The 55,600-nt window shown below is 72.6% G+C and carries 53 protein-coding genes and 3 pseudogenes (1 of these 56 cut by a window edge); 29 read left to right on the forward strand and 27 right to left on the reverse strand.

What is annotated here, in order from left to right:
- The 7 genes from IF73_RS0124560 to IF73_RS0124590 all read left to right on the forward strand — a co-directional run.
- A partial coding sequence (locus tag IF73_RS0124560; protein ID WP_031011714.1) for an SDR family oxidoreductase occupies window positions 1-454 on the forward strand: 454 nt, incomplete at its 5' end.
- A 13-nt stretch (window positions 455-467) separates the two neighbouring features.
- A complete protein-coding gene (locus tag IF73_RS0124565; RefSeq protein WP_051717266.1) occupies window positions 468-1,772 on the forward strand; it encodes an FAD-dependent oxidoreductase in 1,305 nt (434 codons plus the stop codon).
- Between the two features lie 5 nt (window positions 1,773-1,777).
- Window positions 1,778-2,551, forward strand: a complete 774-nt coding sequence (locus IF73_RS0124570; protein WP_031011719.1) for a cyclase family protein — start codon at window positions 1,778-1,780, stop codon at window positions 2,549-2,551.
- Between the two features lie 8 nt (window positions 2,552-2,559).
- Window positions 2,560-3,141, forward strand: a complete 582-nt coding sequence (locus IF73_RS0124575) for an NADPH-dependent FMN reductase (RefSeq protein ID WP_031011721.1) — start codon at window positions 2,560-2,562, stop codon at window positions 3,139-3,141.
- Window positions 3,142-3,369: 228 nt separating this feature from the next.
- Window positions 3,370-4,674: an MFS transporter gene (locus tag IF73_RS0124580; RefSeq protein WP_051717268.1), complete on the forward strand. Its 1,305-nt coding sequence runs from the start codon at window positions 3,370-3,372 to the stop codon at window positions 4,672-4,674.
- Window positions 4,671-4,832 carry a hypothetical protein gene (locus tag IF73_RS41175; RefSeq protein WP_158822128.1) on the forward strand — a complete coding sequence of 54 codons (162 nt, stop codon included), beginning with the start codon at window positions 4,671-4,673 and terminating at the stop codon, window positions 4,830-4,832. The genes IF73_RS0124580 and IF73_RS41175 overlap by 4 nt, the downstream gene beginning before the upstream one ends.
- Window positions 4,832-6,214, forward strand: a complete 1,383-nt coding sequence (locus IF73_RS0124590; RefSeq protein ID WP_051717270.1) for a YcaO-like family protein — start codon at window positions 4,832-4,834, stop codon at window positions 6,212-6,214. Before IF73_RS41175 ends, IF73_RS0124590 begins: the two co-directional genes overlap by 1 nt.
- 42 nt (window positions 6,215-6,256) lie before the next feature.
- On the opposite strand, the gene IF73_RS0124595 is transcribed toward IF73_RS0124590, so the two are convergent.
- The gene (locus IF73_RS0124595; protein ID WP_031011728.1) at window positions 6,257-7,030 is read right to left on the reverse strand and encodes a class I SAM-dependent methyltransferase; all 774 of its coding nucleotides are present in this window, start codon (window positions 7,028-7,030) and stop codon (window positions 6,257-6,259) included.
- 350 nt (window positions 7,031-7,380) lie between these two features.
- Between IF73_RS0124595 and IF73_RS0124600 the strand changes: the two genes are divergently transcribed.
- The gene (locus tag IF73_RS0124600) at window positions 7,381-8,367 is read left to right on the forward strand and encodes an NAD-dependent epimerase/dehydratase family protein (protein WP_031011729.1); all 987 of its coding nucleotides are present in this window, start codon (window positions 7,381-7,383) and stop codon (window positions 8,365-8,367) included.
- A gap of 137 nt (window positions 8,368-8,504) precedes the next feature.
- The gene (locus IF73_RS0124605) at window positions 8,505-9,191 is read left to right on the forward strand and encodes a hypothetical protein (protein ID WP_031011730.1); all 687 of its coding nucleotides are present in this window, start codon (window positions 8,505-8,507) and stop codon (window positions 9,189-9,191) included.
- 72 nt (window positions 9,192-9,263) lie between these two features.
- Here IF73_RS0124605 and IF73_RS0124610 read toward each other — a convergent pair whose 3' ends face one another.
- Complete coding sequence (locus IF73_RS0124610; protein ID WP_031011732.1) at window positions 9,264-10,001, reverse strand: SDR family oxidoreductase; 738 nt, start codon at window positions 9,999-10,001, stop codon at window positions 9,264-9,266.
- Between the two features lie 92 nt (window positions 10,002-10,093).
- Between IF73_RS0124610 and IF73_RS0124615 the strand changes: the two genes are divergently transcribed.
- Window positions 10,094-10,987: a LysR family transcriptional regulator gene (locus tag IF73_RS0124615; protein WP_037880357.1), complete on the forward strand. Its 894-nt coding sequence runs from the start codon at window positions 10,094-10,096 to the stop codon at window positions 10,985-10,987.
- Here the strand turns inward: IF73_RS0124615 and IF73_RS0124620 are convergent.
- On the reverse strand, window positions 10,968-12,371 hold the full coding sequence (locus IF73_RS0124620; RefSeq protein ID WP_031011736.1) for a M64 family metallopeptidase: 1,404 nt from the start codon (window positions 12,369-12,371) through the stop codon (window positions 10,968-10,970). The two genes, IF73_RS0124615 and IF73_RS0124620, sit on opposite strands and share 20 nt — an antisense overlap.
- A 176-nt stretch (window positions 12,372-12,547) precedes the next feature.
- Between IF73_RS0124620 and IF73_RS0124625 the strand changes: the two genes are divergently transcribed.
- Genes IF73_RS0124625 through IF73_RS0124635 form a run of 3 tightly spaced genes read left to right on the forward strand, consistent with a single transcriptional unit; the run spans window position 12,548 to window position 14,321 of the window.
- Window positions 12,548-13,903 (forward strand): helix-turn-helix domain-containing protein, encoded by a 1,356-nt coding sequence (locus IF73_RS0124625; RefSeq protein ID WP_031011737.1) that lies wholly within the window; start codon window positions 12,548-12,550, stop codon window positions 13,901-13,903.
- Entirely contained in the window at window positions 13,900-14,076 is a 177-nt protein-coding gene (locus IF73_RS41180; protein WP_158822130.1) for a hypothetical protein, read from the forward strand. The genes IF73_RS0124625 and IF73_RS41180 overlap by 4 nt, the downstream gene beginning before the upstream one ends.
- Entirely contained in the window at window positions 14,073-14,321 is a 249-nt protein-coding gene (locus tag IF73_RS0124635; RefSeq protein WP_158822132.1) for a hypothetical protein, read from the forward strand. The genes IF73_RS41180 and IF73_RS0124635 overlap by 4 nt, the downstream gene beginning before the upstream one ends.
- Window positions 14,322-14,415: 94 nt before the next feature.
- On the opposite strand, the gene IF73_RS0124640 is transcribed toward IF73_RS0124635, so the two are convergent.
- From IF73_RS0124640 to IF73_RS39765, 9 genes and pseudogenes are all read right to left on the reverse strand, one after another.
- Window positions 14,416-15,033 carry a GNAT family N-acetyltransferase gene (locus tag IF73_RS0124640; RefSeq protein WP_031011740.1) on the reverse strand — a complete coding sequence of 206 codons (618 nt, stop codon included), beginning with the start codon at window positions 15,031-15,033 and terminating at the stop codon, window positions 14,416-14,418.
- A gap of 130 nt (window positions 15,034-15,163) precedes the next feature.
- Window positions 15,164-15,952, reverse strand: coding sequence for an alpha/beta fold hydrolase (locus IF73_RS0124645; RefSeq protein WP_031011742.1), 789 nt, complete (start codon window positions 15,950-15,952; stop codon window positions 15,164-15,166).
- 78 nt (window positions 15,953-16,030) lie between these two features.
- Window positions 16,031-16,634, reverse strand: a pseudogene (locus tag IF73_RS38015) (transposase).
- Between the two features lie 210 nt (window positions 16,635-16,844).
- A complete protein-coding gene (locus IF73_RS0124655; protein ID WP_051717274.1) occupies window positions 16,845-17,612 on the reverse strand; it encodes a hypothetical protein in 768 nt (255 codons plus the stop codon).
- A gap of 60 nt (window positions 17,613-17,672) precedes the next feature.
- On the reverse strand, window positions 17,673-18,911 hold the full coding sequence (locus IF73_RS0124660; RefSeq protein ID WP_031011744.1) for an IS110 family transposase: 1,239 nt from the start codon (window positions 18,909-18,911) through the stop codon (window positions 17,673-17,675).
- A gap of 484 nt (window positions 18,912-19,395) precedes the next feature.
- Window positions 19,396-19,743, reverse strand: a complete 348-nt coding sequence (locus IF73_RS0124665; RefSeq protein ID WP_031011745.1) for a hypothetical protein — start codon at window positions 19,741-19,743, stop codon at window positions 19,396-19,398.
- 318 nt (window positions 19,744-20,061) lie between these two features.
- Window positions 20,062-20,298 carry a hypothetical protein gene (locus IF73_RS0124670; RefSeq protein ID WP_031011746.1) on the reverse strand — a complete coding sequence of 79 codons (237 nt, stop codon included), beginning with the start codon at window positions 20,296-20,298 and terminating at the stop codon, window positions 20,062-20,064.
- 26 nt (window positions 20,299-20,324) lie between these two features.
- A complete protein-coding gene (locus tag IF73_RS0124675; protein ID WP_031011747.1) occupies window positions 20,325-20,735 on the reverse strand; it encodes a hypothetical protein in 411 nt (136 codons plus the stop codon).
- 34 nt (window positions 20,736-20,769) lie between these two features.
- Window positions 20,770-21,219: pseudogene (locus IF73_RS39765) on the reverse strand (GGDEF domain-containing protein); the annotation flags it as partial.
- 324 nt (window positions 21,220-21,543) lie between these two features.
- On the opposite strand from IF73_RS39765, the gene IF73_RS0124685 reads away from it, so the two are divergent.
- Window positions 21,544-22,077, forward strand: a complete 534-nt coding sequence (locus IF73_RS0124685) for a hypothetical protein (RefSeq protein ID WP_031011749.1) — start codon at window positions 21,544-21,546, stop codon at window positions 22,075-22,077.
- Between the two features lie 150 nt (window positions 22,078-22,227).
- Here IF73_RS0124685 and IF73_RS0124690 read toward each other — a convergent pair whose 3' ends face one another.
- The 3 genes from IF73_RS0124690 to IF73_RS0124700 all read right to left on the reverse strand — a co-directional run bounded on the left by IF73_RS0124690 (window position 22,228) and on the right by IF73_RS0124700 (window position 24,284).
- Window positions 22,228-22,881 carry a hypothetical protein gene (locus tag IF73_RS0124690; RefSeq protein WP_031011750.1) on the reverse strand — a complete coding sequence of 218 codons (654 nt, stop codon included), beginning with the start codon at window positions 22,879-22,881 and terminating at the stop codon, window positions 22,228-22,230.
- Window positions 22,878-23,498 carry a hypothetical protein gene (locus tag IF73_RS0124695; protein ID WP_031011751.1) on the reverse strand — a complete coding sequence of 207 codons (621 nt, stop codon included), beginning with the start codon at window positions 23,496-23,498 and terminating at the stop codon, window positions 22,878-22,880. Before IF73_RS0124695 ends, IF73_RS0124690 begins: the two co-directional genes overlap by 4 nt.
- Before the next feature lie 345 nt (window positions 23,499-23,843).
- Window positions 23,844-24,284, reverse strand: a complete 441-nt coding sequence (locus IF73_RS0124700; protein WP_031011752.1) for a pyridoxamine 5'-phosphate oxidase family protein — start codon at window positions 24,282-24,284, stop codon at window positions 23,844-23,846.
- Window positions 24,285-24,577: 293 nt separating this feature from the next.
- On the opposite strand from IF73_RS0124700, the gene IF73_RS0124705 reads away from it, so the two are divergent.
- Window positions 24,578-25,261: a hypothetical protein gene (locus IF73_RS0124705; RefSeq protein ID WP_158822134.1), complete on the forward strand. Its 684-nt coding sequence runs from the start codon at window positions 24,578-24,580 to the stop codon at window positions 25,259-25,261.
- A 38-nt stretch (window positions 25,262-25,299) separates the two neighbouring features.
- Here IF73_RS0124705 and IF73_RS42615 read toward each other — a convergent pair whose 3' ends face one another.
- Window positions 25,300-25,422, reverse strand: coding sequence for a hypothetical protein (locus IF73_RS42615; RefSeq protein WP_267883593.1), 123 nt, complete (start codon window positions 25,420-25,422; stop codon window positions 25,300-25,302).
- 1,248 nt (window positions 25,423-26,670) lie between these two features.
- On the opposite strand from IF73_RS42615, the gene IF73_RS0124720 reads away from it, so the two are divergent.
- Window positions 26,671-28,071: a basic amino acid/polyamine antiporter gene (locus tag IF73_RS0124720; protein ID WP_051717276.1), complete on the forward strand. Its 1,401-nt coding sequence runs from the start codon at window positions 26,671-26,673 to the stop codon at window positions 28,069-28,071.
- Window positions 28,072-28,381: 310 nt separating this feature from the next.
- Window positions 28,382-29,629: a PP2C family protein-serine/threonine phosphatase gene (locus IF73_RS0124725; RefSeq protein WP_234338333.1), complete on the forward strand. Its 1,248-nt coding sequence runs from the start codon at window positions 28,382-28,384 to the stop codon at window positions 29,627-29,629.
- A gap of 121 nt (window positions 29,630-29,750) precedes the next feature.
- Here IF73_RS0124725 and IF73_RS0124730 read toward each other — a convergent pair whose 3' ends face one another.
- Together IF73_RS0124730 and IF73_RS0124735 are read right to left on the reverse strand one after the other, a co-directional pair.
- Entirely contained in the window at window positions 29,751-30,266 is a 516-nt protein-coding gene (locus IF73_RS0124730) for a hypothetical protein (protein ID WP_031011767.1), read from the reverse strand.
- Window positions 30,263-31,960, reverse strand: coding sequence for a PHP domain-containing protein (locus IF73_RS0124735; RefSeq protein WP_031011769.1), 1,698 nt, complete (start codon window positions 31,958-31,960; stop codon window positions 30,263-30,265). The genes IF73_RS0124730 and IF73_RS0124735 overlap by 4 nt, the downstream gene beginning before the upstream one ends.
- A gap of 234 nt (window positions 31,961-32,194) precedes the next feature.
- Here IF73_RS0124735 and IF73_RS0124740 point away from each other — a divergent pair, with 234 nt between their 5' ends.
- The gene (locus IF73_RS0124740; protein WP_031011771.1) at window positions 32,195-33,559 is read left to right on the forward strand and encodes a jacalin-like lectin; all 1,365 of its coding nucleotides are present in this window, start codon (window positions 32,195-32,197) and stop codon (window positions 33,557-33,559) included.
- Between the two features lie 120 nt (window positions 33,560-33,679).
- Here IF73_RS0124740 and IF73_RS0124745 read toward each other — a convergent pair whose 3' ends face one another.
- Window positions 33,680-34,615: an AraC family transcriptional regulator gene (locus IF73_RS0124745; RefSeq protein WP_031011773.1), complete on the reverse strand. Its 936-nt coding sequence runs from the start codon at window positions 34,613-34,615 to the stop codon at window positions 33,680-33,682.
- Between the two features lie 68 nt (window positions 34,616-34,683).
- The gene (locus IF73_RS0124750; RefSeq protein WP_031011775.1) at window positions 34,684-35,610 is read right to left on the reverse strand and encodes an NADP-dependent oxidoreductase; all 927 of its coding nucleotides are present in this window, start codon (window positions 35,608-35,610) and stop codon (window positions 34,684-34,686) included.
- A 336-nt stretch (window positions 35,611-35,946) separates the two neighbouring features.
- Here IF73_RS0124750 and IF73_RS0124755 point away from each other — a divergent pair, with 336 nt between their 5' ends.
- Both IF73_RS0124755 and IF73_RS0124760 read left to right on the forward strand, forming a co-directional pair.
- A complete protein-coding gene (locus IF73_RS0124755) occupies window positions 35,947-36,735 on the forward strand; it encodes an ABC transporter ATP-binding protein (protein WP_037880364.1) in 789 nt (262 codons plus the stop codon).
- Window positions 36,735-39,158 (forward strand): FtsX-like permease family protein, encoded by a 2,424-nt coding sequence (locus IF73_RS0124760; protein WP_031011779.1) that lies wholly within the window; start codon window positions 36,735-36,737, stop codon window positions 39,156-39,158. Before IF73_RS0124755 ends, IF73_RS0124760 begins: the two co-directional genes overlap by 1 nt.
- 26 nt (window positions 39,159-39,184) lie before the next feature.
- Here IF73_RS0124760 and IF73_RS0124765 read toward each other — a convergent pair whose 3' ends face one another.
- A complete protein-coding gene (locus IF73_RS0124765) occupies window positions 39,185-40,090 on the reverse strand; it encodes a LysR family transcriptional regulator (protein WP_031011781.1) in 906 nt (301 codons plus the stop codon).
- 141 nt (window positions 40,091-40,231) lie between these two features.
- On the opposite strand from IF73_RS0124765, the gene rarD reads away from it, so the two are divergent.
- Entirely contained in the window at window positions 40,232-41,167 is a 936-nt protein-coding gene (rarD, locus tag IF73_RS0124775; protein WP_051717278.1) for an EamA family transporter RarD, read from the forward strand.
- Window positions 41,168-41,257: 90 nt separating this feature from the next.
- Here the strand turns inward: rarD and IF73_RS0124780 are convergent, their stop codons facing one another.
- Complete coding sequence (locus IF73_RS0124780) at window positions 41,258-42,232, reverse strand: response regulator transcription factor (RefSeq protein ID WP_031011785.1); 975 nt, start codon at window positions 42,230-42,232, stop codon at window positions 41,258-41,260.
- A gap of 248 nt (window positions 42,233-42,480) precedes the next feature.
- Here IF73_RS0124780 and IF73_RS38840 point away from each other — a divergent pair, with 248 nt between their 5' ends.
- Window positions 42,481-43,836, forward strand: coding sequence for a thioester domain-containing protein (locus IF73_RS38840; RefSeq protein ID WP_158822136.1), 1,356 nt, complete (start codon window positions 42,481-42,483; stop codon window positions 43,834-43,836).
- Window positions 43,837-43,909: 73 nt separating this feature from the next.
- Here IF73_RS38840 and IF73_RS0124790 read toward each other — a convergent pair whose 3' ends face one another.
- The gene (locus IF73_RS0124790; protein ID WP_031011788.1) at window positions 43,910-46,189 is read right to left on the reverse strand and encodes an MMPL family transporter; all 2,280 of its coding nucleotides are present in this window, start codon (window positions 46,187-46,189) and stop codon (window positions 43,910-43,912) included.
- 175 nt (window positions 46,190-46,364) lie between these two features.
- Between IF73_RS0124790 and IF73_RS0124795 the strand changes: the two genes are divergently transcribed.
- Together IF73_RS0124795 and IF73_RS0124800 are read left to right on the forward strand one after the other, a co-directional pair.
- Complete coding sequence (locus IF73_RS0124795; RefSeq protein WP_031011790.1) at window positions 46,365-47,546, forward strand: sensor histidine kinase; 1,182 nt, start codon at window positions 46,365-46,367, stop codon at window positions 47,544-47,546.
- The gene (locus tag IF73_RS0124800) at window positions 47,521-48,183 is read left to right on the forward strand and encodes a response regulator (RefSeq protein WP_031011792.1); all 663 of its coding nucleotides are present in this window, start codon (window positions 47,521-47,523) and stop codon (window positions 48,181-48,183) included. Before IF73_RS0124795 ends, IF73_RS0124800 begins: the two co-directional genes overlap by 26 nt.
- Before the next feature lie 97 nt (window positions 48,184-48,280).
- Here the strand turns inward: IF73_RS0124800 and IF73_RS0124805 are convergent, their stop codons facing one another.
- A complete protein-coding gene (locus IF73_RS0124805) occupies window positions 48,281-49,171 on the reverse strand; it encodes a helix-turn-helix transcriptional regulator (RefSeq protein WP_031011794.1) in 891 nt (296 codons plus the stop codon).
- A 169-nt stretch (window positions 49,172-49,340) separates the two neighbouring features.
- On the opposite strand from IF73_RS0124805, the gene IF73_RS0124810 reads away from it, so the two are divergent.
- Window positions 49,341-50,117, forward strand: coding sequence for an SDR family oxidoreductase (locus IF73_RS0124810; protein ID WP_031011796.1), 777 nt, complete (start codon window positions 49,341-49,343; stop codon window positions 50,115-50,117).
- Window positions 50,118-50,140: 23 nt separating this feature from the next.
- Here IF73_RS0124810 and IF73_RS0124815 read toward each other — a convergent pair whose 3' ends face one another.
- Genes IF73_RS0124815 through IF73_RS0124825 form a run of 3 tightly spaced genes read right to left on the reverse strand, consistent with a single transcriptional unit; the run spans window position 50,141 to window position 53,042 of the window.
- On the reverse strand, window positions 50,141-51,034 hold the full coding sequence (locus IF73_RS0124815) for a dihydrodipicolinate synthase family protein (protein WP_031011797.1): 894 nt from the start codon (window positions 51,032-51,034) through the stop codon (window positions 50,141-50,143).
- Window positions 51,035-51,063: 29 nt separating this feature from the next.
- A complete protein-coding gene (locus IF73_RS0124820; RefSeq protein ID WP_031011798.1) occupies window positions 51,064-52,380 on the reverse strand; it encodes an aminotransferase class I/II-fold pyridoxal phosphate-dependent enzyme in 1,317 nt (438 codons plus the stop codon).
- A 35-nt stretch (window positions 52,381-52,415) separates the two neighbouring features.
- Window positions 52,416-53,042 carry a flavin reductase family protein gene (locus IF73_RS0124825; RefSeq protein WP_037880367.1) on the reverse strand — a complete coding sequence of 209 codons (627 nt, stop codon included), beginning with the start codon at window positions 53,040-53,042 and terminating at the stop codon, window positions 52,416-52,418.
- A 65-nt stretch (window positions 53,043-53,107) separates the two neighbouring features.
- Here IF73_RS0124825 and IF73_RS42865 point away from each other — a divergent pair.
- From IF73_RS42865 to IF73_RS0124840, 4 genes and pseudogenes are all read left to right on the forward strand, one after another.
- Window positions 53,108-53,233, forward strand: a pseudogene (locus IF73_RS42865) (transcriptional regulator); the annotation flags it as partial.
- A gap of 136 nt (window positions 53,234-53,369) precedes the next feature.
- Window positions 53,370-53,834, forward strand: a complete 465-nt coding sequence (locus IF73_RS42200) for a hypothetical protein (protein WP_234338334.1) — start codon at window positions 53,370-53,372, stop codon at window positions 53,832-53,834.
- Between the two features lie 320 nt (window positions 53,835-54,154).
- Window positions 54,155-55,156 (forward strand): MDR family NADP-dependent oxidoreductase, encoded by a 1,002-nt coding sequence (locus tag IF73_RS0124835; protein WP_031011800.1) that lies wholly within the window; start codon window positions 54,155-54,157, stop codon window positions 55,154-55,156.
- A gap of 12 nt (window positions 55,157-55,168) precedes the next feature.
- On the forward strand, window positions 55,169-55,600 hold the 5' portion of the coding sequence (locus IF73_RS0124840) for a MerR family transcriptional regulator (RefSeq protein WP_063833475.1). The gene runs 15 nt beyond the window's last position; only the first 432 of its 447 coding nucleotides appear in the window; its start codon is at window positions 55,169-55,171; its stop codon lies off the right edge, out of view.

Genomic DNA, 55,600 nt, shown 5'->3' on the forward strand with positions numbered 1-55,600 from the left:
CACCCTCACCACCCCCACCGCCACCGCCGACCGCTCCTTCGCCGTCGCCGTCCACCCGCTGCTCGCCTCCGCACCCCGCCTGGCCGGACTCATGGCCGGCCGCCCCGGCCGGATCATCGCCGTCACCAGCACGGGCGCACGCCGGGTCGTCCCGCGCTACGCGGGCGCCGGAATCGCCAAGGCGGCCCTGGAAGCCCTCGTCCGCTACCTCGCGGCCGAACTCGCCGGCCAGGGCATCACCGTGAACGCGGTCTCCGCCGCCAAGCTGGACAAGGGCGACGGCAGCATGCCCGCCGAACTGGCCAAGACCCTCGCCGCCCGCACACCCGGCGGCCGGCTCACCACCCCCGAGGACATCGCCGACGTCGTGTCCCTGCTCTGCGCCGACGAAGCCGGATGGCTCCAAGGGCAGATCCTCACCGTCGACGGCGGCCTCGGCCTGCTCGCGGGCTGAAAGGGGAACGCACATGACGACCGACGCCCGGACCACCGCCACGCCCCACCACGACGACGAACTCCACACCGACGTCCTCGTCGTGGGCGGCGGGCCCGCGGGGCTCGCCCTCGCCCTGATGCTGCTGCGCTCGGGGATCCGCGTCACCGTCCTGGAGAAGTCCACCCGCCTGGAGCGCGAGTACCGCGGAGAGATCCTCCAGCCCGGCGGACAGCGCATCCTGAGCACCCTCGGCGTCCTGGACGCGGCCCGCGCGGCAGGCGCCTGCGCACTCGACGGCTTCCAGCTCGTCGACCGCGACCGCACCCTCCTCGACATCGACTACCGGCGGCTGCCCGCCCCCTTCGACCACCTCCTGGCGATGCCGCAGCGCCACCTGCTCCAGGCGCTCCTCGACGTCTGCCACCGGCTGCCCGGCTTCCACTACCTCGACGGACACCGGATCAGGTCCCTCCTCGGACACCCGGGCAGGATCACCGGGGCCGTCGCCGCCCGCCCGGGCGGGCAGCGCACCGTCCACGCCCCCGTGGTCGTCGGAGCCGACGGCAGGTTCTCCAAGACCCGCACGCTCGCCGGCATCGCGGCGGGCCGCACCGACACCTTCCAGCACGACGTGCTCTGGTTCAAGGTGGACGCCCCCGGCCGGCAGACCCGGCACGTGCGCATCCACCGGACCGGCGCCAGCCCCGTCCTCGTACACGACTCCCACCCCGACCGACTCCAGATCGGCTGGACACTGCCGCACCAGAGCTGGCCGCGGATCGCCGAGCGGGGAATCGGCGCGGTCAAGCGCGAGCTGATCGCCGCGCTCCCGCAGTTCGCCGACCTCATCGACCAGTCCGTCACCGCCCTGTCCGATCTGTCCCTCCTCGACGTCTTCGCCGGCAAGGCCCCCCACTGGGTCCGCGACGGACTCGTCCTCATCGGCGACAGCGCCCACACCCACAGCCCGCTCGGCGCCCAGGGCATCAACCTCGCCCTCCAGGACGCCGCGGCCCTCCACCCGGTGCTCGTCGACGCCCTCCGCGACGGCGACACCACCAGCCGGCGCCTCGCAGCCTTCGCCGACGCCCGCATGCCCGCCGTGGACGCCGTCACGAAGATGCAGGAGATCCAGGCCAAGGGAATGTTCGGGGCCGGCGGGCCGGTCGCCGACCTGCTGCGCTCCACCGCCGCCCGGGTGATCCGCCGCACCCCGCTCGGCGTGAAGATCACCCACCGGGTCGCCCACGGACACCCTGCCGTCGACGTCCGCACCGACCTGTTCACCACCGCCCCCGCCCACGACGCCGCCGACATGGCCCACCCGAAGGGATGACCCCCATGCGCATCATCGACCTCTCCTCACCCGTGGACGCCGCCGCGTGGGAACCCGATCCCGTGATCCACGAGATCCTCACCCCCGCCGAAGGCGCCCGGCACATGAGCGCGGAGATGAAGGAACACTTCGGCCTCGACCTCGACCCGTCGGTCCTGCCCGGGGGCGAACTGCTCTCCCTGGACACCTTCACCCTCACCAGCCACACCGGCACCCACGTCGACGCCCCCTCGCACTACGGCTCGACGGCCGACTACGGCACCCCCCGCCACATCCACGAGATGCCGCTCGACTGGTTCCACCGCCCCGCCATCCGCCTCGACCTGCGCGACCAGCCCGTCGGAGCCGTCGGCGTCGACGTCCTCGAGAAGGCCATCGCACGCGCCGGCCGCACCCCCGACCCCTACGACATCGTGCTCCTCAACACCGGAGCCGACGCCCACCTGGGCACGCCGAAGTACTTCACCGACTTCACCGGCCTCGACGGCCAGGCCACCGACTTCCTCCTCGACCTCGGCGTCAAGGTCATCGGCACCGACGCCTTCAGCCTCGACGCGCCGTTCGGCGACATGATCCGCCGCTACCAGCAGACCGGCGACCCCGCCGTCCTGTGGCCCGCGCACTTCGCCGGCCGGCGCCGCGAGTACTGCCAGATCGAGCGGCTGCACAACCTGGACGCCCTGCCCGGAGACTTCGGCTACACCGTGTCCTGCCTGCCCGTGAAACTGGTCGGCTCCGGCGCGGGCTGGGCCCGCGCGGTGGCCCTGGTCGAGGAGTGACAGCGGCCATGACGACCCCACCCCTGCGCCTCGCCCTGATCGTCGGCTCCACCCGCACCGGCCGCTTCGGGCCGACCGTCGCCGGCTGGTTCGCCGACCGGGTACGCGACCACACCGCCTTCGACGTCGACGTGATCGACCTCGCCGAACTCCAGCTGCCCCCCGCCCTGCCCGCCTTCGGTGCCGACCCGGGACCCCAGGTCGAAGCGCTCGCGGGCCGCCTCGCCCGGGCCGACGCCTTCGCCGTGGTGACCCCCGAGTACAACCACAGCTTCCCGGCTCCCCTCAAGGACATGATCGACCGCTTCCGCACGCCGTGGCACGCCAAGCCGGTCGGCTTCGTCTCCTACGGCGGCATGTCGGGCGGCCTGCGCGCCGTCGAGCAACTCCGGCCGGTCTTCGCGGAGCTGCACGCGGTCACCGTGCGCGACCAGGTCAGCTTCCACAACGTCTGGGAGGTGTTCGACACCGACGGACGCCCCCTCAACCCGCCCGCGGCCGAGACCGCCGCCAAACAGCTCCTGGACCAGCTCGCCTGGTGGGCGCGGGCCCTGCACACCGCCCGAACCGCCCACCCCTACGCGGCCTGACGTCCACCCGCCCGACACGGCCTGGCGCCCCTCCACCCCCGCACGGCCTGACGCCACCGTCCCACCCGTCGGCCCGCCCGGCCGGCCGGCGAGCGGCTCCGGGCGCACACCCCGCGCCCTCGAGCCGGTCTCGATCACCGTCCACCACAGTGAGCCGTGGGCCCGCCCCGCCGCCCGCGCCGGGCCCACGCACCCCGCACGCGCCCCCACCCGTCGAAGGACCCCCTCATGCGCCACACCCCACCGCGGACCGGCAGCCGCAAGCCCCCGCCGCCCGCCGCCTGGCGCGGGCTCCCCCCGGTCTTCTGGTGGATCTGGGCCGGACTCGTCGTCAACTGGATGGGCTCCTTCGCCGGCCCCATGCTCGCCTTCTCCCTCACCACGGACCGCGGCTACTCCGCCTCCTCCACCGGGCTGGTCGTCTCCCTGCTCGGCGCGGGCGCGTTCGCGGGCAACCTCCTGGGAGGCGCCCTCGCCGACCGGGCCGGCCGGCGCCGCGTCCTCATCGCGGGCCACTGCCTCGGCGCGGCCGGCATGGCGACGCTCGGGCTCACCGGGCAGGCCGCGACCGTCGCCCTGGCGGCCACCGCCGTCGGTCTGGGAGCCGGTGCGGCCCGCACCGCGGCCGGCGCCGTCCTGGCCGACGTCCTGCCGGCCGAGGACCGGCAGCGGGCCTTCGCCCTGAACTACTGGGCGGTGAACGCCGGAACGGCCGTCTCGGCGGTGCTGGCCGGCCTCCTGGTCGTCCACGGCTACCTCCTGCTGTTCCTCGCCGACGCCGCGGCCACCGCACTGTGCGCCCTGATCGTCTGGGCCAGGGTGCCGGAGACCCTGCCCGCCGCCCGCCGGCACACCGGGCACGGGCCGGCCTCCGCGCCGGTGCGCGGCGACCGGCCCTTCGTCCTGTTCGTCCTGCTGACCGCCGTGTTCGCGATCGTCCTCGAGCAGCGGTCCGGCGCACTGGCCGTGGTGATGGCCGGACAAGGACACACCCCGACCGACTTCAGCGTGGTCAACGCCGTCAACGCGCTGCTGGTCGTCGCCCTCCAGATCCCGCTGTCACGGCTCGTCGAGCGACGCTCCCGGGGCGGAGTGCTGGCCGCGGCAGGACTGCTCGTCGCGGCCGGTCTCGGACTCACCGGCCTCGCCGACGGCCTCGCCGCCTACGCCGCCCTGACCGTGCTGTGGACGCTGGGCGAGATGCTCCAGGCCCCGGCCGGCAGCGCGGTGACCGCCGGGCGCGCCCCGGAGGCCCTGCGCGGCCGCTACCTGGGCGCCTACGGCGGTGCCTGGTCCGCGGCCGCGTTCCTCGGCCCCGCCGCCGGCGGCTGGTGCCTCGACCAGTGGGGCGCCCCCACCCTGTGGGCGCTGTGCGCCGCCCTGGGCGCCGTGGCCGGCTGCGGCTGGCTGCTCGCCGTCGGCGGCGAAGACTTCCGTACGGCGACCGCCGTACGGTCCGGGGGCGCGTCCGCGCCCCCGGTGGCCCCGGCCGCGAACGGCCGGGAACCCGACCGGAAAGGACGACCCTCATGAACCCGATGACCGCCGCCACGCAGAACCAGCCGCTCGACGCGGAGGCGCTGACCGTCAGCAACTGCGTACCGGCCCGTCTCGACGACGAGACGGCCCCGCACCGCCTCGACGAGACGGCCCTGCTGGTCACCAACTGCGTACCGGCCCACGCGGCCTGATGCGCTCGCCCGACCCGAAGCCCGGCCGCGGCGGCACCGAGCCGCCCGCGCCGGGCTCCGGCCCCCTGTCCCGTTTCGTCACCCGCACCCGCGTCGCCCGGGGCCTCGGCGGCACCCCCGCCGCCCTGCACCTGGCCGTCGCCGACCTGCCCGAAGGACCCCCCTGGCAGAGCGACCGCCAGACCTTCGGCACCTCGTGGGAGTCGGCACAGGCCGCCACCCTTCGCGCCGTCGGCGAGGCGGTGGAGCGCACCTGCGGTGACGCCGCCCCCCAGCCGGGCCGCCTGCTGCACGGCAGCTACGAGACACTGCGCCGCCGCGGCGCCGCACCCCTGGACCCCGCGACACTGGCCCTGTACTCGCCCCGGCAGTACGCCACCGCGGGGTTCCCCTTCACGCCCTTCACCCGGGACGCGCCCGCCGCCTGGGTCGAAGCCCACTCGCTCACGCGCGACGCACCCGTCCACGTACCGGCCTTCCTGGTGTACGCGGCCTGGCGCCGCATGCCGGCGGCACGCGCGGAACCCCTGTACGCCTTCCCGCCGCTGGGTGGAACAGCCGCCGCGGCCACGCGCGAGCAGGCCCTGCTGGGAGCCCTGGGGGAGGTCGTCGAGCGGGACGCCGCCGCCGTCTGGTGGGCCAACGCCCACCCGCTGCCCGCCCTGCCCCTCACCCCCGAACTGCGGGCGCTGACCGGGGGAGGGCAGCGCGGGTTCGACATCCGGCTGGTCGGCATCGACAACGAGTTCGGGATCCCGGTGGTCGCCGCCGGCGTCCGCAGCCGCGACGAGGGCTGGCTGACCTACGGGTTCGCCGCCCGCGACAGCGCACCGGAGGCGGCGGCCAAGGCGCTCGCCGAGGCGTACACGCTCCAGCACACCTGCCGCACCCTGGACACTCCCGGCACCGCGCCCCGGACGGCGACGCGCGCCTCCGCCCTCAGGCCGCATCGACCGGACCGTCGCTATCTCGACTCCTACCGGGCCTCCACGGGCGAGGTGGCCGGCATGACCGAGCAGCTGTGCCACCTCCAGCTCCATCTGGATCCCCGGGCCGCGCCGCGGATCGCGCCCTGGGCATGGGATCTGCCGACCGGCCGGTGGCCGCAGGAGCGCCCGCACGACCGCGGCCTGCCGGCGGCCCTGCGCGCTGTGGAGGCCGCGGGCTTCGAGGCGGTCGCCGTCGATCTGACGACCGCCGAAGCCGCCGGGGCCGGTCTCCACGCCTGCCGGGTCATCGTCCCCGGCACCGTCCAGGCGGCGCCCGCCGCCTACCCCGCGCGCGGCGTGCGCCGCATGCAGGACACGGCCGTACGGCTGGGGTGGCGGACCCACGCGCTGGAGGAGGAACACCTCAACTCCTTCCCCGTCCCGCACGCGTGAGGCGGGGAGCCGGCTCTCGCCGCCTCCCCGCCCGGCCCGCGCCTACTCGCCCCACTTCATGTAGATGACCGGGGGCTCACGACCGGGCAGCTGGCGCAGGGGGGCGTGGTCCAGCCCCAGCACCTCGCGCAGGGCGGTGGTCTCCCCGGGCCACTTGGGGTGGGCCAGCTCGTCGAAGGCGAGGATGCTGCCCTTGGTCAGGTACGGCTTGATGCACTCCAGGAGTTCCTTGGTCGGCTGGTAGAGGTCCAGGTCGAAGAAGGCGAGCGCGATCACGGTCTCCGGGTTCTCCTCCAGGTACTTCGGAACCGTCTCCCGCACGTCGCCCTGCACCACGAAGGTGCGCTGGGTGTGCCCGAACGGCTCGCTCGCCTCGTGGGCGGCGAGCACCTCGCGCAGATGGTCCACCTCGCCGTCGGGCACCGCGAAACGCCCGGCCACCGCACTGGTGCTGACCCGGTCCACCTCCGCGATGTCCGGGAAGCCGGTGAAGGTGTCGAAGCCGACGATGCGGCGCAGGGAGTTGTACGGCTCGTAGATGCTGCGCAGCGCCGTGAGCGCGGCGAGGTGCCGGCCGTGCAGCACACCGAACTCCATGACGGTGCCGGGTATCTCGGGCAGCATCCGGTACAGGGCGTCCATGCTGAGCAGGTCGGCGAGCTGGTGGCGCCGCAGATAGACCGGCAGGTTGTCGATGAGGTACTCGGGCGGCATGGGCGTCTCGACGAGGAGCTTGGTCAGCCGTTCGCGGACGTCCCGCTCCTGCGCCGACTCGTGCGGGACGAACCGCGGGTCGGTGAACTTGTCAGCGGTCATGAGAGGTTCCCTTTCGGCATTCGGTGAGAGCGCGGGAGAATTCCTTGCGACGGGGCCGGCCCGGCCGGTTCCATTTCTTGCCGCGCACGGGAATAGAGGGGCCGGTGGAGGACTCCCGGCAAGCGTACGGGCGGACCCCCGAAGCACCCAGCCGAAGCCGTCGGCGTTCATCCGGATCTCAAGCGGTGCTCAAGCCCGCGACGCGCGAACACCCGCACGCGCGACGCCCCTTGAAACCGGCTGAACAGACACTCCCGGCGCGATGGAAGGAACGTCGGCCCGGCCTTGACGAATTCCTCCGCTCCGGAGGACTTTTACCACTCAACTCGCCGAGGGAAGGCCACGGACGGATGTCGACTCAGTACTGGGCCGGAAAAACAGTCGTGGTGACGGGAGCGACGGGATTCATCGGAACCCACTTCGTCACGGAACTGCTGAGCCGAGGGGCACACGTCGTCTGCCCGGTCCGCGGCGACGCCCCCCGCCTCCCCGCCGCCACCCCGGACGAGACACGGCTCAGAACGGTGCCCGCGGACCTCCTCGACGAGAACGCCCTGCGCGGCACCTTCGAGACCACCCCCGGAGGCGTGGACGCGGTCATCCACTGCGCGGCGGTGTGGGGAAACGCCGGCTTTCGCTACGACCACCCGGCCCGGGTATTCGAGGAGAACCTCAGGATCACCACCCACATACTGCACTGCGCACGCCGCTACGGCGTCCCCGACACCGTGCTGATGGGATCCGGCGAGGTCTACCGGACAGAAGTGGACCGCCCTTTCCGGGAGACCGACTTCGACGGCTCCTTCACCTACACGCCGGATGGCTACTACCTGGCCAAGGTGTACGAGGAGACACTGGCGGAGACCTACCGCCTCGAATACGGGATGCGCATATTCCAGCCCCGGCCCAGCAGCGTCTACGGGCCGGGAGACGACTTCGGCCCGCACACCAACAAGGTCATCCCCATCATGTTCCGCAAGGCCATGGCCGACGAGGGGATCACCCTGTGGGGAGACGGCCTGCAGACACGCACCTACATCTTCGTCACCGACCTGGTGCGCGGCGTCCTGGAGACGGTCGAGAAGAACGACCACCACATCGTCAACATGGGAACACCCGAAGTCGTCACCATGCGCCGGCTGGCGTCCATGGTGTACGCCGCACTCGGCCGACCGGAGGACATACGGCTCGACAGGAACAAGCCCGCGGGCCGCCGAAGCCGCACCCTCGACCTCTCCCGCCTCCACGAGACGATCAGCTTCGCACCACGCGACCTCGACCAGGGCCTGCGACAGACAGCCGCCTGGCTCCGCAGGACCCCGCCCCCGGCCGGCTGACCGGCCACCGACCCCACCGGGCGGCGCAGGTAACGGATTTGGCCGGCCGGCAACCGATGCGGTTGGGTGTGCGTGTCATCGAATTCGATCATGGTCCGTTCTTCCGCGGGCCTGATCAGGGCATCGGAGGAGTCCGCGTGAAGGCAGTCATACGGGGGGCGGCGGTCGTGGCGGTCATGGCGCTGGCCCTGACCGGGTGCAAGGACGGGAGCACCCCGGCGAAAGCCACGGCGGCGACGCCGCCGGCCACGACCGGCGGAGGGTCGTCGGCGCCGGCCGACGGCGAGGGCGTGACACCCAACCTCCCGCCGGTCTGGGTGGACACGACGGGCCTGTACGCCGCGCTCCCGTCCGACGGCAGCATCGGCGACGTCATGGTCGGCGGCGACCCCGTCGTGGTCCAGGGCGAGGACGCGGTCAAGGGCTGCTCCGAGCTGACGACATCGCCGTGTGCCGGGATCCAGGCCATCGGGAACAGGGACATGGAGGCCCGCGGCTCCGCGGACGAGGCGCGCGTCGAGTTCACCCTCTTCACCTTCGCCACGGCGGAGGAGGCGTCCTCGACGATGAAGATCCTGGCGGAGCACGAGCGCAAGGAGAGCGCGGAGCACGACGAGCCGGCGAAGCCGGTGACGCTCGACGCCGGCGCGGACGAGACCCAGGCGATGCAGGACGGCGACAGCTTCGAGGTCGTCATGCGCATCGGCGCGGTCGTGGCCCACCTGCACGCCGGCGACACCGAGCTCGGCAACGTGGAGTACGCGGCGAAGGTCCAGATCGCCCGCGTCACGTCCGTCTCGAACGGCATCAACCCGGACCGCTGACCCGGGGAACCCATGGCCGCCTCCGCGCTCCCCCAGCGGGGCGGCGGGGGAGTCCCGCCGTCCCGGGACCGGTCACCAGGGGACGACGCCGGCGTCCTCGAAGAACGAACCGGTCGGGCCGCCGTCGGGCAGGGTGGCGAGCCGGATCGGTGTGGCCGCGCCCTGCTCGGGGGTGCGGGGTCCGTGGAAGCCGTTGAAGTCCGTGGCGACCAGGCCGGGGCAGGCTGCGTTGACCAGGATGTTCGTACCGGCGAACTGCCGGGCGTACTGGACCGTGAGGGCGTTGAGGAACGACTTCGACGGCGCGTAGGCCGCCATGACCGGGCCGATCCCGGTGCGGGGGTCCGTCTGCCGGGCCAGGGAGCCGACGCTGCTGGACACGTTGACGATGCGTGGCGAGGCCGAGCGCCGCAACAGCGGCAGCATCGCGTTGGTCACCCGTACGACACCCATGACGTTGGTGTCCACGACCCTGCGAAGCACCTCCAGGTCGAGCGCGGTCGGGTCCTGCTCCCACCCCGGGCCCATCTCGCCCGAGATCCCGGCGTTGTTGACCAGGACGTCCAGGCGCCCGGCCAGCCGTTCGACCAGTTCCGCGGCACCGGTGACGCTCCGGTCGTCGGTCACGTCCAGCGGCACGCCGAACGCGTCCACGCCGACGCCGCGCAGCCTCCCGACGGCGGTCTCGCGCCGGACGGCGTCACGGGCCCCCACGCCCACCCGGTACCCGAGTCCGCCCAGCCCGGCCGCGATCTGATACCCGATGCCCTTGTTCGCGCCGGTCACCAGCGCGGTCTTCGTTTCGCTCATGTCGATGAGGGTGGCCCGCGGGCGAACAGCGCGGCCAACACCGATCCGGTGCCCTGTCATACCCGCCAGGTATCACCGCGTAGGCTGCGGCCGTGGACACCCTGGAGACCCGCCTGGAGACCCGCGAGCTCAGGTACTTCGTGGCCGTCGCCGAGGAACTGCACTTCGGGCGCGCCGCCGAGCGCCTCGGCATGGCCCAGCCGCCGCTGTCGCGAGCGATCCAGCAGCTCGAACGGCGCCTCGGGGTCGTCCTGCTGCAGCGCAACCGCCGCGGTGTCCGCCTGACCGCCGCCGACGAGGTGCTGCTGCGGGAGGGCCGGGCGGCCCTCGACGCGACCGCCGCCGCCGCGCGCCGCACCCGGCGCGCCGGCGGCGCCGACAGCCCCGGCGGCCCCCGCGAGCGGCTGGTCCTCGCGGTGAAGGCCGCCGCCTCCCACGAACTGCTGCGGACGCTTCTCGACGCCTACGCGGCCGAGCCCGACAGCGCCGAGATCGAGGTACTGCCCTGCGGCATCAGCGAGCAGGGACAGCTGCTGCGCGACGGACGCGCCGACGCCGCGCTCATGTACACGCCGTGGAACTCCCTCGCCGGGTTCGACAGCGAGCCGCTGACGACCGAGGGGCAGGTCGCCGTCCTGCCTGCCGGGCACCCCCTCGCCGCCCGCGCGACCCTGTCCCTGGCCGAGGTCAGGGACGTCCCCGACCTGCCGCTCGCCCGCTGGCCCACCCGCGGCGCCTACGCACCCGGCCCGGGCCCCGAGATCCACGACCAGACGCAACTGGCCCAGCTGATCGCCCTCGGACGCACCCTGGCGGTCGTCCCCGCGTCAGCCCGCTCCTGGCTGTGGGCCGAGCACACGGCCGTCCCCGTGACCGACGCACCCCCCGTCGTGACCCACATCGCCTGGCCCCCGCACAGCCGCTCCCTCACCCTGGCCGCCCTGGTCCGCACCGCCACCCGCACTGTCAGAGCAGCCGCCAGGTGAGGGAGTTGGAGCTCGCCGCGCGGACGGCGGGGTCGCGTACGGCGGCGGTGGTGTCGGTGACGGTGGCGGTGACGCGCTGACCGCTGCGGGTGGCGCCGAGTTCGGCGGGGGTCACCGACAGGTCGCCGGTGGCCCAGGTGACCTGCCTGCCGTCGACGTACCAGGTCAGGTGCAGGCCCGCCAGGCCGGTCACCGGCGCGAGCCGCACGGTCAGCGGCTGGGTCGGGCCGACCCGCCGGCCCGTCGGCACGGTCGAGGTCAGGGCGTCGGCGTGGGTGTAGAAGCCCTTGATCATCGCCTCGCGGCCGACGTGGTTGAAATCGGTGGAGGCGAGGGTCCGCATGAGGGAGGTGTCGGTCGGGCGGTAGACGCCCGTCTCGTAGTAGTCGCCGCCCTCGTACGTGCCGATCGGCGAGCCGGTCGGGTCCTGCTCGCCGACCCAGCGGTACCACTTGCTCGTGCCGAGGTCGGCGGCGGTGGAGATGTTGGTGCTGGCGGACGACTTGTACGGGTAGGCGCCGTAGCCGGCGTACTGGTACTCGTCGGCCAGCTCGCCTATGGAGTGGCCGAGCTCGTGGGCGCCGATGAGGTACGACTGCGCGTGGTCGGAGGACATGGTCGCGATGCCGCGGTACGACGCCCCGGCCGGCGGCCGGGAGAAGCTGTAGCCCGCGCCGCCGTACTTGGCGGAGTTGGCGATGACGAAGACGATGTCGGAGGCCGGGGCCCGGCCGGCGTGGGCGGTGACCTTGGACTCGTCGACGCAGAGCAGCCGCTCCATGCCGTCGCAGAAGAAGTAGGAGCTGAGGGCCGTGTCCCTGACGACGTCGGCCGTCGGGTCGCCGGAGACGCCGGACTCGGCGGAGTCGGCGTCCACCAGCCAGATGTTGAACAGGCCCCGGTAGCTGGCGTACGGCTCGACGGCGAAGACCGCGTCGATCGTCGCCTGCGCGTCCGCGCGGAAGTCGGCCTGCTGGGCGGCGGTGTAGCCGTCGCCCATGACCACCAGGTCGAGACGGCCCGTGACGGGCCCGGTCTCCTGGACGGCCGTGACCGTCGCGCCGACGGCTGCACCGGGGGTGGAGGTCTGGTGACGGGCGATCCTGTCCGGGGCGTGCGCCGGGACGTGCCGGTGCCGGGGATGACCCTCGGGGCCGCCGAAGTACTCGACCTCGTGGGTCTCCGCCGCGCCGGAGACGCCGGCGAGGCCGGGGACGGGTCCGGAGACGGGAACGGCGGTGGAAGTGGCGGGGTGGGGGGCGGGGGAGGGGGCCGGAGCGGGGGCCGCTCCGGCCGCGCTCGCGCCGGCGAGCAGGGCCGCGGTGGTGAGGGCGGCGCCGACGGAGGCGATCCAGCGGGTACGGCTGCTTCCGCGTCTGGGCACGGTGAACCTCTCTAAAGCGACGAGTTAAGCGTGCTTAAGTAGCCGCTTAAGCTAGGGGTTCGGCGGCCGGACGCACAAGGCCCCGGCGAGAGACGGACGTACGGACACGGCGCGGGCGGCCACGGCCGCCGGCAGCGCCCGGAGCCGCGAGCGGAGGCGCTGGCATGATGGGACACATGGCGAGACGGGACGACCCCGAGACCATCGGCCGCAGAGTGCAGGAGCTGCGCCGACAGCGCGGGCTGACACAGCGTCAGCTCGCCGAACCCGCCTACACACCGGCCTACGTCTCCACCCTGGAAGCCGGTCGGGTCCGCCCCTCCGACGAGGCGCTGCGACACCTCGCCGACCGGCTCGGCGTCCCCTTCGAACAACTCGCCACCGGACAGCCCGCCCGCCTCGCCACCGACCTCCGCCTCGGGCTCACCGAGGCCCAGCGCGCCCTCGCCGACGGCGAGGCCGAACAGGCCGCCGACCGGTTCACCGGCCTCCTCGCGCAGGCCGAGGCACACCACCTCGTCCAGGAACAGGCCACCGCGCGGCTCGGCCTCGGCGAGTGCGCCTTGGAGACCGGCGACCTCCAAGGCGCCCGCGAGCACTTCGAGGCCGCCGAGCAGACCCTCGCGGACGCCTCACTCCCCGCCCGCGTCCCCGCCCGCCGGGGCCGCGCCGTCGCCCACTACCTCGCCGGCGAACTCCGGTACGCCGTCTACCTCCTGGAGACCACACTCGACGAACTCAACCGCACCGGCCTGCACGACCCCGACGCCCTGCTCCGGCTCTACACCGCCGCGATCGGCCCCTACATGGACCTGGGCGCACAGGCCCGCGCCGCGCAGGCCGCCGAACTGGCACTCGCCCTCGCCCCACAGGCCGGGGATCCGGCGCTGATCGCCCGCATGCACCGCTCGGTGGCCCGCACCCTGCTCGCCGAGGGCCGGATCGCCGAAGCCGACGCCTCGCTCGCCAAGGCCGCGGAGATGTACCGCCAGCTGGAGATCCGTACCGAACTGGCCAACTGCCGGTGGATGCGCGGCTACGTGTACGCCCAGAACGGCGAACTCGCCCGCGCCGAGGAAGAACTGCGCGCCGCCCGCGCCATGCTGACCTCCCGCCGCGCCACCCTCTACACCAGCCAGGTCACCGTCGAGCTCGCCGACGTGCTCCACCGGCGCGACAAGTCCCAGGAGGCCGCGGAACTGCTGCGCGAGGTACTCGGAGGGCTCTCCCCGGAACGCGGCGCCGTCCACGCCGCCGCCGCCCACCGGCTGCTCGGCATCATCGCCGAGGACACTCGCGACACCGAGGCCGCCGAAGAGCACTACGTCCGCGCGATGAGCCTCCTCGAACGCGCGGGCGCCGCCGGGGACCTCGCCGACCTGTGCCGTCTCCTCGGCGACCTGCTGCGCCGCACCGGCCGGGTCGAAGCGGCCCTCGACGCCTACCGCACGGGCCTGGGACACCGCACGGCCGGCACCACCACCCTCGGCCCCGCCCCGGCCCCGCCACCCCTCCACGACGAAACCCCGTGAACCGAGCCTCGCCCTCGACCCGCCGTCGCTTCCCGTTCGGCGGCGGCGCGCCGCTGCTCGCCGGGGCCGCCGGCGCGGGCGCCTGGGCCGTGCTGCGCTCGGACGCCATGAAGCCCCCGCTGCCGGTACGTACCGTCGCGGTGCTCGTCGAGGCGGCCGACGACCCCGCATGAACGCCGCGCGGTTGGCAGCCGACGAACTCAACGCCCGCCCCGACCGCGGCTACGACCTGCGGCTGCCCCGGGTGACCGCCGACGCCCCGGCCCGCGTGAGCGGGAGCCTCGTGCTGCTGGCCTTCGACGGCCCGCCGCCCGTCGCCCTGGCCGCGCAGCAGGCAGGCATCCCGTGTCTGTCGGTGTGCGACACGGCGGTCACGGGCCCGAAGGGATTTCCGCGTACGGCACGATCGCCTGCATGAATCCCGTCACTCCGATGGCGCGCGCGGTGGGGGACAGGGTCACCAGGAGGACGTGGAGGGCAGTCAGGGCGGCCGGCCGGAGCCGGGCATTCGGCTACCGGGCCGTCGGGCGGCCCAGGTACCAGACGGGTCCGGGGTCGGGCACGTTCAGCTGCGTGAATCCCAGCCGGTCGTAGAAGGCGCGGGCCGACGTGTTCGCCTGGACCATGCACAGGTGTACGGCGGGCACGCCGTGCTCGTGCAGCGCGGCGAGCAGTGTGTGGATGAGCGAGCGCCCGTACCCCTGGCCCTGCCAGGAGGGCAGCAGGTCGATGTGCAGGTGTGCCGGATGGCCGGACAGCTCCCCGTGGACCATGCGCTCCGGCGTGTGCAGGAGGGCCGCCATCCCGTCGGCGGGTGTGTCGGCCGCTCCGGCGGGCGGCGGGAAGCGAGGGGTCACCCGGGGCAGCCATTCCCGGCGGAACCGGGCGGCGAAGGCGGCGGTGTCCGGCGCCCCGAGGACGTAGCCGACGGCCTGTCCCGTCCCGTCGTCCAGGACGAACGCGAAGTCCGGCTCCAGCTCGACGTAGGGGTAGGCGAATATCACGGGGAGCAACTCGGGGTCGGGGTAGAGCCCGGAGGCGTCACCGCCCTCGTGGGCCGTTCTGACGCAGATCCCGGCCACGGCGGGGCGGTCGGAAGGACGGTAGCGGCGGATGAACGGTCGTGTCATCCGCGCCACGATTCCAGAATGGGAGCGCTCCCGCAGCATGTTTGTCCACGTCCACGTCCAGGTCCGCTACCGAGCAGGTCGACGCTTTCGCGTCACCGTCCACCATGCGGTGGGGTCCGGCGACGCCCGCTCAGGAGTGGCTGAGGCAGAAGCCGCGCACGGCCCGGTTGAACTCCTCGGGCCGCTCCAGGTGGCTGACATGCCCCGCGCCGGGGATCACGACCAGCTCGGCGTCCCGGATCGCGTCCTGGAACTGTCGCGCGACGACCAGGGGCGAGCGCACGTCCTGCTCTCCCCAAAGCAGCAGGGTGGGCACCGAGACGGTGGGCAGGAGATCCCGCTGGTCCGTCTCGGCCATGAGGAAGAGCTGCGTCCGCATGCTCTCCGGGCGTACGACGGCCGCCATCGCGTCCAACAGCGGTACGTACGCGGCGGGCGGCTCGCCGGCGAACAGTCCGGGCAGGGTCGGATCGAACTCCTCGCGCGGCGCGGCCAGCATCCGGCGCGCGCCCTCGACCCTGGCCCGCACCTCCTCCGGCGGCAGGGAGCCCTTCCAGCCCGCGTAGGTGTCGACGAGGATCAGCGTCCTCACGAGGTCCGCGTGGTGGCGATAGAACTCGAGGGCCAGCGTGCCACCCCAGGAGAGACCGGCGACATGCGCCGGGCCGAGCCGCAGCGACGCCACGACCGCGGCCAGACAGTGGGCGTAGTCCGCGAGGCCGAAGGACTCCGGTACGTCGGAAGAACGGCCCGCTCCCGGCTCGTCCCAGGCCACGACCGTGAACGACTCTGCCAGTGCGTCGAGTTGCGGCCGCCAGACGCGGGAGTCCTGCGCCGCGCCATGCAGGAACACCACGGGCGGTCCCTCGCCCACGCGGTCGTAAGCGACCTCTACCCCGTTGACCTGCACCGTCGCCACGACCTCATGCTAAGAGCTGTCCCGTAAATGATCTTCGGGTCGCCTCGGGCATGGTTGATCCCGGTGGAACCCGTTAGTCTATCCGCCGACAGCGAGGTTGTACATCCGGGCGATGCCGAGCATGGCCTGGTGGACGCCGTCGCCCTTCAGGCGGCAGTCGCGGAGGATCCTCCAGGTCTTCATGCGGGCGAAGACGTGCTCGACGCGGGCTCGGACCTGCTTGTGGGACTTGTTGTGCTCCTCTTTCCAGTCGGGCGGTCTGGCCGCGCCGCCGGCGGTGGGGGATGACGAGTCCGGTTCCGGGGTAGCCGCCGTCGGCGATCGTGAGGGTGTTGCCGACGGCGGCCTTGGCGCCGGATTCCTCCCATGCCTTGCAGTCGTTGCGGTTCCCGGCGAGCGATCGACCGACTACGACGACCCGGCGCGTGTCGGCGTCGATGACGACCTGGTGGTTGGTGGAGTACCGATAGTTCTTCGACCGCTCGGCGATGGCGTGATCCCGGGTGGGGACCAGAGCGCCGTCCACGATGAGCACAGCGTCCTTCGCGAACCGCTTGCAGGGCTGGAGCGCGAGTAGCGGCCCGAGATGGTCGATGACCCGGTCGGCCGCCGACTTCAATACTCCGAACAGCGGCGCGAGCTGCCGCATGGTCAGGTTCGTGCGCCAGTAGGCTGCGACCATCAGGGCCCTGTCTTCCAGCGGAAGGCTCCAAGGCCGGCCCCTGCGAACCGTGTCCGCACCCTCGCGCCGCAACACCGTCACCAGTTTCCCGAAGGCACGCGGGCTCAGCCCGGAGAACGGGGCTATCCAGACACCTCACGGCGCCAAGCCGTCAAGCCGGGCAGCGGGCACGAGCTCACCGTTCGATTTCGAGGGCCCTGCCGGTGGTCATCAGAGAGCGTCCTTGATGTGGCCTCGGGCGAAGTCCCATGGGGCGGGTGCATTGGCAGCCGCGTACTCATCTGCGATGCCAAAGACGCTCCCGCATCCTGGACATTCCGCCTGGCCAAACAGGTGAGTCAGGCCCCAGGCGAGCCGTTGCTGGCCATCCCGTACGGCTGATTCGTGCAACATCCTCCCGGTACCGGTCAGCTCGTGCGGGACGGCCGGCCTGAGCGGGACCTGGTGGACATCCCCCAGATTCCAGTCCCGGATTGAGGAGTAGCATCCGTAGTCGCCGATCGCGATCGTCACCGGTGCGTCGCAGTGCGGACAGGCGACAGTGACGAAGGAATCGGTGAAGTCGTCCAGGGCCTCGAACCACAAGGGCTGGCCGTCGAACGCGAGCATGGCCCGCAGCCGGCTCAGGTAGACCTTCCCGTCCAGGCCAGACCGCAGCCGGGCGGCGGCCATGGCGCGAAGCTCGGCCAAGGTAGCTGCACAGCGGGCGACTTCTTCGTCGGCGCCGTGAGGTTGAAGGAGGCCACTCGCTATGGCTCCGGCCAGATCGAGCGCCCAGTCCGCGGCGTTCTCGGTCTTGGCGATGTCCGCCAGCTGCGGCAGTGCGGCGATGCTCGCCGGGGTGATCGTCCCCTGGTGGCACAAGCGCCCCCAAAGCCCGTTGATGGCCTCTTGGTCACGACCGCTGGCTCGGTCCAGCAGCCCGGGTATCGCGTGTGCCGGGCCGTAGGCGTCGTGGAGTGTGGACCAGTCGATCATCCGGTGATTCAAGCACGCTGCGGAGCGACCTCCGCGGCGGTGAGTCGTGAGCGGGATCACCTACGCCACTGCCAGTGCTGAGGACTGCGGCGCCGGGAACGCGGTGTGCTCATCGAACAGGCGGCGGTTCTTGAGACAGTGGTGGAGCTGGCCCAGCATCCGGTTGAACAGATTGCGCTGGCCAGCGGCGTGCCAGTCTCCGTGGTCGTCACGTCGCCGCCGGTAGTGCGCTTTGGCACCGGGCGAGGCGGTGATCGCTGAGAACGCCCAGAGGTAGCCGGCGTGGCTGAGCCGGTTGTTCTTCACCCATCGTCTGGTGATGCTGGACTTCTTGCCGGAGGCCCGGGTAACGGGTGAGGCGCCCGCGTAAGCCTTCAGGCCGCGGGCGTCCGCGAAGCGGGTGCGGTCGTCTCCGATTTCGGCCAGCACCCGGGCGGCAAGCTGGATACCGAGGCCGGGGAAGCTGAGGATGATTTCCGAGTCCGGGTGCTGCGGGAACGTCTCCTCGACGGCCTGGGCGAGGTCTGCGGCGGCGGTGCAGGCGGCCGTGAGCTGTCCAAGCAGGGCGAGCGTCTGCTTGCCGAGCGCATCCTCGACAAGCTCGGGCTGACGGGCCCAGTCGGTGCGGAATGCCTCGCGCAGCCGCTCGACATCCGCCTCGATGCCGCGCTTGCGGCCCGCACCCTTGAGAGCCGCCGTGATCTGGGTGCGAGTCAGGCTCGCGGCCTTGGCCGGTGTCGGCGCGAGCTTCATCAGCTCGCGGGCCTCCGGTCGGCACAAGCCGTTGTCCCACTTGGCGAAGGCCTCCAGAGCGGCGGGGTAGTACTCGCGCAGCAGCGAGCGAAGCTGGTTGGCAACCTGCTGCCGGTTCCAGACCGCGTCCTGCTGAGCGCGGGCCAGTACGGCGATGGCGCGGGCCAGCTCGCTGTCGTTCGGCAGCGGCCGGTGGGCATGCATATCCGTGCGCAGGAGGTTCGACAGGACCAGGGCGTCGCCGGGGTCGGACTTCTTGCGGGAGACCGCGTGCCGGTCACGGTAGCGGGCGGCAGCCATCGGGTTGATCGCGAACACCTTCCGCTTGCCTGCCCGCAGCACCGCGACCAGCAGACCGCGGGAGGTCTCGATCGCAACCGGAATCGGGGTGTCCTCCGTGTCGCCGTACTCGGCGAGCAGGTCTATCAGGCTCCTGTAGCCGGCCGCGTCGTCGGTGATGTGTCGCTTCGCAAGTAGCTGGCCGGTGTCGTCGACCAAGGCAACGTCGTGTGTCCTCTCGGCCCAGTCGGTTCCGCAGTAGATCAACTCTTTCCTCCCCAGAGATGCGGTGTTTGCGCTGGTTGCGAGCGCATGCGGGCCACGCAGCGACCTAATTCCAGGACTCGACCACCCGGTCGGTCCGCCACCTCACTAGCCGTTCGTGGCGCCAGCGCACCCCACGGGCCCCGGTCTCCTCGGGAGCTCTGACGGCTCTGGAGTATCAGGAGGTCACCGTGCGGCGGGCTCGCACCACCAACACCAACGAGTGATCAAGCGGCCAGTGCTGACGGTGGCGGCCTCGAAGACACCGAGCGCCGCCGCTCTGGATAAAGGGATCGAGTGCCCAGACGGCTCCAGGCGTACGTTCGGTGCCCGCGAAGCTGCCACCACCTGCACTGTGGAAGGCCGGGATGAGCGAAGGGCATCGGTCCCCGGCGCTCGAACGGACTGGTGGCCAGCCCCGTCCCACGGCCCGTTACCAGGGAATTAGGAAGGCTCCGACGCTGTGATCACACCAGTCACTGCGTGATCATTCCACTGCTTCAGGTTCTCCCTGCTCGAACGCAATGCGACAGCGTTCTACCTGGTCGGCCACCTGCTCCATGTACCAGCGCATGACCTCGTAGGGGACGACGCGCTCGTCAGGGCTCCAGACGCGGACGGTCGGTTGCAGATTCGGGTCCTCGTCCGGGACATGTGTCACCAGGAAGGCAGCGCCAGGCAAGTGGGTCACCGCGACGGCGGGGCTCTCGGCGTCGCCCTCTGCCGACGCCGGCTTGGCTTCGCTCAGTTCCACAGCCCAGGCGTCGTCAGGCAAGGCGTAGTGGAACAGGACGGCGTAGTGGCGACCTGCGTGCTCTTTGAGTTCCCATGGCATGTCGGCAGGCTGCCACAGGTGCCCTGTTGGAGGCTCGCGGGTATCCGGGGCTCACCTGGGCGCAACCCGTCCAGCGTTTGCGGGACAGCCCTTAGGGCGTCGACGATGAGCAAGGCGGGTTCGCCGGGCGCCAGCGGACGGACCAGGGTGCCGGTCGCGCGCAGCAGGTCGCCGGGCTGGATCCGGTTCAGCAGTTCGTGGACAATCCTCGGGTCACCGCTGGTGCAGGTGACGACCGTGTCGTGGATTTCTTCTTCGACGGAGTCGACGTCGGTGGGGACGATCGGGTCGAAGGTGGCGGTGTCGGGGAGGTGAGAGTCAGGCGTCGGTCGTCGCGCCGCTCTTGGGCGGGTCGGAGACGAACCGGTTCTCGCCGGGGTGTGCCGTGTTCCAGAGCTCCGCGCAGACCTTGTGGACGGGCTCTTTGGCGTGGGACCTCAGCGGGGTGGTGGTGCCGCACAACACGTACGGGGCGGGCTGGCCGAAGTGCCGGCCGTCGCGCCATTTTTTGAGGAGCGGGAAGGGCACCGCGGGCTGCTCCGGCGGTGTGGGCACCGCGCGGGGGTGGCGGCGCCGGGCGGTCACGGCTGCAGGCCGGGCAGCTGCTGGAGGACCTGGGCGACGAGTTCGGGCGCCGGTCTCCACGCGGGGAGCGCGCCCGTGGCGGGCACCTGGAGGGGCAGCTCGCGGACGTCGTCGAGGACCAGGTGGTACGCGTCGCGGTGCGCCCATGGCCTGGTGCAGTGCTCCGGACCCTGGGCGAGGTGGCAGGCGGTGAGCCGGGCGACGCCGATGACCGCGCCGCGGTGCAACTCCCGGCCTCGGATCGCGGTCGCCACCAGCGGGTCGCGCAGCAGGGCGGGGTCCGGCTTCGCCTTCCCGGCGTGGATGAGGACCCAGCCGCGCCACGGCCAGTGGGCGGGCCGGTTCTCCGGGGTCTTCCCGGCGAGGATGCGGGTGGCCCAGGGCTGGCGGATTGTGATAGCCCGCACCCAGGTACCCGGGTCGGTGAGGAGGGCGGGTCGCTCATGCCGCCCGTCCCCACGTGGCCGTACCGGGCCGTCCGAGGCGGCGGCCGTTGAGGGAGGGGACCGTGGCATGCTCGGCGGTGGCGAGGACCGGGCGGCCGGTGTGCTTGCCGTCGTACGGGGCGGCATCGGCGGCCCGGTGAAGCGCGGGCAGGTCCCGGCTGCCGACGGCGGCCGGGGTCGCGGCGCCGACCGAGGCGCCGACGTCGACGGTGCGGCCGTCGTCCAGGACGACCGGGGTGTGCAGCATCCGCACCAGCTGCTCCAGGCGCTGGACGCGGCGAGCGGCGGGGAGGTCCAGGGCGAGCGCGAACTCGTCGCCGCCGAGCCGCCCGACGGCCGCGGACGGCCCGGCCCAGGCGGTGAGGCGAGCGCCGAACGCGGCGAGGACGGCGTCGCCGGCCGCATGCCCGAACTGGTCGTTGATTGCGTTGAAGTGGTCGGCGTCGGAAGCGCGCGGGTTCCCGGAATCCTGAACGTCGGTAAGCCGGGACCTGCCTGCCAGCTGATGGTTGCGGCGGTCCCACGCGCGGGTTCCGGCTTAGCTGACGGGACATGGTGAGAGAAGCCCGGTTCAATGAGGAGGAGTGGGAAGACCGCGGCTGACCTGAAAGACACATCCCGCCTGAGACTTCGACCACGGCTACGACTCACCCGGCGACCGCCCTGACAAGCTGCTCTGTACGATCACCGAATACTGGGCGCTGGTCCGCCTGTCCTGTGCGGAGATCAGCAAGTGGTGCCCTGTCCGGATAGTTGAGGGAGTTGGCGGGTGTCCGCGTTGGACTTCTACGCTCACGTGGCCGTTTGCGGTGAGGTCCTGGGAGTTGGACTCGGTGCCGACCCGGAAGCCTGGGAAGCCGCCCTGGGGGTGACGTGCCTCGATGTTCCCGGTGGTGGCCTACTGCGGCGGGACTACGGGCTCGTGGAAATCAACTTCTCGCCGGACCAGCCAGGGCGGCAAGGACAGATGTCGTGCTTCGGCTTCGGCGTGAAGATCCAACGACTGCTGTACGACCACTCCCCGAGCACTGTGCCGTCCCCGCTCTCGCGGGAATACGGGGAATTCGCACCCAGAGTCCCCTTCAAGGAACTGCAGACCGCCATCCTGGCCCTGGGCCACACGATCGAACTCGACAAGCACAACACGTCGAGTGACATGGACTGCTACCGCGTATCCGCGTCCGCCGCCCGCATCCACGTCGTCGCTGACCCTGACCCGTACGGGTCAGGCGCCCCAGATCCAGACGGACGTCAGAGGGGCGACGTCTGGTCCGTCGACGTCTGGTCCGTCGACGTGTGGTGACCAGCCAGCGACCTCCCAGCAGCGCCCGTGACATCTCTTCGCTACGAGGAGCGCCGGGCAACGATCACCTGCGCGGCGGGCAACGATCTGAAGAGCGCGCGCCACCCAGCTGATCAGCCACACTCAAGCCCCCGTGCCGCATCCAACCGGCTAGCCCACAGGCCAATGTGGGTTCGACATGTCGTCATCGCTCATGTGCGCCCGCTGCCAGATCCCTTTCCAGTTGAACGGCGTCTCCGGGACGAACCGGTGCCGCTGCCCGCACGGACATGGCGCCAGTACCCACGCGCACCCACGGCACAGCTCCACCCAGCCATGCCCGGTCGAGTTCGACACCAGCGGTCCCTTGTCCCCGCAGGCGGGGCAGCCGGGGAGGTCGGCGCCGTCCAGAATCGCGTTCTGTCGCCGGACGTACTCAGGCAGCCGCAGCGACGGATGGCGAAACGGGTCTTCGTACCAGGCGCGGTTCGGGCCCTCCCACCAGCTCCGCAGCCACCACGGTCGCGGGTTCACTACAGCCCGCCGTCCCGCCCGCTTCTCCGCCCGGCGTTGCGCGGCGTACTCCTCCGCTCGCGCGAGCCACAGCACCCGCGCCTCATGCAGTTCCTCCACCGCCCGCACCAGTGCGTCCGGGTCCGCCTCCAGACGCCGGGGGATCGCGGCGCTGAGCGTGAGGTGGTGGTACGTCGCCCGGAAGCCGTACGGAGCAAAGAGGGTGATGCAGGTCCGCAGCGCGCTGTGCCGGCGGCGGAGGGGGAGACGGGCGTCGTGCACGTGCGCTCGGTGGGTCAGGAAGCTGGTCATTGTGTGGGCGCCAGGTCCAGTGCCCCTGCCAGGGCGGCAGTGACAGCGCCGGCGTGTGCCGGCAGGTGTTGTTGAGCCCAGATTCCGGCAACACCGAGGAAGTCCTGCAAATCCTGCTGGGCGCCCGCGACGAGCCTGCGTGCCTGGTCCACCGACAGCTCGATCACCGGGCTGTCGTCCGTCCCGTAAGCGTCGAACGTCAGCCGGACAATGTCGCCGACGCGTTCGGCCACCGACGACGGATCGTGGCCGAAGTAGGAGCAGCCGGTACCGTCGAGCACCTCCAGCCAGTCCCGCCAGGTCTCTAGGCCGTTGCAGCAGCCCGGATCGACGAAGACGGTGTCGGTGGCATTCTCGGTCACCCGGAACCCTCCGGCGGCGAACAGATCAGGCATGGTGAGCAGCCCGTGCAGGAATGTGCCGAGCGGGTCGGTCGGGCACGGCCCGTGCTCCTCCTCCGGCTCGAAGTCGTTGCAGGCAGCGATCTGCATAACCGCCGTGCCGACCTCCGCCGGAGTGAGCTCCCCGTTCAGCACGAGGTAGCCATATGACTCGTGCTCGCTAACCGGCCAGAGCGCGAAGTCGGCGGCGGCGGAGATCTCCAGAACGGGTTGCATCACAATCACATGGGGATGATGCCGGACCCACTGCTACACCGCCACGGGCTTTCAGCTGGCATCGGGCTCGGAGCGGGCCCGCTAAGGGCTGTCGGCTGTCCCGTAAATGATCTTCGGGTCATCTCGGGCATGGCTGATCACGGTGAAGCCCGTTGGCCTATCCGGCGAGAGCGAGGTTGTGCATCCGGGCGATGCCGAGCATGGCCCGCGGCCGCCGACGTTGTCGCGGCGGTGGAATCGGCGAATCGTTCCCTGGTCGCGGCCGTTGACCGCCCCACGGCCCAGACCGCGCAAGACGGGCCGTTCGGCGCGCCGCGCGTGCCTGAGGTCGGTGGGGCGGATTTCTCAGCCCTGGGCGGGGACGTCCAGGGCGGTCCCGTAGAGGCGAGAGACCCGGAGCAGAATGGTCACGCGCCGGTCAGGCAGTGGCCGCGTGCCAGGGGTCGCCTCGTCGGCCGGGTCCACTATCTCCACCTCTCCCTCCGCCACGGCGAACGACCAGACGTCCGGGCCGCTGACGTGCAGTGAGGCATGCGGGTCGCGGCGCAACTGACGGACCTTGAGGCGGTTGGCGGTGGAGGAGACCCGCAGTACCTGCTCCTCGGCGTTCCAGTCGTAGAGGACGGTCGACAGGTGCGGGTGGCCGGTGCTCCTGACACTCGCGAGTACGCCGAACTGCTGCTGGCTCAACAGCCGGGAGAGCTCCTGGGGCGTGAGCGCTCGGGGGGCCGGCCCGTCGTTCCGGGTGGTGCCGGCGGTGGACTCGGTAGCGGTCAGCTCGCTCATGGCGGTCGGCCTTTCGGTGGTCCGGGTGAGGCGGGTTGGATGGGCGGGCAGTCGGGGTGCGGCATCCCGCCGACTGCCGCAACAAAGGAGACCGTAGCAGATAGTTTTGTTGCAGACTATTGAGGGTCGCAGGACCGTCGTCAGGGGTGGTCAGGTGGTGCCGGGACTCGACCTTCTGTACGTGGCGTTCAGCTCGGCCGCCGCTTCTCCGCTTCGGCAGGAGCCTTGCCCGAGCCTGACCACTCGGATTGGTCTCGTCGACCTTGAGATCGCAGGTCAGATACGGTGTGGGCATGATTGAGGGGCTTCCTTCCGGTGGTGACGTGCCCAGCGAGACGCTGCTCGCCGGCTACTTCGTTGCGGCGCCCGAGCAGGTCAGATTCTCGGGGCTCCCCTCTGCGGAACAACTGACATCGGCGTCCGACTGTCTGACCGATCGGTTTCCGGACGACGGCTGCTGGTTCGGCACGGCGCGGGAGGCGCTTGCGGCCTGCCTGCCTCTCCAGCTGCCCGTGGACGCGCGCCTGTTCGCCCTGCTCGTGCCCTCTGAGCATGTCGGCGGATTCGTCGCCGACATCCGCGCGGCCGGGACGGACGAACCGGTGCTACTGGCCCACCTCGACGGTCAGGGCGCCGACGAGGCTGCCCGGGAGGTGGCCGACGGCGGGCGCGAGCTCGGCTGGGAGGTACTCGGCTACGACTGTGGCCTGCTCCATACCTGGCTCTGCAACGACCTGTACGAGGAGGGCAGGCTCCACCTCGGAGTGGATACCGATGAGCGTGGTCTGCTGCCCGACCGGCAGGCCGCCGTGCGAGTCGCCGCCTGGGCGAACTCTCGGGAAGACACCAAGCCGGTCACCTGGTTCCCCGCCGCCCTGATCGAGTGGGACACCCCGATCGAGAGCGGCCTCGCCCCCGTCACCACGGAGGCCCCGGCGCCCTCCGCACACGGGTCCTGGTGGGGCCGGATCCTCTAGCGCGGCTTCGCCGACCCCGAAGCAGCGAAGCCGGCGCGTCACGGGTTCACCGCGTCGAAGGGCTCGTCGTGCCGGCGCCGGCCGGCGGTGCCGTCGTCACGGAGGTGCCGCATGAACTCCGCGACGAGGCAGCCGTCGGGAACGTCATCGTGAGCGCCCATTGCGGATGTGAGGGGAGTAGGCGTCGGTGCCCGCTCCCAGTCCTCCTCGCCGACAGCCCGCTCTGGGGAGTGTCTCGACGCCGGCGTGAGTCCAGGGCGTGTCGGCGCCGGTCACCGTCGGCCGGGCGATCTCCTGGCCGCCGTGGTGGAGCCGCCGGATACTGCCGGTGGTCAGGTTCGCGACGGTCGTGTTCGACGGGCAGCTGGGGGTCTCGCCGGTGTGGCGAGGTGAACAGCCTTGTGACGACGAGGGTTTCGGGGCAGGTGGTCCAGCTCGATCTGGACCATCGCAGGGGCGGCGGGGATCGCCGAACGGGTCCTCGCCCAACGTGCCGAGTCGCCGGTCGCAGGGGGCCGCGACCTCGGCGCGCACACACAACCGACGCGCGCGAACATGAAGCGCTTCGGGTCAACTGCGGAGGTCCCCTGCGTCCGGGACTTTCGCCCTCTTCTTTCCCGGTCGCGGTCGACCTTCATCCCGAATGAAGAAAGGGAGATCCCGGATTTTCGAGGCCGAGCGCCAGCGAAAGGCGCTGTGTTCCGTGGATGGTCGGCGGGGGACGGCGGGACCCTGGCTCCAGTAAGTCCCGCGGCGGGGAGTCCTGTTCATGGTTCACGCCGGGCCGAAGACCCTCCCCGACGGGTCGAAAGTCCCATCCGACGATCTGTCGAAGTTGCTTGTTGGATCCCCGAAAAATGGTCTTGTACGGTGAATTTGCGCACACCGCGGAACCCTTTCCAGGGAAATTCCGTCCGCGGATCTGTCGAAATTCCGCCTTCAGGCCCCGACTGTCGTGGGCCATCAGGAGCCGACATGAACAGCACGCACGCATCCTCACCGTCTCCAGCCTCCGTGTTCGCGCCGCAGGGCGTCGATTCCCCACGGGAGGAGGGGGCTTCGCGGTCCGCTCCGGAACGGTCCGGGCCTCGGCGGCGGCGGTGGCGGCGACGGCCGATCGTCGTGGTCGAGGCCGTCGTTCTGACGCTCTTGGTCCTCGCCGTGTTCGCCACCGGCCTGTTGATGACCGGATAGGCACACGCCCCCGCCTGATCAGCCCTCCCGCGCCTCGCAACGCGCTCATGTGACCACCGGAGTTCACCATGACCGACCTGCAGACACCCCCTTCCCTCCCCGCCACCGCGGCACCGTCTCCACCAGGCGCGACGCCCGGCGAGCGGCCTGGCCCGGCGGGTGACGCCACGGCCCGGTCGCAGGGCGGCAAGCGTGCCGGTCTCGCGCTGACGACGATGGTCGGCATGGTCGTCGGCTCCATGGTCGGGGCCGGGGTGTTCTCGCTTCCGGGCCGCTTCGCCCAGGAGACCGGTGTGGGCGGGGCCCTCATCGCCTGGGCCGTCGCGGGTACCGGCATGCTGATGCTGGCACTGGTGTTCCAGCGGCTCGCCGTCCGCCGGCCGGACCTCGACTCGGGGGTGTACGCCTACGCCAAGGCCGGGTTCGGGCAGTACACCGGCTTCCTGTCCGCCATCGGCTTCTGGGCCAGCGCCTGCGTCGGCAACGTCACCTACTGGGTGCTGATCATGTCCACGATGGGCGCGCTCTGGCCCGCCCTCGGAGCGGGCGACACCCTGCTCGCCGCCGTGCTGTCGACCGCGGGCCTGTGGGCCTTCTACTTCCTCGTCCGGCGCGGCGTACGGGAAGCGGCCCTCCTCAACCGCATCGTCACCGCCGCGAAGGTGGTGCCGATCCTCGTCTTCGTCGTCCTGGCCCTGTTCTTCTTCGATCCGGGCGTCTTCGCCGACAACCTGGGCGGCGCCGCCTACGCCGGATCGCTGTTCGACCAGGTCGCCGGCACCATGCTGATCACCGTCTTCGTGTTCCTCGGCATCGAGGCGGCCAGCGTCTACTCACGGCACGCCCGGCGCCGGGAGGACGTCGGCCGTGCCACCGTCCTGGGGTTCCTCGGCGTCTTCGCCGTCTTCGCGTCGGTCACGATCGTGTCGTACGGGATCATGCCCATGGGCGAGATCGCCGAACTGCGCCAGCCGTCGATGGCCGGCGTCCTGGAGCACGCCGTCGGGCCCTGGGGCACGGCGTTCGTCAGCGCCGGGCTGATCGTCTCGGTGCTCGGCGCGTACCTCGCGTGGACGCTGATGGCGGCCGAGGTCCTCCACGTGGCGGCCCGCAACGACGACATGCCCCGCTTCCTCAAGCGCACCGCACCCGGCGACGTACCCACGTCCGCGCTGCTGATGAGCACACTGCTGTCGCAGGCGGTCCTCGTGATCACGATGTTCTCCGAGAACGCCTTCAACTTCGCCCTCGACCTCACCAGCGCCCTCTCCCTGATCCCGTTCCTGCTCGCCGCCGGATTCGCGGTGCGCTCCGCCCTCGCCGCCACGACCACGCAGGCTCCCGGCCCCGCGCCGTTCGGGCAGCGGCGCGCGGTGCAGCTCGTGGTCCCCGTGGCCGCCACCCTCTACTCCCTGTTCCTGCTGTACGCGGCCGGCCCCGGCTTCCTGCTCCTGTCGTTCCTGCTGTACGCCCCGGCGACCGCGCTGTACGTGCTGGCCCGCCGCGAACAGGGCCGCCGCGCCTTCACCCGGCCGGAACTCGTGCTGTGCGTCCTCGTCGTCCTCGGCGCGGCGGCGGCCGTCCTCGCCCTGGCCACCGGCTCGATCGCCCTCTGACCCCCGGTGCGCGCCTTCGGGCACGACCCCCGCCCGCCTTCGCGCAACCACCTCCACCCGGAAGGGAACCGCCGTGACCACCCTGTCGCACACCCCCGCCTCCGCCCCGGCCGCCGCCATCCAGACCTCCCCGGCTTCCCCGGCCGTCGGGCACGGCGTCCACTCCGAGGCCGGCACTGCTCATCGCGGCGACCCCCGGCACCGACCGCGGCCGCCCACCGACCGCCGGCACCGGTCCGGGCCCTTGGACCGGTGCGGTCGGGACCTTCGGGCAGCTCCGCCCGGGCCCCGTCCGTGCTGTCCTTATTGAATGGTGAAGCACCTGATGGAGCACCTGATGGAACACGCCTCCACCGCGGCACCCACGCCCTCCCCGCGCCCCACCGACCGGACGACGCGCACCACGCTCGCGGATCCGGCCCCCGACGAGCAGTGCGCGCCCCGGCACCGTAGCGCCCTGCTCGCCCTGCTCCCGGCCCTCGTCCTGGTGGCCACCGTGGTCATCGACGTGGCCACCTGCGAGAGCTTCCGGGGGATCATCTGGGTCGCCCTAGTCCCCGGCCTCGCCGCCCTCCTGTGCGGCCTGCGGACGACCGCCCTGTACGGCCTCCTCACCGTGGGCACCTACGCCGCGGTCGACATCCCCTACCCGGGCGGAGCCCTGACCGGTCTCCCCGGCCTGATCCTGGTCATGATCAGCGCCGCCGGAGCTCTCGCCGTGTGCGGCGCCCGGCTGAGCGCCGCCCGCCGGGCCGATCACATCCGTGAGGTCGCGGAGACGACCCGCCGCACCGTCCTGCGACCGCTGCCCTCCTCCTGGGCCGGCCTGGACCAGGCCGCCGCCTACACCACCGCCGACGTCGCCGCGCGGGTCGGCGGGGACTTCTACGACATCCAGCCCTCGTCGTACGGCACCCGCCTGGTCCTCGGCGACGTTCAGGGGAAGGGACTCGACGCCGTGGCCTGCGCCTCCGCGCTGGTCGGCAGCTTCCGCGAGGCCGCCTTCCACGAGCCCGACCTCGCCGACGTGGCCCTGCGCATGGACCAGCGGGTGCGCCGTCACCAGGAACACGTCCAGGCCCTCGGCGGCGACGAGAGCGAACGCTTCGCCACCGCGGCCCTCATCAGCTTCCCCACGAACGGGACGGCACGGCACCACGACGACGCCCACGTCGAGCTCGTCAACTGCGGTCACCTCACCCCGCTCGCCGTCGGACCGGACGGCGTCCGCCCTCTGGGGGGCGCCGCCACGCTGCCCCTGGGCATGCTCGGCCTCACCGGCGAGAAGCCTTCCGTCGACGTCGTCGCCGTGCGCCCCGGCGAGACGCTCCTGCTGGTCTCCGACGGGGTGACCGAGGCCCGCGACGCCGAGGGCGCCTTCTACCCCCTGGCGGACGACCTGGACTGCGCCCTCCGCACGGACCCGGCCCTGTCCGAGCCCCGTCGCCTCGTCCGGCACGTGCGCGCGGCCGCCGCTCGGCACACCGCGCACGGCCTGACCGACGACACCACCGTCCTCGCCGTACGCCGCAGCCCGGCCCGCGGCACGGCCGGCTGACCGGCTCGCTGACCGGCTCGGCGAATCGTTCGAGCGCGGCTTCCTCGGTCGCGCCGTGGTGACCGGCCCCGGGAGCCTCGCGAGCTCGACCCGGTCCCGGCGGGGCCGTGGACCGTCAGCCTCAGTGGTCTGCACAGCACGGCGTCGGGTCCGGCACCTCGAAGGGCACCAGTACGCCGCCCGCGGCGGGCATGGCGGTCAGGACGAGTTCGCCGTCGGCTGTCCATCGGGGGCGTACGTGGCCGTTCGTGACCAGGCGGGTGTGTGAGGCCGGCGGGTGTGGGGTGCCGAGGACGGTCACGCGGTCGATCGCCGAGCGCGCGAGGACGTCGGTGACGGTGAGCGTGCCCGTGAGCAGGGCCGAGCCGGGGTACAGCACCGCCCGGCCCACCGCGTCGGGGATCCCGCGCGTCACCTGGTGGCCCTGTGCCGTGAGCCGCTCCTCGACGGTGCTCACGAGCGGCCCGGAGGGCAGGGCGAGGGACACCACGACGCGCGGCCGGTCGTCGCGCACCAGGTGCGTGCATCCGAACACCACGTCAGGGAGGTCGAGTTCGGCGGCCAGTGCGTGGAGGAGGTGGTCGGCGGCGGGCAGGTTCCCGGTGTCTGCGTCGATGGTCAGGGTCTGCGGGGTCATGACGGCAGGATCCACACCGGGTTCGAGTAGAACCACAGGTCGCGCCACGGGTCGGCGTCGCCGATCACGTCGATGGCCGGGCCCGCCGGATCGACCGCGGCACCCATCGGGCCGACGGCGGTGCGGTTGCCGTCGGTGCCGCGCATCCGGAGATAGACCGGGCGGTCGACGCGGCCGAGGTCGTAGGTGAGGCGGACGCTGCCGGACGCCTTCCTCACCTCGTACGACGTCACGACCCTGGCCGTCGGCGCGGTGAAGGTGTCCGGGTCCGCGACCGGCCCGGTCACGTCGCCCTGGATGACGTCCACGCGGGACAACCGCGGTACGAAGCCGGCCCAGTTGGGGCCGACGGCGAGGGCGATGTCGGCGGTCAGCGTGACGTTCGTGCCCTTTCTGACGTGCAGGGCGCCGCCCAGCGTGGCCCAGCGGTGGCCGCCGGCCACGCGGACGTCGAGACCGCTGATCAGTCGACCGTGGTCCACCCAGATGCGACCCGCCCGGATGCCGTCCATGACGGCGGCGTAGCCGAAGCCGTCGGCGCCGACGTGTGTGCGGCTGTACTGACCGGGCCAGTAGTCACCCTCGGTGAGGTCGATCTTCCCGCCGTAGACCGGGTCCCCGTGCCTGCCGTCGGCGGCGTAGTCGCCGTGAGGGCCCCGGACGGCGGTGTCCGTGTAGACGTGGTGCGAGTCGGAGTTGGCGGTGATCCACCAGGGCTTGCCCTCGGCGAGGAGGCTGTCCCACAGCCCGCCGACGGTGGCGGTCATCCAGTCGAACCCGCCCCAGGTGCGGTAGCTCTCCAGCGGGTAGCCGGGGAAGGAGTTGGCTCCCGGGCTGCCGTCGTACAGGCCCCGGGCGCGGCCCATGCCGAGGCCCTTGGCGATGCCGGCGGCCTGGTGGCCGGGGGCGCCCTCCATGCCGACGGCGATGCGGCGGTCCTCTCCGGTGGCATCCCGCCAGGCCCGAATCTCGTGCGGTGAGTCGATGCCCTTGCGCGAAGGATGGTTGGCGAGCATCAGCACGTCCTTGACCTGGCGCCGCCGGACCTGGTCGGCGAGGAAGCCGAGGCCCGCGATGGCCAGCGCCTCGTTGGCGGGCGTGGAGTCGCCGGCGCCCTTGACGCTGCCGTCGTAGTCGTTCTCGAACCGCTTGAGGACGGAGACCTCGTTGCGGCCGGGGTGGACGAAGACGGTGCCGTGCTCGGCACCCGGGATGTTCCACTCCAGGCCCTGGAAGACGAGGGTGTCCTCGTAGGCGGCGCGGGCCTCGCGGATGTCCGGGTTGACCTTCTCGACGCCGATCCTGGCGTGGGTCGCGTTGCCGTGGTCGGTGATGACCAGCCAGTCCAGGCCGTGCCTGGCGCCCTGCCGGACCTGGTCGACGACCCGGTACTTGCCGTCGTTGCTGTACTGGGTGTGGACGTGGTGGTCGCCGGCGAGCCACAGGAAGCCGTCCGGCCGGCGGGGACCGGGGGCGGCGGCCGCGGTGCTCTGCGGGGCGAGGACGCTTCCGGCGGTCAGGCCCGCGCCGAGCAGGCCCGCCCTGCGCAGCAGCGAGCGGCGTGACCGCTGCTCGGGAGTCAGGGCCTCGTCGGGCACGCGGACGTCGAAGGCGGCGGGCAGCTCCGTCGCCGTGTGCTCGTCACCGTGGTCGTGTCCGTGCCGGTGATGACCGTGCCCGTGGCCGTGCCCCATGAAGCGCCTCCTGGCTACCGCTTGCTCGCGCGGGCGCTGCTGCGCCGCTTGAGGAGAGTCGAGGTGAAAGATGAAAATTGAACGACTGGTGGGTGAGCGGCGGGCGACCCGGGCGCGGCGGTTCGCGTTCGCCCCCCTCGTCTTCTCAAGTCCCCTTGCTCAGAGCGGTGTTGTGGGCCGAACCTGAGCACTGTTCACGTCCCGACCACTCCTCCGACCGGAGCAACCCCCCCCATGAGAAGACTTCTCGGTACCCTCGCGGCCGCGGCCCTGCCCCTGACCGGCCTTACCGGCCTGAGCGCCGCCAGCGCCACGCCGGCGGCCGCCACCGCCACCACCACCGCCGCCGCCTCTGCCACCGCCGCCACCAGCGGGTCCTTCAGCGTTCTCACGTACAACATCGCCGGTCTCCCTCTCGGCCTCGGCGACAGCGACCCGGAGACGAACACGCCACTCATCGCAGAGCGGCTCGGCCCGTACGACATCGTGAACGTGCAGGAGGACTTCAACTACCACGCTTCCCTGTACGCCCACGACACCCATCCCCACCGCACGGCGACCAGCGGCGGAGCCGCGATAGGCGACGGCCTCAACACCCTCTCCGACTACCCCTTCGAGGACTTCCAGCGGGTCAGGTGGAACCAGTGCACGGGGACCAACTGCCTGACACCGAAGGGCTTCTCGCTGGCCCGCGCGCGGCTCGCCGAAGGCGTCTTCGTCGATCTCTACAACGTCCACACCAACGCCGACAGCACCGATGACGCCCTGGCCGCCCGCCGCGCCAACATCGAGCAGCTGTCGGACTTCATCCAGGCCAACTCCTCCGGCAACGCCGTGATCGTCATGGGAGACACGAACACGCGGTACACGCGCGCGGGCGACAACATCCGCACCCTGCTGTCCGAGAACGGCCTGAAGGACCCGTGGGTCGACTTGGTCAAGGGCGGTACCGCGCCCCCGCAGGGCGGCGACCCGCTGCTCTGCGACTCCGCCGCCCCGACCGACGACTGCGAGGTCGTCGACAAGGTCCTGTACCGCGGCAGCGCACTCCTGAGCCTCGATGCCACCCGCTACCACAACGAGTGGGCGTCCTTCCTCCGCTCCGACGGTAAGCACCTCTCCGACCACTTCCCGCACACGGTCGACTTCTCCTACACCCTCGCCCCGTCCCTGAGGGCGAGCGACTTCTTCGGAGGCCCGCACGGCACCGCGTTCAACGACGCGGACGACCTGCCGGCCACCGTGTCCCCGCGCACCCTGACCCTGCGGGGCGGCTCCCGGCTGGACGCGGTGTCGCTGACGCACGACGGCGGTACGGCCCTGACCCACGGCGGCACGGGCGGCACGGCGACGTCCCTGACACTCGCCGCCGGGGAGCATCTCACCTCGGTGAAGCTGACACGGGGCCAGAAGGACGGGCGCACCCGGGTCTTCTCGGCCTCCTTCACGACCGACCGGGGCCGTACCCTCTCCTCCGGCGTGGCGTCGTCGGACACCCGGACCTTCGCCGCACCGTCCGGCTGGCAGATCGTCGGGTTCACGGGCAGGTCGGGCGACGAGATCGACAAGCTGGGCGTGCTGTACGCGCCGATCGGCTGAGAAGCCCTCGCCCCCGGGGATGCCCGGGGGTCTTGGCGTCGCCCCCTCGCGGGCGCCCGGACCGGTGCGCCGAGGAACGTACCGGACACCCGGTCGGTCTCGCGTCGCCGGTGCCCCTGGTCAAGCCGCGCGCATCTCGCGCCGGTAGCCGCCGGGGGCCTGCCCGTACTCGCGTTTGAACGCCTTGGCGAAGGCGTACTCGGAGCCGTAGCCGGTGTGCGAGGCGACCGTGGACAGGGGGTCCTCGGTCTCCCGCAGGAGCCGCGCGGCGGTCGTCATGCGCCAGCGGGTCACATACGCCATGGGCGGTTCTCCGACCAGGTCGTTGAACCGGCGGGCGAAGGCGGCACGCGACAGCCCCGCGCGGGCGGCCAGTGACTCCACGGTCCACTGGAAGCCGGGCTTCTCGTGGATCGCCGCCAGCGCCGGCCCGACCGCCGCGTCACCGAGCGCGGCGGCCCAGCCCCTGGCGCCGACCGCCGGACGTTCCTCCAGCCAGGCGCGCAGGATGTACAGGAGCAGCGAGTCGATCAGGGCGGGCACGATGCCGCCGGAGCCCGGTCGCGGCTGCTCCAGCTCCGAGCGCAACAGCTGTATGGCCGAGGCGAGTTCGGGGTGCCGGGCAGGGTTCGCGGGCAGATGGATGATCGCCGGCAGTTGTCGTACGAGGGGATGGGGCCGGGCCTTGTCCAGGTGGTAGTTCCCGCACAGCAGGTTGGTGGTGGCGCCCTCGCCGCCGATGGTGACGGTGCCGAGCGGTGAGCCGGGGCTGAACTGCGAGGCCCGTTCGACCTCGGCCGGGGTGTCGGGGTGGTCGGCCAGGATGTGGCCGCGCCCGTCCCGCAGGAAGACCACGTCGCCGGGGCCGAGCGGGAGCGGCGCCTGGTGCGCCGCGTCCTCGAGCGGGACGAGCCAGCACGTGCCCGACAGCACCACGTGGAACCCCGCGCCGGCCACCGGGGGCAGCCTCAGTCCGAAGGGCACCCGTCCGGTGGTCCGGACGGAGACCGGTCGGCCGGTACGCATCGAGGCCAGCACCTCGGTGAGGATGTCCACCTTCCGCTCCTCCGCCCGCTCCCCTGCGCGACTCTCCCTGTCCCCGTCTGCACTCTAACCCGCTCTGCTCAGGCGACCGTCAGGACCACCTTGCCACGGGTGCGACCGGAACCGACCAGCTCGTGGGCCTTCGCCGCCTGCTCCAGCGGGAGCGTCGCCGAGACGTGCGGGCGGATGCGGCCGGCGTCGATCAGGGCGGCGATCGCCTCCAGCGAGGCGTAGTCCGGTTCGACCGAGACTCCGGCGAAGCGGCGGCCCTCCTTCTCGACGCGGGCGGCGAGCTCGGTGTTCCAGTGCTCCATGATGCTGACGAGGGTGCCGCCGGGCTTCAGGACGTGCAGCGCGCGCTCGCCCTCGGAGCTGGAGTCGAAGACGACGTCGACGTCCGCCACCGCTTCGGTGTAGTCGGTGGTGCGGTAGTCGATGACCTCGTCCGCCCCGAGTTCGCTGACGAAGTCGTGGTTGGCGGCGCTCGTCAGGGCGGTGACGTGGGCGCCGCGCGCCTTGGCCACCTGCACCGCGAAGTGGCCGACGCCACCGGCCGCCCGGTGGATCAACACCCGCTGTCCTTCGGTGACCCGGGCCGCGTCGACCAGGCCCTGCCAGGCGGTGAGGGCGGCGAGCGGCACGGCGGCGGCCCGCACGTGGTCCAGCGACGCGGGCTTGCGGGCCACCTGCCGCGAGGGCACCGCCACGTAGTCGGCGTAGCCGGTGGCGGCGCGCGGGAAGAACGGCATGCCGAAGACCTCGTCCCCGGGCTTGAACCGAGCACCGGGTCCGGCCTCCTCGACCACACCGGAGATGTCCCAGCCGACGCCGAACGGCGGCTCGCCCAGGAGCGGGTAGGTGCCGGAGCGCACGGCCACGTCGACCGGGTTGACGCCGCTCGCGTGAACCCGGACCAGGACCTCGCCGCCGAGCGGCGCCGGCTTGTCCCTCTCGGCGAGCTCGAGGACCTCGGGGCCGCCGAAGGACTTCTGGATGACAGCGCGCATGGTGAACTCCCTTGAGCAGTGGTGGACTCGGGGCGACCGCCCCGTCTGCCTCCACACTAGGAAGATCGAACGAGATGCTGAATATCCTCCAGTCTTCGAAAGATGTCCGAGCGTCCACCCACGGGCTGACGACCCCGAGCGACGGAACGGTCCGGGAACTCCCCGCGGGCCGGCCGGCCCTTGGGTGACCTCCGGCTCGTGTGACCGCGTGGAGGGTCTTCCCGAACGGCAGGGGTGGGGACAACCCCACCCGTGATCCACCGGCCGCCGTCATGGTCCCTGACCTGCCCCGTTCCGTACGTTCGACAGGACGAACCCGAACGTACGGAGGAACCCATGGCGCGGGAAGCCGCCCCCTTGACGGCAGCCGTCGAACTTGCCGGAGTACAACGCCGGTACGGCAAGGGAGACCGCGTCGTGCACGCCCTGCGCGGCATCGACCTGAGCCTCCCGCACGGCAGCTTCACCGCCGTCATGGGACCGTCCGGATCCGGCAAGTCGACCTTCCTGCAGTGCGCCGCCGGACTCGACCGCCCCACCGCCGGGTCGGTCCGGCTCGGCGGCACCGAGATCACCCGCCTCGGCGAGAACGAGCTCACCCGACTGCGCCGCAGTCGTCTCGGCTTCGTCTTCCAGGCGTTCAACCTGCTTCCCTCGCTCACCGTCGAGCAGAACGTGCTGCTCCCGCTGCGGCTCGCGGGCCGCCGCCCCGACCGGGACCGCGCCGCCGAGGTCCTCGGGCAGGTCGGCCTCGCCGACAAGGGCGCCCGGCGGCCCTCGGAGCTCTCCGGCGGCCAGCAGCAGCGGGTCGCCATCGCCCGCGCCCTCGTCACCCGGCCGGACGTGATCTTCGGCGACGAGCCCACCGGCGCCCTCGACACCACCACCGCCGCCGAGATCCTCACCCTGCTCCGCGACGCCGTGGACCGGCTCGGCGCGACCGTCGTCATGGTCACCCACGACCCGGTCGCCGCCGCCTACGCCGACCACGTCCTCTTCCTCGCGGACGGCGCCCTCGCCGACCGCCTTCCCCGGTCCACCCCGGCCCGGATCGCCGCCCTGATGACGGACCTCACCTCCACGGCGACGGCCACGTCCCGCGCCCGGGCCGGGGCGGTCGCCTGATGCCGCTCCGACCCAACGGCCTCGCCCGGGCCGCCGTCCGCTTCAAGCCCTCCTCCTTCGTCGGCACCTTCGTCGCGCTGCTGCTCGCCGCCGCCGTCGTCTCCGGGTGCGGGCTGCTGCTCCAGACCGGCCTCACCGCATCCGTGCCGCCCGGCCGTTACGCCGGTGCGGCCGTCGTCGCCGCCGCTGACCAGCAGGTGCACGCCACCGTCGGACGGGGCCCGGAGCGCGAGACCTTCTCCGCCGCCCTGCCCGACCGCGCTCGCCTCGACGCCTCCCTCGTCCACGCCGCCGCCCGCGCCCCGGGCGCCGCCCGTGCCGTCGGCGACGTCAGCTACCCCGTACGCGACGCCGCCGGCACCCCGCTCACCGCCTCCGGCTGGGGCTCCACCGCCTTCACCGGCACCCGGCTCGCCTCCGGCACCGCCCCTGGACCCGGCGGGGTCGTGCTCGGCGGCGGCCACGCGCGCGTGGGGGAGCGCGTCACCCTCGACACCCCGCTCGGCCGGCGGAGCTTCACCGTCTTCGGAACCACCGGCACACCGGGCGTCTGGTTCACCGACGCCCAGGCCCTCGCCCTGTCCGGCCACCCCCGCACCGTCGACGCCATCGCCGTCCTGCCCGCTCCCGGCACCGACCCCGGCGCGCTCGCCGTCGAGGTCGACCGCGCCCTGCGCGGCCGGGCCGAGGTGCGCACCGGCGACGACCGCAGCCTCGCCGAGGGCGCCGCGCTCCCGGCCGCCAAGGAGCTCCTGGTCGCGCTCGGCGGCTCCTTCGGCGGCATCGCCGCCCTGGTCGCCGTGTTCACCGCGGCCGGAACCGTCGCGCTCGGAGTGGGCCAGCGCACCCGCGAGTTCGCCCTGTTGCGGGCCGTCGGCGCCACCCCGCGCCAGCTGCGCCGCTCCATCGCGACCGAGGCCCTGCTGCTCGCCCCGCTCGCCGGCGCCCTCGGCTGCCTGCCCGGACTCGCCCTCGCGACCTGGTGGTTCGGACAGCTCCGGGACAAGGGTGCGGTTCCGCAGGGCGTACGGCTCGACACCGCCCCCCTGCCGTACGCCGCCGCCGTCCTCGTCGTCGTCCTGGCAGCCCTGGGCGCCGGGCTCGCCGCCGCCCGCCGTCCCTCCCGCGTCGCGCCCGGCCTCGCCCTCGCCGAGGCGCAGACCGAGCGGCGCGCGATCGGCCGGGTCCGCACCGTCCTCGGCGTGACCGCCGTCGCGGGCGGCGCCGTGCTCGCCGGGGTCGCCGCCGCCGGTTCCGGCGAGGACGCCGCCAACGCCGCCCTCGGCGTCGTCATGCTCTTCATGCTGGCCGTGGCGCTCCTGGGCCCGCTCCTCGCCCGGCTCAGCGCCACCGTCCTCAGCCTGCCGCTCCACGCCGCCGGGGCGTCGGGGCACCTCGCCGCCGCCAACTCCCGTACCAACGCCCGCCGGCTCGCCTCCGCGCTCACGCCCATCGTGCTCGCGACGTCCTTCGCCTCCACCCTCGTGCTGCTGCACGCCAGCACCGACCGCGCCACCGAGCACCAGCAGCGGGCCGGCGTCATCGCCGACCACGTCGTGACCGCGCCGGGCGGGCTGCCCGTCGACGCCGCCGCCCGCGCCGCCCGCCTTCCGGGCGTCACCGCTGCCGTGGCCGTCCAGCACACCGGCGTCCTGCTCCCGGACCGCGACACGGGATTCCGGAGCGCCACCGCGCTGGCCGTCTCCGCCGACCCCCGCCCCGTGCTCGACCCCGACGTGCGCACCGGCTCCCTCGCCGGCCTGCGCCCCGGCACGGTCGCCGTCGACGCCAACCTCGCCGACGCCGTGGGCGTCCGCCCCGGAGAACGCCTCCCCCTGCGGCTGCCCGACGGCCGCACCGCCTCGCCCCGCGTCGTCGCCACCTACGGGCGCGGCCTCGGCCTCGCCGAGGTCACCCTGCCCGCCGCCGACCTGGCCGGCCACCGCACCATGCCCTACGCCGACGAACTGCTGGTCCGCGGCGGCACGCCGGACCGCCTCACGGCGCTCGGCACCGTCACCGACGCCGCGGGCCGGGCCGCCGCGCAGAGCCGGGACCGCGAGGTCAACGCCTGGGCCAACACCACCATGGCCGCCGTCCTGGGCGGATTCGCGGCCGTCGCCGCCGCCAACACCCTGGTGATGACCGTCCTCGCCCGCCGCCGCGAGCTCCGCACCCTCCGGCTCGTCGGCACGACCCGCCGCCAGGTCCTGCGCATGCTCCGCTGGGAGAGCCTCCTGGTCGGCGTCACCGGAACCGTCCTGGGCGGAGCGATCGCGCTGGCCACCCTCGTGCCCATGACCCACGGCCTCACAGGCGAGGGCCCCTACCTGCCGCCGCTTGTCGTCGGCTCCTTCGCCGCCGCCGCGGTGCTCCTCGCCCTGGTCTCGACCTCCCTCCCCGCCCGGGCCGTGCTGCGATGAGAGTCCGTCGTTCGGGGGAGGCGGGATCAGCCCTGCCGGCGCAGGGCGTCGATGTAGGCGTCGAGTGCCGGTGACGTCTGGGACCGCCGGCGGGTCACGGCGTAGAGCCGTCGGGTCAGGCTGGTTCCGGCGATGTCGCGGATGGCCAGGCTCGGGTCCGCGGCCGGCAGAGTCAGGTCGGGCAGCAGGGTCACCGCGCCCGCTCGGCGGACGAGTTCGAGCTGGACGTCGGCGTCGTTGGACCGGTGCCGGAGGTCGGGGTCGAATCCTCCGTGCGCCCGGCAGGTCCCGATGATCATCGCGTGGTGGCCGGTGCCGCTGCTCGAGGAGGCCCACACCTCGTCGCGCAGCGAGGACAGGGCGACCGGCCCGGGGCGGGCGGCGAGCGGATGCCCCGCCGGCAGAACCAGCCGCGTCCCTTCCCGCAGCAGCAGGCGGTGGTCGACGCCGTCGGGACGCGGACGGGGATGGCCCTCGTACTCGTCGCTGATGACGAGGTCGACGGTGCCCAGGCGCAGCTCGGGCAGGGCCACTTCGAGTTCGAGTTCGGTGATCTCGACCTCGACGAGCGGGTGCAGGCGTGCCACTTCGACCAGCGCGGGGATGAGGAGACGGCGGGCCGCCGACTGCAGACCCACGGCTCGGATCCTGCCCCGGACTTCCCGGCTCAGGTTCGCCAGTTCGGTTTCGGCGGCCTCGGCGGCGTCCAGCAGGACGGTGGCGTGACGGGCGAGCACCTTCCCGGCGTCGGTGAGCCGCACTCCCCGTCCGGCCGGCTCGACCAGGCGGGCACCGGCCTCTCGCTCGAGTACCGCCAGCTGCTGGGAGACCGCCGAGGGGCTGTAGCCGATCGCGGCGGCCACGGCGGCGAGGGTCCCGCGCTCGGCGAGTTCGCGAAGCATCCGCAGGCGGTGGAGATCCGAGAGAACCATCCACAAAGCCTAATGAATCAGCTCCACGATTCGCCGCTGGTCCTTACCGGCGAAGTGGGAGACGCTGGAGCCCGCCGCGGTCCGCACGTCCCCGGCGGGCCCCTTCACCCTCCCCGCCCCACGGAAGGCACCCACGCCCACATGAACGCGCCCACCCCCTCCGTCCCCGCGTCCGGGATCGCGTCCTCGGTCGGAGCGTCGGTCATCTTCGGAACGATCTTCATGATCCCCCCGCACCTCCTGCCGCTGGATCCCGAGCAGATCCTGGGATACCGCATCGTCGCGATGGTCGCCTTCCTGGCCGCCTTCTTCTGCGTGGCGCGGATGTGGGACCAGGCGGCGGCGCTGGTCGGCCGCCTGCGCGCAACACCGCACCTGGTCGGCGTCCTGGTCCTGGACGCCGCCCTCCTGGGGCTGCAACTGTGGCTGTTCGGATGGGCGCCCCAGAGCGGGCACGGCCTCGATCTCTCCCTGGGCTATCTCATCCTGCCGCTGGTCATGGTGGTGGTCAGTGTCGTGGTCTACCGCGAGAAGCTCTCCCGCAGGCGGATCGCGGCCGTCCTCTGCGCCGCCGCGGGAGTCACGGCGGCCGTGGTCCTCGCCGGCGGGCTGCGCTGGCCCACCCTGCTGGTCGCGCTGGGGCTCCCGCTCTACTTCGTCAGCCGGCGCGCCTTCGCCCTGGACTCCGCCGCCGCCCAGCTCCTCGAACTCACCGCGATGCTCCCCTTCTCGGTCCTCGTCCTGACGGTCAAGCCGTCGCTGGACACGGTCATCCACCGCCCACGACTCATCGCCGGACTCGTCCTGCTCGGCCTCCTCAGCGCCGCCGGGTTCGCCCTGTACCTGACCGCCAGCCGCGTCCTGCCCTTCTCCCTGTTCGGGGTACTCGGCTACGTCGAGCCGGTGCTGCTGGTGCTGGTCTCCCTGACGTTCCTGGGCGAGCCGTGGCAGCCGGCCGACTCCTTCGTCTACCTCCCGATCTGCGCCGGACTCGTCCTTCTCGCGCTCGAGCCGACAGCAGGAGAATCCGGCGCCCCGAAGCACCCCGCCCCTCGCTTCGACAGCGCATGCGCGTGATCCGGCGGCCGCAGGCCGGGGTCGAGGCTGCCGCGTAAACCCACCTGCGGATGATCGGCGGGCCGCTCCGTGCCCGTGCACCCTGTCCGCTCAGAGCCAGTTGCGCTCCCGGGCCGCCAGCGCGGCCCGGAAACGGTTCGGTGCGCCGAGGCGGCGCATGAGCGCGGCGACGTGGCTTCGGTAGGTCCGTACGGACATGCCGAGCTCGCGCGCGCCCGCCTCGTCCTTGTCCACCCGGGCCATGGCGTGCAGGACACGGCGCTCGGCGTCACTCGGAAGGTCGTCCGCGAACGCGCACGAGCGGGACCAGCGGGATTCGAAGAGCGTCAACAGGTGCGCCACCAGGCTTGGTTGGCGGACGACCAGGGCGCCGCGGGTGATGTCCAGCCGGTCGGTCGCCACCAGGGCGATCCGCCGGTCGAAGATCACCATCCGTTCCAGCGGCCCGTCCGTGCCCCGTACCTGGGCGCCCCGTTCCGACAGCTCCGAAACGAACCGGCCGACTTCAGGGGAGCCGAGCGCGCGGGTGTGCACGATGGTCCGCATGCGCAGGCCGCGCCGCAGGTACTTCAGGTCGGAGTTCCTGACCGCGTCGAACGCGGCGGTGAGGATCGGCCCCGGGTGCGTGGTCAGCCGCTCCTCGCGGGCGAAGAACGAGAACTCGTCCACGTACGCGACCACTTGGTCGAGGCCCTCGACGTGCTCCAGCTCGGTCGTCCGCCCGCGCTGTCCGGCGCGCCGGTCCTCGGTCAGGCTCTCCACGAGATGCCGCGAGGAGGCGACGCGCCGGATCTCCCCCTGCAGGCCGTGGATCCGCGTCCGCGCCAGCCGATCGACCACGGACACCGGGTCCGTACCGCTGAACCTGCGCTGGTCCGGGGTGACCACCATGCCGAAGTCCCGGAGCCTGTCGAGCGCCCTCACCGCGCTCTCCGGGTCGATCCCGCACCCTTGGGCGATCGCGGCGACCTCCATCCCGGGTGACCGCAGGGTCAACCGGTAGACCGCCTCCTCGCGCGCGCTCACCCCGAGGAGCGCGAGTGCGTTGACTTCCGCCGTGTCCATTCCGAATCCCCGTTTTTCCTGTCGGCCGTACGAAACGACGTCGATCGTCCACCATGCCTCACGCGCCTTTTAGGGACCTAGGTCCTTACCGCCCATAAGTCGAGGCTATGGGGCCATAGACCGCGTTGACCTGCAGGAAGCTGCGGCCGCGGTCCGCAGGAAGTGCCCCCGGTCTCCTTCTCGACAGCCCTCCGACCGCCCGTAGTTTTGCTCGGGTCCGTGGTGGCTCATACAGGAGAAGAGAAACAGTGAGGCGGAAACACGCAACCCGTACGGCGATCGTCGGGCTCGCGAGCGGAATGCTGCTGGGCGGCGCTGCGGCGACAGCGCCCGCGGCGGACGACGGGGCCGGCGGCGCCCCGGACGGCACCATCGTCGCCACGTCGTACAGACTCGTGGCCTCGGACTACATCGGGGACTTGGACCTGCCGGAGGGTGGGGACGGACAGGTCGGCGGCCTGCTCAAGGTGACGACCAGCGACGGCCGCACCCTGTTCGCCTACTGTCTCGACGCCGCCACCCCGACGGAGGACGGCGCCGCATACCGGGAGGCCGGCCGGTCCGACGTCCCCACGCTGAAGGACAACCGGGACGCGGGGAAGATCGACTGGGTGCTGCGGCACGCCTACCCGGTCGTGTCCGAGGACGCGCTCGGCGAGCTGATCGGCGCGAAGCTCTCCAAGGGCGCGGCGGCCGGTGCGACCCAGGCCGCCCTCTGGCGCTTCTCCCACCAGGGCAAGGCGGTCCCGTGGAACCCGGCCGCGGCCGACCTCGCCGACTACCTCGTGGCCCACGCCGAGGACGCCGAGGAGCCGGTCCGGCCGCTGTCCCTCGCCCCCGGCAGCGTGACCGGGGCCGCCGGGTCGCTCCTCGGCCCGATCGGGATCAGCACCTCGGGCGACCGGGTCGCCGTCACCCTCGACCCCGCGGCCGCCGCCGCCGGCGTGACGCTGACCGACCCGGAGGGCACCGTGCTCTCCGGCGCCGACGGCAAGCCGACCCGGCCTGCGAAAGACGGTGACGCGCTGTACGTGAACGTGCCGTCCGACGCGCGCCAGGGCGGCGCCACGGTGTCGGCGACGTCCCTGGTGCCGACCCGGGTGGGCCAGAAGCTCGTCAGCGCGGACAGCCAGCCGCTGGCCCTCGTGAGCGGCGACCGCATCCCCGTCACCGCGGACGCGAGGGCGGACTGGACCGCCGCCGCCTCGCCGTCGCCCACGGCGGACCCGAGCGGCTCGGCGAGCGCGGCCCCCGGTCACTCCACGTCCCCCACCGCACCGGGCGGTGCCACGACCACCCCGGGCACTCCCGGCACGTCGGCGAGCGCAAGCGCGGGCCCGCACCCGGGCGGCACTACGACCACCCCGGCCACCCCCGGTACGTCGGCGAGCGCGAGCGCGGGTCCGCACCCGGGCGGCACCACGGGCCCGGACACCACGGGCGGTGCCACGCCTCCGCCCACCGCCGGAGACCCGGAGCTGGCCTCCACCGGCACCGGCGGCGTCCTCGGGTTCCTCGCCGCCGCAGCCGGCGGGCTGGCCACGATCGGCGGCGCCGTGGTCCTCCTCCACGAGTACCGCCGCCGCTTCCGCACCGAGGACTGAGCCGGCCCGAAGGCCGACGGCAAAGGGCCCCCGGGCCGGCGGTGATGCCGGTCCGGGGGCGGGCAGAGCCGAGTCAGCGGTCGACCAGCCGTGGACGCGAGGCATCGCCCATGGACTCCGCGTCGCTGCCGTCGCCGTCGTCGGTGCCGACCGGGCCGCGCGGAAGTATCCGGTCCAGCCACGTCGGCAGCCACCAGTTGGTCCGGCCCAGGAGCGTCATGGTGGCCGGTACCAGCACCATGCGTACCACCGTGGCGTCGATGAAGATCGCGGTGGCCAGGCCGAGCCCGAACATCTTCGTGGACGGGTCGTCGGCGACGGCGAAGGACAGGAAGACCGCCACCATGATGAGGGCGGCCGAGGTGATGATCCGGGCGGTGCGCGAGACGCCCTCGACGATCGCCGTGCCGTTGTCGCCGGTGCGCAGGTACTCCTCGCGCACGCGGGAGAGGAGGAACACCTCGTAGTCCATCGACAGGCCGAACAGGATGGCGAAGAGGAACATCGGGATGAACGACACGATCGGAACCGTCGCTTCCAGCCCGATGAGCGAGCCTCCCCAGCCCCACTGGAAGACCGCGACCATGATGCCGTAGGCCGCGCCGATGCTCAGCAGGTTCAGCAGGACCGCCTTGAGCGGGACGAGTACCGAGCGGAAGACCAGCAACAGCAGCAGGAACGACGTCGCCAGCACGGTGGCGACGAGCACCGGCAGGCGTTCGCTGGTGCGCCGGCCCACATCGGACAGGCTCGCGGCGGCGCCGCCGACGTGGGCCCTGGCCGGGCCGTCCCCGATCGTCGCGGGCAGCACGTCGGTGCGCAGCCGGGCGATGGTGTCGGTCGTGGCCTTGTCCTGAGGACTCGTGGTCGGGAACACCACGAGCGTCGCGATGCCGGTGGCCCGGTCGACGTGCGCCGGCGCGACGGACGCGATGCCCGGATCCGCCGCGACCGCGGCGACGAGTCGGTCCAGCACTCCCGGATCACCGGTCGGGTCCGCGGCGATGACGAGGGGACCGTTGGTGCCCGGACCGAACCCCTCGGCGACGAGGTCGTACGCGCGGCGCTCGGTACGGCTCTGCGGCAGTGAGCCGTCGTCGGGCAGGCCGACGCGCAGGCCGAGCACCGGCAGCGTCGCGGTCAGCAGCAGCCCCGCCGCGCCGACCGCGTACGGCACCGGGTGCCGGCTGACGTGCCCGACCCAGCGACGCCACCCGGCGGCGGGGGCTGCCCCTGCCCCCGGGTCTCGCCGCCGCGCGAGCCGGCCCGGCTTCCTGCGCTGCAGGGCCCGGCCGACCCGGCCGGCCCGGGCCAGGCGTGGGCCGGCGGCGCCGAGGAAGGCCGGCAGCAGCGTCACCGACGCGAACACCATGATCAGAACGACGATCGAGACGGCGACCCCGCCCACCGTCATGAACGGCACGTTCGCGACCGCCAGGCCGAGGATCGACACGACGACGGTGCCGCCTGCGAAGACCACCGGCCGCCCCGCCGTCGCCACCGCTCGCCCGGCCGCCGCCTGCGGATCGAGCCCGCGCGCGAGGTACTCCCGGTGCCTGGCGAGCACGAACAGCGCGTAGTCGATGCCCACTCCGAGCCCGACCATGCTGCCCAGGACCGGTGCGAAGGTGGGGACCTCCGTCACCCCCGCCAGTACCGTCATCGTGGCGACCCCGACGGTCAGCCCGAAGACCGCCATGCCGATCGGCAGCGCGGCGGCGACGAGCGAACCGAACGCCAGGAACAGGATCGCGGCCGCGGCGAGGAGGCCGATCAGTTCGCTCACGCCGCCGTCGGGGTCGGAGAAGGCGTAGAAGAGGTTCCCGCCCATCTCGACACGCAGCGGCAGTTCGGCGCGCAGCCGGTCGCCGAGATCGACGAGGGCGTGGAGGTCATCGGCCGACAGCCGGCTCTGGTCGGGGTACTGCACCCGGACGACCGCGATCCGCCCGTCGGCCGAGACGAGCCCGCCGCGCACGGCGGTGTCCCCGCCCGCGTCGAGCGCCCCCGCCGGGTCGCTCGTGCCGAGCACGTGCGGCAGCCGCCTCACGTCGCTCTGCAGCCGCGTGAGAGCGGTGCGCGCGCTGCCCTGGTCGAAGAAGGTCGCAGCGTCGTCGAGGGGAGTGACGACCACTTGGGCGGTCATCCCCTCCTGGCCGGTGCCGGCCCGCTCGATCAGTTCCGCGGCCCGCTGGGAGTCGAGTCCCGGAGCGGTCATCGAGTCCGCGGTACGCCCGCCGAAGGCGACGGCGGCGAGGACGACGAGCGTGGCGGCGACCAGCCATGCCGCGATCACCCGCCAGGGATGGCGGGCGGCGCTTGCGCCCAGGCGCAACAGGGCTTTCGAGAGCATCAGGTCCTCCAACCACCTCGGCGGCCGTCCTTGTACGGCCACCCGTGCCGAGGCTCCTCGCCGCGGCGCTCCGCGGCATCGGCCCGCGGGCCGCGGATCCGTCGGCCCCGGGGCGGAGTGACGACCCGTCCTTTCGGCCGATGCGCGGCACGCCTCGGCCCCTAGGCTGAGAACCGTGCTCCGAGACGACCTGCGAACCCTGCGAACCCTGTGGACCGAGCCCCGGCCGCACGGCGCGCCCGCCCGGGTGGGGCGGGACTGGGCGCTGCTCGCCGTGGGTCTTGCCGGCGTGGCGCTGGAGGCCACCCTGCGCGAGGACGTCGTGTGGCGGCCGGCGGCGGTGGTGGTCGCCGTGTGGCTGTGCCTGCTGCCCCTGTGGCGCCGGACCCGCCCGCTGGCGATGGTGACGCTGGCGTTCGGCGCGATCCTCCTGCTTGCGGTGGCCTCGCTCGTCGTCGCGCCGCGCGAGCCCGTCGGCCTGTACACCGGCGCGGTCGTGCTCGTGCTGGTGTACGCGCTGCCCCGGTGGGGTTCGGGACGCGAGATCGTGCTGGGCGGCGCGGTGATCCTCGCGGTCGGCACGCTGTGTGTCGTCATGGACGAGACCCCGCTCGTCGAGAAGGTCGTGGGCCTGGTCTTCCTGCTGCTGCCCGGCGTGGTCGGGGCTGCCGTACGGTTCCGGGTGACCGCTCGCGAGCGGCAGTTGGAGCAGGTGCGCTCCCGCGAGCGCGAGCAGCTCGCCAGGGAACTGCACGACACGGTGGCCCACCACGTGTCGGCCATGGTGATCATCGCCCAGGCGGGCCGGGTGCTCGCGGGCACCGACCCGTCCGCCGCCGTCCAGGCGCTGGAGGGGGTCGAGGAGGAAGGGGCGCGCACGCTGGAGGAGATGCGCGCCATGGTCGCCGCGCTGCGCGACCGCGGCGTCGGCGCCGAGCTGGCGCCCCCTGCCGGAGTCGCGGATCTGGAGCGCCTGGTACGCACCCCGGGCGGTCGCCTCAGGGTCGACCTGGGACTCGACGGCGAACTGGACGCGCTGCCCCCGGCCGTGGACGCGGCCGTCTACCGGATCGTGCAGGAGTCGGTGACCAACGCGCTGCGCCACGCGGTCGACGCGACCGAGCTCGTCGTTCGGGTCGCCGCGGAGCGGCACACGGTACGGGTGAGCGTGCGCGACAACGGCCGACGCACCGGCCGGGGCCGCGACGGATACGGACTTACCGGATTGCGCGAACGCGCGACCCTGCTCGGCGGCACACTACGAGCGGGCCCGGGCACCGACCGCGGCTGGCACGTCGAAGCCGAACTGCCCGGAGCGAGGAGCGAGAGCGGTGTCCATACGCGTCCTCGTCGCTGACGACCAGGCGATCATCCGTACCGGGTTGCGGATCATGCTGAACGCCCAGCCCGGCATCGAGGTGGTCGGCGAGGCCGCCGACGGGCGGGAAGCGGTACGCCTGGCCCGCGAACTGCGCCCCGACGTCTGCCTGTTCGACATCCGCATGCCCGTACTCGACGGGCTGGAGGCCACCCGGCTGGTCGCCGGCCCGGGCGTCGCCGACCCGCTGGCCGTGGTCGTCATCACCACCTTCGACCTCGACGAGTACGTCTACGGCTCACTGCGCGCGGGCGCCCGCGGATTCCTCCTCAAGGACACGGGACCGGACCTGCTGGCGCAGGCCGTACGGTCGGCGTCCGACGGTGAGGCGCTCATCGCGCCCAGCGTCACCGTCCGCCTGCTCCAGACCTTCGCGGACCTGCCCGCCGGCCGGCCCGTCGCCCAGCCGGTCTCGCCCGTCACCGCCCGCGAGGAGCAGGTGCTCCTCGCCGTCGCCCGCGGACTGACCAACACCGAGATCGCCGACGCACTGCACATCAGCCTCAGCACGGTGAAGACGCACCTGGCCAGCCTGATGGCCAAACTGGGCGCCCGCAACCGGGTCGAGATCGCGATGTGGGCCTACGAGACGCGCCGCCTCCTCCCCGGAACCTGAGCCGGGTGCCCGGCGCGCCGTCGCCGGCCTTCCGGGCGACCTCCTACGGCTCGCGGCCGCACCCTCGACGTGTCGGCCGCCCCGCGCGACGAGCGGCTCAACCGGCGTCGCCGCGCCTGGTGGTCTGCGCGGCAGGATCGGGTACGGCCGGCGAGGCGACCCAGCTGCGCAGCAGCCGCACCGCTTCAGCGGTCGGCGACTGCGGCTCGACGTTGTAGACGCACAGCGTCTGCTCGGCGTCGCCGGGGACCTGGAAGGACTCGTAGGCGAAGTGCATCTCCCCGACCAGCGGGTGTACGTAGTGCTTGTCCCCGTGGGTGCGGCGCAGCACCTTGTGGTCGTTCCACCAGCCGGAGAACTCCGGTGAGCGCAACGTGAGTTCGCCGACCAGGTCGGCCAGTTGCCGGTCGTTGGGGTAGCGGCCGGCCTCCAGGCGCAGGATCGCCACGGTTTCGGCGGCGATCCTCTCCCAGTCCCCGACGCGCTCGCGCGCCTGGGGGTCCAGCAGGTAGTACCGGGCCAGGTTGCGGCGCTGGGCGGGCAGCGCCTCGAAGTCCGTCAGCACCGCGCGGGCCAGCTGGTTGGCGGCCAGCACATCGGTGCGCCGCCCCAGGATGAACGCCGGCACGTGACCGAGCGTCTCCAGCATCAGGAACAGTCCCGGCCGCACCCGCTGGGGCCGCTGGGGGCCGCGCCCCACCGCGCCGCGGCGGGCCAGCAGCAGGTCGCCGAGGTGTTCGCGCTCCGAGGCGTCCAGTCGCAGGGCCCGCGACAGCGCCTCGACGACCTCGGGCGACGGGTTGCCCGCCCGTCCCTGCTCCAGTCGCGTGTAGTACTCGGTGCTCATTCCGGCCAGCCGTGCCACCTCGTCCCGGCGCAGCCCCGGCACGCGCCGGACGCGGCCGTCCGGGTCGAGTCCTGCCTCTTCCGGTCTGATCGCGGCCCGACGGGTGCGGAGAAAGCCGGCGATCTCTTTGCTGCGATCCATACCCCCAGTGTGACCACGGCCCGACCGGGCCGTCCGCCCCAGGGTGGCCCTCCCAGTACCAGCCGGGACAGGGCCGGCTATGGCCGCGCCGGCGGGGCACCGGGCCGCTGTGATGGAGAACGTACCGAGACCCACTCGGCGCCCACCCCGATCCCGACGGAGGAACACCGTGTCCACCCTTGCCCCCACCACCCCGCTCCGAGACCGCGTCGCCGTGATCACCGGCGCCTCCAGCGGCATCGGTGAAGCCACCGCCGAGAAGCTCGCCTCGCTCGGTGCTCGCGTCGTCGTCGTGGCCCGCCGCGCCGACCGCCTGCAGAACCTGGTCGAGCGGATCGCCGAGAACGGCGGCACCGCCGTCGCCATCGCCGCCGACGTCACCGACCCCACGGCCGTCCAGGCCGCGGCGGACCGCGTCGAGGCCGAGCTGGGCGGCGCCGACCTGCTCTTCAACAACGCCGGCGTCATGCTGCCCGCCCCGATCGAGGAGCGGGCGGCCGGCCAGTGGCAGCACCAGATCGACCTGAACATCGCCGGACTGATGCACGTCATCGGTGCGTTCACCCCGCAGCTGGTCCGCGCCGGACAGGAGCGCGGCGTCGCCGACCTGATCAACACCTCGTCCATCGCGGCGCAGAACATCTTCCCGACCTTCGCCGTCTACTCCGCCACGAAGGCGTACGTCACCCACCTCTCGCGCCACCTGCGCGCCGAGCTGGGCTCCAGGAACGTCCGGGTGTCGGCCGTCGAGCCCGGCATCGTCGGCACCGAACTGCAGAGCCACGTCACCGACCAGGGCGCCCTGGACTGGCTGGAAGGCTCCAAGAAGTCGATGGAGTGGCTCACCGCGCAGGACATCGCCGAGACCATCGGCTTCATCGCCGCCCTGCCGCCGCGCGTCAACCTTCAGCAGGTCACGATCATGCCGACCGCCCAGGCCGGCTGACACCCCGAGCGCCACGGACACGCTCAGCCGGCGAGGCCGAGGGCGTTCAGCGCTTCGGCGACGTCACGGCGTGCGGCCTCGTCCAGCCCGCGCAGCGGGCGCGGCAGGTTCGGCTCTTCCGTCAGCCCGAGGTGGGAGGCGGCGGCGGACATGACGCGCAGGCTGCCGTGGCGGCGGAAGAGTGCCCACAGCGGCTCAAGGGCGTCGGACAGCTCCGTGGCCGCCCCCACGTCACCGGCCTGGGCGGCACGGGTGAGGGCGAGCGCGGTCAGCGGGAAGGTGCCGCCGATCACCGAGTACCAGGCGTCGCATCCGGCGCTGAGACCACGGGCGGCCGTCCAGTCCCCGCTCACCCCGATGGTGACCGTGTCGGGGATCAGCGCCCGCAGGGCGTCGACGCGGGCCTCGGCCTGCGCCGGATCATCCGGCACGCCCGGGATCTTGATCGAGCCGACGTTCGGCAACTGGGCGATCCGGCCGTGCAGTTCGTCGCTGAAGTGCACATGTGTGGTGCCGGGGTTGTCGTACACGCACAAGGGCACCGACAGCTCGCGGGTGACGTCCTCGTACAGGCCGAACACCTCGTCCTCGGTGAGCGGCTGGTACGTCAGCGGCGCGAGCAGCACCGCGGAGGCCCCGGCCTTCTGGGCGTCCTCGGCCAGGGCGAGGACGTGCGAGGTGCGCAGCGCGCCGATGCCCGCCATGACGGGCGTCCCGTCGGCGGCCTCGACCGCGATCTTCAGGGCGTGGGCGCGCTCCTCGCGGGTGAGGTAGGCGTAGCCGCCGGTGGAGCCGAGCGCGCCGACGGAGTCGACGCCGGCGGCGGCGAGACGGGCGACGAGCGCGGCGTACGCCGTGGTGTCGATGCCGTTCTCGTCGGTGGGGGTGAGGGGGAAGGCGCTGAGGCCGTGGAACACGGTGACTCCTTGAGGAGGGGAGACGGTTGTCAGTCCGCGGGGCGCAGGTCGGCGACGACCGCGGCGAGGTCGGTGGCGAACGCCTCGGCCTGCGAAGCGGTGAGGGTGGAGCTGGTGATCCGGATCGCGCCCCGGCGGGTGGACGGGTCCCGGACGAAGAGGTCGCCGGGGCGTACGGCCCAGCCCCGCGCGGCCAGCGCCCCGACCACGGACCGGCCGTCGACGTCGAGTTCGACCCAGACGTTCAGCCCGTCGGGCCGGTAGGGCACCTCGATGCCGTGGGCGTGCAGCCGCTGGATGAGCAGGTCGCTGCGGTGCGCGTACGCTTCGCGGGCCTGTTCGTGGAGTTCCTGCACGCCGGGGTCGACGAGCAGTTCGTGGGCGGTGTGCTGCAGGAGGCGGCTGACCCAGGTGGTGCCGGCGCTGAGCCGCGCCTCCAGGCGTGTGGCGCTCTCCGCGTCGGCGGCGACGAGGGCGAGACGCAGGTCCGGGCCGAGGAACTTGGAGACGGACCGCACGAGTGCCCAGCGTGCCGTGGTCGGAGGGGTGATCCGGTGGTACGGGCGTGCGGAGACGGCCGAGAAGTGGTCGTCCTCGATCACCAGGACCTGCGGGTGGTCGGCGAGGATCGCGCGGAGCTCGGCGGCCCGTACCTCGGTCAGGCTCGCGCCGGTCGGGTTGTGGGCGCGCGGCGTGCAGACGACCGCGCGGGCGCCGTTCTCGAGGGCGGCGCGCAGGGCGTCGGGGCGCATGCCCGCGCCGTCGACCGGGACCGGTGCGGACTGGTAGCCGTTCAGCCGCAGGGTGCCGATGCTCGCCAGGAAGCAGGGGTCCTCGACCGCCACGAGGTCGCCCCGGGCCAGGTGGGCGTTCAGGAGCCGCTCGGTGGCGTCGACCGCTCCGTGCGCGACCAGCGTCCGGAACGGCTGGTCGATGTCCTCGGCGAAGTCGGCCGCCGCCCACGCGGCCAGCTCCTCGTCGACGGCGGGCGTGCCGTACAGGGGCTGGGAGTACTGCCCGCTGCGCGCCGCGGCCAGGATGTCCGGCAGCAGCCGCGGGTCCGGGTTGCCGCTGGCCAGGTCGACGCAGGCGCCGCCGACACCGACGCCCTCGCGGGCGAGCTGCGGCACCGCGGCGATCACCGTGCCGCCACGCCCCCGGGTCTCGGCCACCCCGGCCTCCACCAGCCGCCGGTACGCCAGGGCGACCGTGTTCCGGTTCACTCCGAGCTCGGCGGCGAGCGCCCGCACCGGCGGCAGCATCGCCTGCGGCGCGAGCGCGCCCGATGCGACCTGGTCGCGCACGCTGCCGGCGATCTCCGCCGCGGTCGTACCTGTGATCGGCACGTGATCACCTCCGCCGGCGACTCTAACACTTTGTCCTATGCCAAACTTTCGAGGCGCGGAGGCTCCGAGCGGAAGCCGTGGCCCACCTCGGCCGCGAGCCCGTGGTAGTGGCGGAAGTTGTAGATGAGGGGGCTCCACACCCCGGGGTCGACGTGGTGCGTGCCCGGGACGACGATGCGTTCGTGGGCGTGGACCCGGAGCACCGCGCACTCGACGGCGAGGAAGCTGCCCCGGCCGCCCGGGGTCAGCGCGACGGCCCTCGCCTCCAGCTGGAGAGAGGATTCGGCGACCCGGGGAGGCCGTACGAGGTCGGAGGGCTGTGGCGTCAGGCCGGCGGCGGCGAACTTGTCGGGCGCGAACCGGTACACCGCCCGCTTGCTCTCCGGCACCGGATCGGCGCCGGTGAGCGGCGCGAGGCGCTCGACCCGCTCCCACAGCTCGGGCGACGCGACGCTGATCACCACGTCCGGACGCTCGGCCAGGTTGCGCACCGTCTGGCTCTCGCTGCCCAGGCCGAGGACGACGTTCTGCCCCAGCGCCCAGGCGGACGAGATGGGCGCGAGGTTGAAGGTGCCATCCTCGTTCTCCGGGGTGAGCAGGGCCACCGGGGTCCCGAAGTAGAGGATGCTCGGATTGATCACTCGATGCGTGTCGGTCGACATGCGTCCGACGCCAGGCGCCGGACCCTTCGACGGCGGTCGAAGCGTCGGCTGCCGACAACGGCCTCGTGACCCTCACCGACGTCTCCACCGATGAACCGGATCTCGCTGCCCTGGCCGGACTCCTCGCCGACCGGACGCGCGCCGCCTTCTGTCTCGCCCTGCTGGACGGCCGTGCCTGGACGGCGACGGAACTCGCCGGTTTCGCGGGCGTCTCCCCGTCCACCGCGACGAGCCATCTGACCAAGCTGGTGACGGGCGCGCCTGCTGGCGGAGGAGCGCAAGGGCCGCAACCGCCACGTCCGGCTCGCCGACCCGGGCATCGCCGAGATGATCGAGGCACTCGCCGCACGGGCTCCCCGGCATCCGGTGCCGGTGCGTTCCCTCAACGCGTCCCGCCGTCACCGGGAACTCGCCTTCGCGCGTGTCTGTTACGACCACCTCGCCGGCTCCCTGGCTGTCGCGATCACCGACGCGATGACCGCCGAAGGGCTCCTGTCCTGGGACTACGGTCCGACGCTCACCACCGCGGGCGCCCGCCGGCTGAAGGAGCTGGGCATCGTCGACGAACCCGCCGGCTCGTCCACCCGGCCGCATGTCCTGACGTGCATCGACCGGACCGAGCAACGGCTCCACCTGGCGGGCGGCATGGCAGCCGCGATCTTCCGGCACGCGGTCGCGGAGAAGTGGCTCGTCCACGCGCACGACACGCGGGTGGTCAGGCTGACCGCCGACGGCCGCACCGCGCTCGGCCTGCACCTACGCCTGCCGGACACGGTACTGACAGGAAGCTGAGGCAGGCCCCCGCCCTGCACACTGCCGTGCCGCCACACCAGGAGCACTGCTTCCCGCACCACGGAGCGGCCCGGCGGCTTCCTGGAACGGCCCTCTCGCCGTCCTGCTCCCTCCTGCTCGCGCGGCGGGGGAGTCCCCTTGCGGGGGCCGGCCGACGCCGAGGGCGCCCTTCTGCGCCCTGCGACGGTCCCCGAAGGCAGGCCGGCACCCGGCCGGCGGCCCTTCGCTCCTCCATGCCGTCCACGCGTTCGCTGGAGGACCGCCTCCGGCGGCGGACGAGCCTTGACCTTGACCCATGGGTCAAGGTCTACCGTCCGGACATGAATGCGACCCATCGCCTTGTACGCCTGGTGCGCCGCCCTGGTGGACTGCCGACCTCGGACGATTTCGCCCTGGTGCAGGCACCCATCCCCCTGCCCGAGGCCGGACAGGTACTCGTCCGCAACACCCATTTCCTCGTCTTCCCGGGCTTGCGCACCCTCATCGGGGGCGAGACGCGCGATGTCCCACTGCCCCCGCTGCACCCTGGAGACGCGCTGTTCGGCCCCGCGATCGGCGAGGTGGTCGACGGAGCACTGGAGAAGGGCCGACGGGTGGTGCACCTGCAGGGCTGGCGGGAGTACGCGACGCCTGCCGTTGCCGAGTGCCGGCCGCTGGACGGCATCCTGCCGGACCCGGTGGCCCATCTCGCCCAGGGCTCCGCGGCGTACGGCGCGCTGACCCGGCTGGCCGAAGTCCGCGAGGGCGACACCGTGTTCGTGACCGGCGCCGCGGGTGCCGTGGGCACCATGGCGGGCCAGATCGCCCGGCTGCTGGGCGCTGCCCGGGTGGTCGGGAGCACCGGCTCACCGGACAAGGCACAGCGCCTGAGGCAGGACCTCGGCTATGACGCCGTCGTGCTGCGCGGGGCAGGGCCGGTCGGCCGACAACTCGCCGAGGCGGCACCGGACGGTGTCGACGTCGTCGTGGACACCGTGGGCGGCGAACAACTCACGGCCGCCGTCGATGTGGCGAACCGGGGTGCACGGCTCGCCCTGGTGGGCGCGTTGGACGGTCAGTTGTCTCCGGACCGGGCGGGCGGGAGCGCGCCGACCGTGCTCGACACCTACCGTCTGCTGACGCGGGGCATCACGGTCGCCGGCTACAACGGTATGGACCACCCGGATGTGGAGGCGGAGTGGGAGGCCCGCTTCGGAGACTGGCTGCGGGCGGGCGAGATCCGTTTCCCGTACACCCCGGTCCACGGAATGGAGCGCGCCCCGGGGGCGTTGCCCGCATTGATCGCCGGGCGCTCCTTCGGGGCGTCCATCGTGGAGTTGTAGGGCGGAGCGGGCATGCGGATCGGCGAGGCAGCGGCGGCGGCCGGGACCACACCACGTGCTCTGCGCCTGTACGAGGCCCGTGGCCTGCTGAGGCCCCCACCGCGTACCTCGTCCGGTCAACGGGAGTACGACTCCGCCGCGGTGGCCCGCGTCCGAGTCATCCGCAGCCTTCTGACACTGGGCCTCACCCTCGAGGACCTCCGCTCCCGCGCCCACCGCCTGGACCTCCTGGTCCAGGAGGGGACGCCGGCATCCTGCGCCGGCCGTCCCGGCGAGTTGAGCGACGTGGTCGCCGATCGCCTGGCGGCCTTGGACGCCGAGATCGCACGCCTCACGCGCCTGCGACAGGCTCTCGCCGCAGCCGCGGGAGACGTGCGAGATGCCCCGGGTCAGCCGCCGCCGGACGGGCAGCGCGCAGGGCGGGACCCGGCTGTTCCGGCTCGG

The sequence above is a fragment of the Streptomyces sp. NRRL F-5727 genome, assembly GCF_000719555.1.
Lineage (GTDB): Bacteria > Actinomycetota > Actinomycetes > Streptomycetales > Streptomycetaceae > Streptomyces.

What these genes read in the sequence shown, in the direction of transcription:
- IF73_RS0124780 (WP_031011785.1), bottom strand. Translation starts at nt 42,232, where the DNA reads ATGGACACGGCGGAAGTCAACGCACTCGCGCTCCTCGGGGTGAGCGCG.
- IF73_RS0124635 (WP_158822132.1), top strand. Translation starts at nt 14,073, where the DNA reads ATGAACGCCGCGCGGTTGGCAGCCGACGAACTCAACGCCCGCCCCGAC.
- IF73_RS0124570 (WP_031011719.1), top strand. Translation starts at nt 1,778, where the DNA reads ATGCGCATCATCGACCTCTCCTCACCCGTGGACGCCGCCGCGTGGGAA.
- IF73_RS0124825 (WP_037880367.1), bottom strand. Translation starts at nt 53,042, where the DNA reads ATGTCGACCGACACGCATCGAGTGATCAATCCGAGCATCCTCTACTTC.
- IF73_RS0124725 (WP_234338333.1), top strand. Translation starts at nt 28,382, where the DNA reads ATGGTGAAGCACCTGATGGAGCACCTGATGGAACACGCCTCCACCGCG.
- IF73_RS0124610 (WP_031011732.1), bottom strand. Translation starts at nt 10,001, where the DNA reads ATGAGCGAAACGAAGACCGCGCTGGTGACCGGCGCGAACAAGGGCATC.
- IF73_RS0124655 (WP_051717274.1), bottom strand. Translation starts at nt 17,612, where the DNA reads ATGATCGACTGGTCCACACTCCACGACGCCTACGGCCCGGCACACGCG.
- IF73_RS42615 (WP_267883593.1), bottom strand. Translation starts at nt 25,422, where the DNA reads ATGGGCGCTCACGATGACGTTCCCGACGGCTGCCTCGTCGCGGAGTTC.
- IF73_RS0124740 (WP_031011771.1), top strand. Translation starts at nt 32,195, where the DNA reads ATGAGAAGACTTCTCGGTACCCTCGCGGCCGCGGCCCTGCCCCTGACC.
- IF73_RS0124755 (WP_037880364.1), top strand. Translation starts at nt 35,947, where the DNA reads ATGGCGCGGGAAGCCGCCCCCTTGACGGCAGCCGTCGAACTTGCCGGA.
- IF73_RS0124705 (WP_158822134.1), top strand. Translation starts at nt 24,578, where the DNA reads ATGATTGAGGGGCTTCCTTCCGGTGGTGACGTGCCCAGCGAGACGCTG.
- IF73_RS0124665 (WP_031011745.1), bottom strand. Translation starts at nt 19,743, where the DNA reads ATGCCATGGGAACTCAAAGAGCACGCAGGTCGCCACTACGCCGTCCTG.
- IF73_RS0124700 (WP_031011752.1), bottom strand. Translation starts at nt 24,284, where the DNA reads ATGAGCGAGCTGACCGCTACCGAGTCCACCGCCGGCACCACCCGGAAC.
- IF73_RS0124600 (WP_031011729.1), top strand. Translation starts at nt 7,381, where the DNA reads ATGTCGACTCAGTACTGGGCCGGAAAAACAGTCGTGGTGACGGGAGCG.
- IF73_RS0124765 (WP_031011781.1), bottom strand. Translation starts at nt 40,090, where the DNA reads ATGGTTCTCTCGGATCTCCACCGCCTGCGGATGCTTCGCGAACTCGCC.
- IF73_RS0124640 (WP_031011740.1), bottom strand. Translation starts at nt 15,033, where the DNA reads ATGACACGACCGTTCATCCGCCGCTACCGTCCTTCCGACCGCCCCGCC.
- IF73_RS0124760 (WP_031011779.1), top strand. Translation starts at nt 36,735, where the DNA reads ATGCCGCTCCGACCCAACGGCCTCGCCCGGGCCGCCGTCCGCTTCAAG.
- IF73_RS0124625 (WP_031011737.1), top strand. Translation starts at nt 12,548, where the DNA reads ATGGCGAGACGGGACGACCCCGAGACCATCGGCCGCAGAGTGCAGGAG.
- IF73_RS0124565 (WP_051717266.1), top strand. Translation starts at nt 468, where the DNA reads ATGACGACCGACGCCCGGACCACCGCCACGCCCCACCACGACGACGAA.
- IF73_RS0124575 (WP_031011721.1), top strand. Translation starts at nt 2,560, where the DNA reads ATGACGACCCCACCCCTGCGCCTCGCCCTGATCGTCGGCTCCACCCGC.
- IF73_RS0124805 (WP_031011794.1), bottom strand. Translation starts at nt 49,171, where the DNA reads ATGGATCGCAGCAAAGAGATCGCCGGCTTTCTCCGCACCCGTCGGGCC.
- IF73_RS0124720 (WP_051717276.1), top strand. Translation starts at nt 26,671, where the DNA reads ATGGTCGGCATGGTCGTCGGCTCCATGGTCGGGGCCGGGGTGTTCTCG.
- IF73_RS42200 (WP_234338334.1), top strand. Translation starts at nt 53,370, where the DNA reads ATGATCGAGGCACTCGCCGCACGGGCTCCCCGGCATCCGGTGCCGGTG.
- rarD (WP_051717278.1), top strand. Translation starts at nt 40,232, where the DNA reads ATGAACGCGCCCACCCCCTCCGTCCCCGCGTCCGGGATCGCGTCCTCG.
- IF73_RS0124690 (WP_031011750.1), bottom strand. Translation starts at nt 22,881, where the DNA reads ATGACCAGCTTCCTGACCCACCGAGCGCACGTGCACGACGCCCGTCTC.
- IF73_RS0124790 (WP_031011788.1), bottom strand. Translation starts at nt 46,189, where the DNA reads ATGCTCTCGAAAGCCCTGTTGCGCCTGGGCGCAAGCGCCGCCCGCCAT.
- IF73_RS0124730 (WP_031011767.1), bottom strand. Translation starts at nt 30,266, where the DNA reads ATGACCCCGCAGACCCTGACCATCGACGCAGACACCGGGAACCTGCCC.
- IF73_RS0124595 (WP_031011728.1), bottom strand. Translation starts at nt 7,030, where the DNA reads ATGACCGCTGACAAGTTCACCGACCCGCGGTTCGTCCCGCACGAGTCG.
- IF73_RS0124750 (WP_031011775.1), bottom strand. Translation starts at nt 35,610, where the DNA reads ATGCGCGCTGTCATCCAGAAGTCCTTCGGCGGCCCCGAGGTCCTCGAG.
- IF73_RS0124835 (WP_031011800.1), top strand. Translation starts at nt 54,155, where the DNA reads ATGAATGCGACCCATCGCCTTGTACGCCTGGTGCGCCGCCCTGGTGGA.
- IF73_RS0124735 (WP_031011769.1), bottom strand. Translation starts at nt 31,960, where the DNA reads ATGGGGCACGGCCACGGGCACGGTCATCACCGGCACGGACACGACCAC.
- IF73_RS0124590 (WP_051717270.1), top strand. Translation starts at nt 4,832, where the DNA reads ATGCGCTCGCCCGACCCGAAGCCCGGCCGCGGCGGCACCGAGCCGCCC.
- IF73_RS0124580 (WP_051717268.1), top strand. Translation starts at nt 3,370, where the DNA reads ATGCGCCACACCCCACCGCGGACCGGCAGCCGCAAGCCCCCGCCGCCC.
- IF73_RS41175 (WP_158822128.1), top strand. Translation starts at nt 4,671, where the DNA reads ATGAACCCGATGACCGCCGCCACGCAGAACCAGCCGCTCGACGCGGAG.
- IF73_RS0124695 (WP_031011751.1), bottom strand. Translation starts at nt 23,498, where the DNA reads ATGCAACCCGTTCTGGAGATCTCCGCCGCCGCCGACTTCGCGCTCTGG.